The following is a 56,218-nucleotide window of genomic DNA, read 5'->3' on the forward strand; positions in this document are numbered from 1 at the left end:
TTTTCTCACTGGCGTGCGGCGCATGGCGGTTTCAACTGGATGTACCGCATTCTCTGGCCCACCTTGACGACCAGTTCCCCGAAGAGCGGGCGTGGGCGGGGGAGTTCGAGGCCACTGATGTGTTTGTCGGGGTCCTTGCCGAGGACGCATATCGGGCGCGCCCGACCAACGAGGCCGGAAGGCGCTATCGCATGGGGCACTGGTTCGGGCGGGCAGCTCGGGATGTCTACCGCACCGACAACAGCCCGGCATGAGGACAGAACGAGCCGGGTCCGCTCACAAACGAGGAGCGCGCATTCCTTCACGCGCTGCTCGCGCACTGTCTTCCGGGCGTTGACGCCCTACGTGTTCAGGCCTATGCCGTCAAGGCGAAGAGGGGGCTGCGTGTGCGCTGCGGAACCATCGAGCTTGTGGTTACCGACGGCCAAGCACCACGGTCTGACGCCGGCAAGCACACGGGCCGAAGCGTGACAGTAGTGGTGTGTCCTCGCCTCTGCGTGTACCTCCGCGCAGAGGTCGAGGGGCGCCGCATGAACGAGGCCCCTGCACCGTCCGGTTCGCCCTTCTAGACCCGAGGAGCCAGCCGGCCGCCCGACCTCGAATGAGCCGCAGATCGGCTGTTAGCCATCAGCCGACGTGCTTGGTCAGCCAGGGGAGCACGGCGTCGGCCAGTTGCTGGGCATCCTCGATGTGGGCGAAGTGACTGGCCCCTTCCAGGAGGATGTAGTCCGCGCCAGGGATCGTGTCGACCAGCGCATGTGCCCATTCGACGGGGACCGGGTCGAGTTCGGAATGAACGACAAGCGTGGGGCACTGGATTCTGGCGAACGTCTGCATGGGGTCGAGTGCTCCCAAGGAGCCGAACATGCGCTTGGGGGCCGCCAGGACGTTGGCCGCAGTGATCTCTGTGAACCCGAGGGTGAGGCTCCCGATGCTGGCGCGGTTGCGGAAGAACGGGATATAGGTGTTGAGGGTGTGGCGCTCCATGGTCTTCGGGTCTCGCGCCTCGAACTGTGGCGACGCCTCGATCGCCTTCTTGGCTGTGTCGTCCTCGGGTGTCCGGCGAGACGCCAGCCGCCGCCCGAACGTCTGCTGCAGCCCTGGGTGCAGTGGGGGAGCGGTGTTGAGCAGGACGACCGACGCGGTGGATTCCGGGTGCGTCCCGGCGTACATGGCGGCGAGAATGGCACCCACTGAGTGTCCGACCAGGTTGACGTGGTCGATGCCGAGCGCGGCGCTGAGTCCGTTCAGGTCATCGATGGCTCCAGCGAACGAGACCTTAGCCGGGTCGCCGACCGGGGTTCTGCCGCTTCCGCGCTGAGAGTAGTAGACCAGCTGGAAGGCGTCGGCCCAGCGGTCCAGGTCGCGCATGTACCTGCCACCCAACCCCGGCCCGCCGTGCACGACGACTAGCGGGGTGCCTTTGCCGACCACCGTGCAGTGGACCTCAATGTCTCCGACCGGGATGGACGTGGATGTGTCCTTCATCGCTGCCTCCTCGATGTTGCAGGTGGGGCCGATCACGGCAACAGCCGGTAGAACCGCCAGAACGGGTGGTCGATCGGGAGCACCTCGACGTCCGACCATCCCGCGTCGCGAGCGATCCCCCGAAAACGGTCGGTTCGCATCACGGTGCCGACGGCTTCGGAGTCCGGCTCGACCCGCCCCTGCGGCAGGCACCAAAGGACGCTGACGGTTGCGAAGAACGTCTCCGTCGGATCCCCGGCGGTGAGGGTGTCAGCCACCCTCTCGTCCATGACAATCACGGTTCCGCCGTCGGCGAGCGCCGCCCGGGCGGCCGCCATGGCCTCCACCGGATGCGCCATGTCGTGCACGCACTCGAGGAACAGGATCAGGTCGTAACGCTCGTTGCCGAGTCCGCGGGAGGCGTCCGCGACGTCGAAGGTCAACCGGTCGGAGACGCCGTGGTCGGCGGCGTTGCGCCGTGCCCTACTGATCGACTCCTCGTCCGAGTCGTACCCATCGATGCGCAGATGCGGGTACGCCTTGGCCAGCTCGATGGCGGCCCACCCGAGGCCGCAGCCGACGTCCGCGACCATCGTCGTGCGCGTCGTGTCGGTGAGCCGCGCTGCCAGGTCGGGGATCTGGGGGATCCACTCGGCGACCAGCTGGTTGACGAAGGCGGGTCGGTTCAGCGCGGCCTGAGCCTCGACCGCGTCGCCGCCGTACGACTGGTAGGCCACGCCCTCGCCGGTCCGGAACGCCTTCAGTAGGGACGGCATCACCGAGTACGCCGCGGCCGTTGCCAGCGGCAAGCCCGCGATGAAGGCTGGCCCGGTCGCCTCGACCAGGACCTCGCGCACGGCTGGTGCAGGGGTGAACCTGGCCACGGTCAGGTCCTCGTCGTCGGCTACGACGAGTCCGGCGGTGGCCTCGGCCTGGAGCCACTCGCGGACGTACCACGCATCGAGCCCCTTGCTGCCCGAGAGCTCCTCTGCGGTCAGCGGCCCGCGCTCGACCAGAGTCTCGAAAAGGCCGTGCTTGAGTCCGATGTAGACGGTGCCCAGGTGGAACGCACCGACACCCTCCATGAAGATCCGCCCGACGAGATCCTCGATCGCCTGCTGACTTTCGACATCCGTGATGCTTGACATTGCCTGGCCTCCTTAGCCGACGGATGGTCCGGTTCGCGGGGAGGCGTGTTCATGGGCTGCCTCCTGCGGATGTGGATGAAAGAAGGCTGCGCCGGTCGGGGCCAGGAAGGATCGGGGAAATCCCCTATTCGCTGCCCCTGATCTGGGGGAGGGCAGCGGCTGCCTCGGTTCGGGTCTTCGCGCCGAGCTTGCGCAGGACGGCGCTGACGTGGTGTTCGACGGTCTTGGCGCTCAGGAACAGCCGGGTGCCGATCTCACGGTTGGTGAGCCCCTGTGCGAGCAGGCGCAGCACCTCCTGCTCGCGCTCGGTCAACAGACCGACGTCCTTGGGGCCGGTGCGGCCCCGGACGCCCAGGTCCCGGAGCAGGGCCGCCGCCCGATCGGACTCGTTGCGCGACCCAAGACGTTCGAACGCCTTGAGCGCGGACTGGGCCTCGACGACCGCGAGAACCGCTTCCTGGCTACGCAGCGCGGTGGCGAGCGCGAGCCGGGTCCGTGCCTCCTCGTAGGGCATCCGCAATCGGCCGAAGAGCTCCGCGCCGCGCTCCAGGAGCTCGACCGCCTGGGGGGCCGCCGTGGCCAGTGCCACACGACCGGCAGCCGCTGCCGCGATCGCGGTGACGCGTGCGTTGCCCGTCTGCGCGGCCAGGCCCTGCAGCTCCGCGGCCGTGGTACGGGCGCCGACGTTGTCGCCGTCGGCCAGCTGGGCCTCGACGAGCTGGGCAAGCAGCGGCACCGCCAGCAATCCGGATCGGCTGATCAACGACAACTGCCGCATGAGCAGAGCAACGGCCGCGGCTGCCTCGCCCCGCGCGAGCCGAACCGCAGCGTCAGCACGGACCGCCGTCGGCGATCCGCCGTATCCCACCAGCGCTTCCTCGGCCTCCTCGACTCGCCCCTGCGCGAGCCGCAGTCGGGACAGCCGCACGGCCGGATCGACGCAGCGAGATCGCTGGCCGGTCTTGGCCAGCTCAGCCAGCGCGTACGCCAGCTCGGCCTCGGACTCACCGGGCCGATCCGCCGACCTCAGCAGGTCCGCCTCACACGTCGGGCAGAAGGTGAGGATAGGCAGCTCGTTGTGGCGGTGGACATAGCCCTCCATGACCTTGCCCCAATGGCGAACGCGGTCATCGTCGCCGGCGAGATCGCAGGCCAGGACCAGGCTGCAGCAGGTCCGCGCCACCGCCTCGAATGTGGCCGCCTCCTCCCCGGTCGCGGCGGCCATGGCCTGGTCGAGATGTGCCAGGCCGTCGTCGACCTGACCCAGGGTGATCTTGGCAAGTCCCACCCGGGATAGCGCCGCGAGCTCCAGATCCGGATCGTTCAGCCGACGGGCCAGGACCAGCGCGGCCTCGGCGTGACCGGCTGCGACCGCAGGATCCAGACAGCGCTCCGCCTTCGACAGGTCGAGATACCCGCGTTCGGGAACGTCGACCCGGTCAGTCAGAAGGTGCTCGGCTCTGGCGAGCCATCCTTCGGCGGCGGGCTCGTTCCCATGTACGGCGGAGTACTCGTGGGCCAGCCACAACGCGATGCGCACCGCGCGCGCCATGTACCCAGCACGGCGAAACAGTGCGTACGCGCGCACCCGGGCGTCGATCGCCTCGGCGGATCGGTCCAACCACCAGAGCGCACGAGCCAGGCCGTCGAACCCCTCGGGTGAGGTTTCACGCGCCAACGCGGCCTCGAAAGTGCGGTAGGCGCGATCCCACTCTCCTTCGGCCAGCGCCAACTCACCCGCGGCGATCAGGTCCTGCGCTGGTGGCGATGATGCCGAATCGGCCGCGCCCACGGTCCTATCGTGCCACCGCAGCGCCCGGTCGTCACGGTCTCCGCGGTGGCCGTCCGGCACCGCCTCATAGTGGGACAGGCAGCGGGTAGTTGAGTCCGCCGTGTCGAACCGTCCCGCGAGCCGAACCACAACTGACGAACACGCAGGTCGACGTCTGAATGCCGCTCATGGCGGCTGGTCCATGCGTTCGAACGGGCCTGGGTGACGGATCGACCTGGACATGCCGCGGGTGGGTTGCAGGGACTGGGGCTTCGATCCGACGCTCAAGCGGTGGTCGCGAGGAGGGAGGTCAGGTGGGTAGCCGCCTCGTCGAGCGGCTCGGTCGAGCCGGAACAGCGCGCGCGAAGGAGGGCTCCCTCGACGGCACTGACGATGAAGCCGGCGAGCGAACGTGCTTGGTCGACGGGCCGACCTTCGCGCTCGAGAGCAGCAGCGAGCTCATCGGTCCACGAGGCAAATGCGGTCGCAGCTGCTTGCCGGACGCCGGCGGCGTCCGGTGCGGCCGCGGCGGCTGCGGCGATCGGGCAGCCGAGGGTGTAGTCGGTCGCAGCCAGGTTCTGCGCGACCTGGCCGACGAGCGTCCGCACGACAGACGCGACGTCGCCCTGTCCCTCGAGGTCGCGCAGGGCGCGCCGGAGCCAGGCGCCAGCGGCGGCGGTCGAGGTCGCGATCAGTTCTGCCTTGCCGCCGGGGAAGTGCTGGTAGATCGAGCGGCGTGCGGTTCGGCTGTGCTCGAGCAGTTCGGTAAGTCCGGTGCCGTCCACGCCGCGAGCGCGGACCAGCTCGATGGCGCTGATGATGAGTCGCTCTCTGGGTCCGGGTGGCACAGGTCTCAATCCCTTCTCGTAGACCATTCAGTCTACCCTGTGATTCCATGAGTAGACCGAACGATCTATCCGCGGAGGAATGATGACCCCTACGAACGCCACCAGGGATCCCGGGCGGGCGCGCGAGCGACGGCATGCGGTCGTCGGCGGATCCGGAATGGGCGGCCTGACTGCAGCCTCCTATCAGCGCCACGTGCTCAGCAGCGCGACCGGCGCGGTCGCATGAAGCCCGCCGAGCTGAACCTGGAGACGCTCCGGCTCGAGCAGGAGGGACGGGTGCTGACGGCGTACTACTCGAGTCCGCCGCTGAACTTCGTGACCACCGCCTTCCTGGGGGATCTGGATCAGCTCACCCGGGCTGTCGACCGCGACTCCAGCGTCGGCGCGGTCGTGCTGGCCAGTGACGTCGAGGGGCGGTTCCTCACCCATGCCGATGCCGGTGAGCTCGGTGCCATGGCCGACCTGCCGCTCCCTGAGCTTCCCGCCGGGGCGGTTCTGCCGTTCTGGAAGCTGGTGAACCGCGCCATCGGCCTGCCCGGCGGCGCACCCGCCGCCCAGCGCGGGGGCCCGATGGGGATCGGCCTGCTGTGGGGGCACCGCTGGAAGAAGACCATCCTGCGGATGAATCGCTCCGGAGTCGTCTACCTTGCCGCGATCAGCGGACCCGCCCTGGGCGGCGGCCATGAGATCGCCCTGGCCTGCGACCTGCGGTACGCCGCCGACGACCCGCGGGTGGTGCTCGGCCAGATCGAGACCCTCGCCGGCATCATCCCCGGTGGCGGCGGCACCCAGCGCCTGCCCCGCCTGATCGGCACCGGTCGGGCGCTCGAGCTCATCCTCGAAGGAGCTCCGGTCGACGTCCACCGCGCCTATGAGCTGGGCCTGGTCCACCGGGTCGTCGCCACCGACGAGCTGTTGGAGGAGACCCAGGCCACGGCGGCGCGACTCGCGAACCGCTCGCCGTCCGCGGTGGCCGCAGCCAAACGCTGCGTGTACGGGGCCACCGACCGGCCCCTGAGAAGCGGGCTCGACCGCGAGCTGGCCGCCTTCCTGTCGACCGGTTCCAGCGCGTACTCCAAGCGAGCTTTCAAGGAGTTCGCGACTGACTTCCAGGCACTCGCCGACACCCCGTTCGTGGCGGACCCTGCGCCGTGGGTCGACGGGACCCGGATCACCCAAGGAGACGACTGACCATGCCCACCGCCCGCGCCGCCATCACGGCGATGACCACCGGTCAGCGGTTCACCGCGCCCGAGGCACTTGACGCGGGCGTGGTCGACCACGCTGCCGGCGAGTCCGACCTGTTCGCACCCAGCGCGACCAGATGACCCGTTCCCAGAAGGCGAGCACGAAAGGCAAGCCCATGAGCCACGAACAACCCGATCAGCTTCCGACGGACCAGGACTGGCGCAAGACCGCCTGCATCCTGTGCGAGTGCAACTGCGGACTCGAGATCAAGGTCGAAGGGCGCCGGCTCGCCAAGATCCGCGGCGACAAGCAGCATCCTGCCTCGGCCGGTTATACCTGTGAGAAGCCGTTGCGGCTCGACCACTACCAGAACGGCCGCGACCGGATCACCTCCCCGCTGCGCCGCGCCGAGGACGGCAGCTACGAGGAGGTCGACTGGGACACCGCCATCAACGAGATCGCAGTCCGGCTGCAAGCGATCAGGAACGAACACGGCGGCGAAACGATCTTCTTCTATGCCGGGGGCGGTCAGGGCAACCACGTCCCGGGCGCCTACGGACAGTCGCTTCGCGCCGCCTTGGGATCGCGCTACTACTCCAACGCGCTGGCGCAGGAGAAGACCGGTGAGATGTGGGTCGACGGGCGGCTCTACGGCGGCCACACCAAAGGCGATTTCGAGCACTCCGAGGTCGTGCTGTTCCTGGGGAAGAATCCCTGGCAGTCCCACAGCTTCCCGCGCAGCCGCCCGGTGTTGAAGGAGATCGCCGCCGACCCGAACCGCGCGATGATCGTGATCGACCCGCGCCGCACCGAGACCGCCGACCTGGCCGAGTTCCACCTTCAGGTACGTCCCGGCACCGACGCTTGGTGCCTGGCCGCGATGCTCGGCGTCCTCGTCCAAGAAGACCTCATCGACCACGAGTTCGTTACGGAACACACGGCGGGCGCCGATGAGGTCCTTCCCCTGTTGTCGCGGGTGCCCGTGCGCGAGTACGCCGATCGTTGTGGCGTCTCGGAGGACCTGATCCGCGCGGCGACCCGCCGGTTCGCGGCGGCAGCAAGTGCCACGACGTACGAGGACCTGGGCATCCAGCAAGCTCCCAACAGCACCTTGGTGTCCTACCTGAACAAGCTGCTGTGGATTCTCACCGGCAACTTCGGGCGCCCCGGCACCATGTATCTGCACTCGTCGCTGGTGTCGATCGCGGGCGGCGGCTCAGGATCAGGTACGCGACCGACGCCTTCGCGAGCAAGACGTGCAGCCGCCCTGGCTGGAGCCAAGCTGACCACCGTGGCCGCCCAGACAGTGGCCCACGGTGTGCCTCTTGCCGGCCGGTCACCAGTGCCCGACGGCGTCCTGAACGCTCTGGCGCGCACCGCCGTGGACCGGATGGCGCCGATGCTGAGCGGTTCGCTGGCGACCGGTGTCGGGAGCAAGGGCGCCCGGACCACTCCGGTGACGGGCGCACCCGTCATCGGCGGGCTCATCCCCTGCAACTCGATCGCCGATGAGATCCTCACCGACCATCCGGACCGCTTCCGGGCCATGTGGATCGACAGTTCCAACCCTGCGCACTCGCTGCCGGACTCCGGCCGCATGGCCGAGGCCTTGCGAGCCCTGGACCTCGTGGTCGTTGTCGACGTCGCCTTTACCGAAACAGCGCGCCTGGCCGACTACGTCCTGCCCGCTGCGACGCAGTACGAGAAGTGGGAGGCGACGTTCTTCAACTTCGAGTTCCCGCACAACGTCTTCCAGCTACGGGCACCACTGCTGGACCCGCTGCCGGGCACCCTCCCTGAATCCGAGATCTACTCCCGCGTGCTCCGCGCGCTCGGGGCGGTCAACCCCGACGTCCTGGCGCGACTCAGGATCGCCGCAGGGACCGGCCGCGACGCCTTCGCGCTGGCGTTCTTCGCCGCGGCGGCCGCGGACCCGTCGCTGCTGGGCCAGGCGGCCTACGTGCTCCACGAGACGCTGGGCACCACGCTGCCCGACGACGCGAGGACCGCAGCATTCCTCTGGGGCGCGGCCCACATGTGCGCCCTGGCCAACCCCGACGCCGTGGCCCGCGCGGGCTACGACGGCCCAGGTCTGCGTCCGGGTGAGAAGCTCTTCGACGCCATCCTCGCCGAGCGCAGCGGCGTCACCTTCACCGTCGACACCTGGGACGATGTCTGGCAGTACGTCCGCGGCAAGGACCGCCGCTTCACGGTGGCAATCCCCTCGTTGCTCGAGAGCCTGGGCGACCTGGACGAGGCACCCTCGTCGTGGACCACCGAGGAGTTCCCCTTCGTCCTGGCCGCCGGAGAACGACGCGCCTTCACCGCCAACACCATCATCCGCGACCCGGACTGGAGACGCCGCGACCGCAACGGCGCCCTGCGGATCAGCCCCGCCGATGCTCAGCAACTGGGCGTGGAAACCGGCGGCCGGGTGCGCATCGTCACCGAGACCGGCGCCGCAGAGACCGAAGTAGAAGTCACCGACACCCTCCAGCCCGGCCACATCACGCTTCCCAACGGCATGGGTGTCGACGACCCCACGAACGAAGCCGGGAACTCCCCGACGCGAGTCGGCGTCGCGCTCAACACTTTGACCGGCACACGGCACCGCGACCCCATCGCGGGGACACCGTGGCACAAGTACGTCCCGGCACGCCTGGAACCCCTACCGTGACCACCGCGACCGACGCTGCAGCGACGATGCGCGGCAGGACGGTCCTCGACGCGGCGGTCCGCACGTCGAAGACCTCCGGGCCACCGCCACAGTCGCGGACGTCCACGACCTGTTCCAAGACGACCACGTCCACGCCGCGCTGATCGTCGACGCCAACGGACGACTCATGTCTGTCATCGAGCGCACCGACCTCGGTACCCCTTGCCGCGCGGCAGCTCCCGCCCGGCGCCTCGGGCGTTGGGGACGGCCTGGTCGAGCTGTGCAGCCGTGAGCCCGGTGCCGCCCTGCAGGTGCACCGACAAGGTGTGCGCCTGTCGGCGCGTCAGCAGCACGGGTGAGACCGGCGCCGTCGGCTCCAGACCGTGCTTGATCCTCATGGTCGCCTGGCGATCAGTGCGAAGCCGATCGAGGCGACGATCAGTCCCGGCGGGTACGGCGGCCACAGTGACAGCACCGCCGCGAGGCCGAGGGCGACCGCGGCCGGTCGGGAGATCGATCGTTGCCGCCAGCCGGCGATCGCGAGGCCGAGGAGCGCTGGGAAGCAGAGCAGGGACTTCACGGCCATGCCCCAGAGGACCCAGGGGGAGTTGAAGAAGAGATCGTCGAAGTGCGCGTTCGTGGTGCCCTTCGCCGCGGCGACGACGAACGTGGAAAGGGCCCACGCCGTGGCTCCGGCGAACCAGACGCCGGCTGCGGCGGCGAGCACGGCCCAGCGGGGAAGCGTGGTGCGCCATCGCAGCAGCCCCATGCCTAGTAGCAGGCACCCGATCGTGGTGAGGGCGGCGCTGCCGATGCCGACGGGGTGGAGCGAGCCTCGACGAAGGTGGCGGTCATGTCGGTGCTCCTTCGGCCCACGGTTCAGGTGGTGCTGGAACGGGTCGTCCATAGCCGGGGCGGGCGGACTGGTCGATGCCGTGCCGTGTCTGGGTGTAGAGGTGCAGTTCGATGCCGTTCGGGTCGTCGAGAACGACGATCCAGCCGATGCTGGCCTCGATGACGCGTGAGTGCCGGATGCCGAGCTCGTCCAGCCGCGTCGCCCACTCCTCCAACGCGGGGCGGTCGGCGACAGCGAAGTTCACCAGGTTGAAGCCGGCGACTCCCGCGGCGTGGGTGGGGCTCTCACGCAGCCCCAGCCAGGTTCCGGGCACGCCGACCAGGTGTCCAGTGATGCCGCGCACGACTCCGTCGGCATCGGGAAACTCCAGCTCGACGGTGAAGCCGAAGACGCGCTCGTACCAGTCTCTGCTCTCGACCAGGTCGCGTACTGGCAGCTTGACGGCGTAGATGCCCTGGAGGTCGTTCGGCATGGCTTCTCCCGAAAGATTCGCCGCAGTGATACTGCGGTCATTTCTGGTAGCATGCGCTGCATGGGTGACGCCGTCAAGAGGTCCTATCGGTCGCCGGCGCGAGCGGCCGCCGCGGCCGAGACGCGCGCAGCGATCCGGGCGGCCGGGGCCGAGCTCTTCCTCGAGGAGGGCTTCAGCCGCACGACCATGAAGGCGGTGGCCGCGCGGGCTGGGGTCGGCGAGCGCACGCTGTACGACGCCTTCGCCACCAAGAACCGACTCTTCGAGCACATCGTGTCCGTGGCAATCGCCGGCGACGAGGAGCCGATTGCCGTCGCCGACCGCCCCGAGTTCCTGGCGGCGCTGGCGCAGCAGGACGGGCGGCGGGCCGTCAGCCAGTACGCCACCTACTCGGCGGCGATCCTCGAGCGAGCCGCGCCGCTCATCACGGTCGCCATCGAGTCGGCCGGCGCCGATCCGGCGTTGCGGAAGTTCTCTGACGCGGGCGCGGCCGCGACGCGGGCCAACACCCTGGCGTTCGTGGAGGCGCTCGCCCGGCACAGGCACGTCGACGGAAAGCCCGCCGAGCGGGCGATGGCCGCCTACGCGCTCCTCGTACCCCTTGTCCACCAGCACCTGCGCAGGGACGTCGGCTGGTCCGCGCGCCGCTATCGCGCCTGGCTGGAGGAATCGCTGGTCAGGGTCCTGCTGTGAGGTCGTGACGGCGCCTGGTCGAAGGCGCCGAGCGTGAGACGTGACGGCCCTCGAACTCGCCTGCGCCAATGACACCTTCGCTGAGCGGGAGGACGGAGGCTGCTCCGAGTCCCCGCCACGTAGGAGCGTCCTCCGGCGTGGCTTCGCAATAGCCGAACGGCCTGTCTAACGCGACGCGGCCGAGTCGTCGCATCGGTGACTGGTCAGGTTTTCCCGAGTTCACGTCGGCCGCGCGCCAGCTCGGTGCCGAGGGCGTCGAGCCGCTGCTCCCAGAATGTGCGGAACTGCGCCAGCCAGGCGTCGACGTCGGCTAGGGGAGCGGACTCGATTGCGTAGATCCGCCGGGTGCCCTCGGCCCGCACGTTCGCAAAGCCGTTGTCCCGCAGTACCTTGAGCTGCATCGACACCGCCGGCTGGCTGATGCCGAACTCGGTGGAGATCACCTCGACGACCGCGCCGGACGTGTGCTCTCCGGTGGCCAGCAGCTCGAGGATGCGGCGGCGCACCGGGTCGCCGAGCACGTCGAATGCGTGCACGTCAGCCCTCGGGCGGAGCCGTGTACGCCGCGGTGCACCGTGCCGCGGCGGCACGGGCCTGCTCGGGGTCCTCGCCGGCGGCGATGCTCGCCTCGCCCCACGCGATGCTGCTGCCGGTCATGAATGCGATGCCGTCCGGACTGCCCATCCATGCCGCTACCGCTACCGGGTCGGCGCCATTGCCGGCGGCCAGATGGGCGGCGAGGCCCATGAGAGCCATCTCCCAGCCGATCCCGACCGCGCCCGGCCCGAACTCCGCCCACTTCGCGGGGTCGACGGGCGCCAGGTGCACGAGCTCGAGCCGGGTCTGATCGCCTAGGGAGGTCAGGCGAACGTCCACCCAGCTGACCTCGTCGGCGTACTCCCAGGTGATCGCGAGGTGCTGCGGGGGCTCGCACTCGAGGACCTCGCCACTGGCGTTGCCCTCGAGCCGGTAGCGGCCGCCCAGTCGCAGATCCCCGGACACGGGCAGGAACCATCGTGGGATCCGGTCGAGGGTGGTCAGCGCGTCCCACACCTCGTCGAGGTCGGCGGAGTAGGTGCGCGTGGCCGTGAGCCGCTTAACCTCGGCGCCGTCGCGTTCGGTGGTGTCGATGAGGCGGTGCACGGCGCGGAGGTGGTCGGCGGGCGTGGTGGTCATGAGGGGCTCCTCCCGGGGTGTCGATGGCACATCCTGCATATCAGGATCACATGATATAAACAACTGATGATACGTGCGCCGGTCACCGGCCGCGCGGCGGGCTTCAGATCGAAGTGGATCTCCCACGTGGAGTGGACATCCCCACATCTGGTCTAAAGCGGTGACCACTCCCTCGCCGAGCGCGGGGTACCTCGTACGACGACCTCGGGCAGCGGAGTAACCATCCACACCTACCGGCGCTCCGACACCGGATCCTCAGCGTTGTCGTGAAGCCACTGAACACGCATCACTCTCGACCCGTAACCCGTCGGACCTACTTTGACGAACCCCTCAGACGAGACCGATTCCTTGACTTTGCGTTCGACAGGTTTGACGTCGCGTTACGTCAACCCGGTCTACGGGACCCCGCGGAGGGCTGCTCCGTAGACGGATCCCTGACCGGACACCCGCCGGTCGTCGGGGAACCGCTGGGAACGCACGGACACGCCGACGAGCAAACGGCTCCTTGTGATAGCTCCCACCCCACCTGGGAGGCGTGCTCCCAAGCGCTTGCCGCAGTTGCTCCACGGTGGAAGGGTGCGACAGTGGCAGCCAGTGTGGAGGTCGAGCAATGTCCTATACGTACAAGTGCGCCGAGTTTCCAGGCATGGAGGGGTGTCCTGCCTCTCTAACAGTTGCCACGCAAGAAGAGCTTTGGCGGCATCTTGAACTGCATGGGAGCCTCGCCCACAGCGAGGACCCATCAGCCTGGTCCGACGACGACCGCCGACAGATCCAACTCATAATCGAGCGGAATTCGACTAGCGGGTCGCAACGTGACGAAGAAGCCCCGATGTAGGACGGGGGTGTCAACGCCGCGACTGTTGTTGCCGAGCCTTCACCATGAAAGCCCTCAACAAGTAGCCGCGGAGCGTGCGCGGTCTCTCGATCGAGATGGACGTCGACCCACCTCGTGGATGTCGTAAGGGGAATCAGCTGAGGGACGTCGTACGGGGTTCGAGAGCGATCCCCTTGCCCCCGCAAGGGGATCCCCATACGGCTTTGCAGGGACAGACGACGGACGAGGCACCGGCCAAAGGGCTTGCGCAAAACGACTTACGCTGATGAGCGGACGTCTTGCGCGCGAAGCAACTGGGCGCGAGCGCCTAACAGTTGACGGACGCCAGCACCTTGGCGAGTTCCACCGATCGACTCACCATCGGCCAGTGCCACGTCGGCAGCTCGATGTACGTCCAGTCGCCGTCGACCATGTGCGCGAACATCGGCGCGTAGGGCGCCATCTGCCGCACTTGCTCAAGGCTGAAGCTGCACAGCACGCCAGTCCTCGGCAGGCGCCCCCAGGCGCCGGCGAGCACGACCGGCTGGGTGGCGGTGCGCCAAGGCTGCGGCTGCGAGCCTTCGACCAGCGCGGCCACGGCATCGTCGTCGACCTCGGGCACCGCGGCAGCGAGCACGGCCCAGGGCGGCGGCGGGAGCTTCCAGCCCTCGCCGTGTGTCATGACCAGGTCCTGGTTGGCCGCTCGCGCGTCGGGTCCCTCGAAGTCGGCCTGCGCCATGCCGTCAGGCAGCGGACCCGCGTCGATGTAGACCAGACGGGCCACCCGCTCAGGCGCTCGGTCTGCCGCACCGGTCGTCACGAGGGCGCCGTAGCTGTGGCCGACGAGCACGACGTCGTGCAGGTCGTACTGCTCGAGCAGATGCACGACGTCGTCGATGTGGGTCGTCAGGTCGGTCTCCGGCGAGGCGAGGTGCGCGCGCTCGCCCATGCCGGAGAGGTCGACGGCGTGTACGACGTGGCCATGCTCGCTCAGCGAGTCTGCGACGGTGCGCCAGATCGAGGCGCCGAGCCAGAAGCCGGGGACGAGGACGTAGGTGGTGGTGTTCATGACCATGACGTTAGGGTGGTTTGTGGACAGATTCCGCCCGGTATTCAGGCGCAGTTCTTCCCGGCAGCCCCGGGCAGAGCCGTGACCCGCCCCACCGCACGCGTGCTGGCGATGCTGGAGCTGCTTCAGGCGGGCGGGCAGCGCACCGTCGGCGAGCTCGCGGCGCGGCTCGGGGTCGACGAGCGGACCGTCCGGCGCTACGCCGAGCATCTTGCCGACCTCGGGATCCCAGTCCAGGCGCAGCGGGGCAGGTACGGCGGCTACCGGATCTCACCGGGCTACAAGCTGCCGCCGCTGATGCTCACCGACGACGAGGCCGTCGCCGTCGTCCTGGGCCTGCGGGCCGCGGAACGCGCGGGGCTCGCCACCACCGACCATGCGGCGACGGCGAGCGCGCTGGCCAAGGTGTCGCGTGTGCTGCCGCGGGCCCTGGGCCAACGGCTCGACAGCCTGCTGTCGACCGCGCACTTCACGACCCCGGCGCGCGCCGGCGCTCCCGCCGACGCCGACACGCTGCTCGATCTCGCCTGGGCAGCGCAGGCGCGGCGCACCGTCGTGATCGCCTACACCGCCTGGGACGGACGCGAGTCGCAGCGTGAGCTCGACGTCTACGGGCTGGTCTTCCACTCCGGCCGGTGGTACGCCACCGGACACGATCACGGCCGTCATGACGTGCGGACATTCCGTTTGGACCGCATCGCCTCAATCAGGCAGGGCGACGGCTCCTACGTCGTGCCCGCTGGCTTCGACGCGACGACACAGGTCGTGTCCGGCATCGCGGCGGTTGGGTGGTCGCACGAGGTCGCCGTCGTGCTGCGGACCACCCTCGCGAAAGCGGGCGAGCGACTGCCCCCGAGCGTGGGACGGCTGACCGAGCACCCTGACGGCGTGCTCCTCGAGACGCGCGTCGAGCACCTCGACGGCATGGCCTGCATGCTGGCCGGTCTCGGCTGGGACTTCGAGGTGATCACCCCCAACGCCCTGCGCGACGAGGTCCTCGCCCTGTCCGACCGCCTCCGAGTCAGCGCGGTGCGCGGCGCCGTCGCCGGCACCGCGGCTGGTCCGCGGAGTCCATGAGCGACACCACCCGGCCACACCTCCAGCTCATCACTGCGACGACCCGTCCGGAGATCAAGCATGTGCGGACGTCCCGTTGCCGACACCAGTAAGACGGACCCCTCCCGGGCTCCCCGGCGGTCCCCGCGCGCCTCATCGGGCCGGCATCCGGCGAGGTCCCACGAGGGAACCACCGACGGTGACGCCGCAGGCCCGCGCTCTCGTCGGTGCTCAAGCGTCCCGGATACCCCGTCCGGAGAGATACTCACTGACGGCTCCCTATCCGGAACGCAACACACTTCCACCCGCGGCCGGCCTGCTGAACCTGAAGGCCCGCAACGGGTCACAGACGTTGCGTATGCCTAGGTTCGTCGCAGAACCGTCAATATTCGCGGGAACTTCTAACGAGCTCCTGTCATCCGTCCGGTGGTGTCGAAAAGTTCGAGCTCGGCGGGATGCATCTGGTGCTGTACGACGAATGACCGGTGCTTGATTCGCCACGGGCCCTGGCCGGTCCCGAGTGTGGGGATGAGGGACTGTTCCGTGCCGGGGAGCCCGAGCGCGGCGGAAGTCGCGCTGAGCCGGCCGGACTCCTGGCGGTGAACGACCCGGGTCTCGGCGTTCGCCAGCAGGGAGGAGGTGAGCGCACGCATCGCGAAGCCTTGGTCGCCGACGTTGTCGAGGTTGGTTGGGAAGATCGGCATGTTGGTTCCCTCTGGGGAACCGAGCCTGCAGCATCTGAACTTGCGTCGGTCATCACAAAGTCCGTCCCGTACACGCAGAGCACTTTTCGATCCGAAAGAAGAGCCGCGCAAGACGGCCGCCTTCGCTAGGCTGCAAACGGCCTCCTTCGATGGTGGAGCGGCGTGGTGGAGGCGAGGGGGACGCAAGTGCCAGATGAGCAAGTGCCCCCGGATGAGTCCCATGCAATCGTGGGGGCCGCAGACGCCGCCGCGAGTGCCGCGTTAGACACGGCGGCGGTGGCGAGGCGGATCGAGGACCTCACCGTCGCGGCCCAGGAAGCCGCGTCCGGTGCCGATGGGGTCGCGTCCCAAGCCCGTTACGCGACAGCGGCGACGGTGGCTGCGGCAGCCTCGGCAGCCGCCCAGGTCGCCGCTGAGACGGCCGCCGCAGTCCAGACCAAGGCGGAGGTTCAGGCGTCGAACGTCGCAGCTGCAGCCGTGGCGGCGCTGGAGAGTATCGCTGTGGACCTGCCGCAGGACGTCGATCCGGCCTGGGCACGGCGGGCGGCGTCAACAGTGGCATTCACTGTGGCGGCAGAGGTGATCGCGCAGGCCCAGTTGGCCGATGACGCCGCGACCACGGTCTCCGACGCCGTGGCGCTGGCAGCCGAGGGTGCGGCCCTCGCAGCTCTCGCTGCCGCCTCGATCGTCGGTGGGGCCGCGCACACCGCGGGGGAGGTCGCACGCGAGGTGGCGAACTCCAGCAGGGAGGCCAGAACCGCCTCGACCGCGGCCGTTGAGTCGACCGCGCGCGTCGCGGACCTCGCCATGAGGCGGGCCACACTCCTGCACCGGGCGCCGCTGGCCATCGAACTCGGTGAAGCCCTCGAACAGGGGCAGCTGCGGCTGCATTACCAGCCTGTCTACAGCATGGAGACCGGTGCACTGGTCGCCGTAGAGGCGCTGCTGCGGTGGCAGCACCCGACGCGCGGAATGCTTCCACCGGCGGAGTTCCTCGACGTCGCCGAAGGACCCCAGCTGATCACACCCATCGGCGACTGGGTCCTGGAGACAGCCGCGGACCAGAGTGCCCGATGGCAACGGGACCTGGGCGAGCGGGCACCGCGGATGTGGGTGAACGTCTCCTGTGAACAGTTCGGACGGCACCATCTGGTTGGCCTCTTCAAGCAACTGCTCGAGGAACACCAACTTCGGCCGGGGAGTCTCGGAATCGAGGTGACCGAGCGCCAGTTGGCACGCCGCATGGACGACGTGGAGTCCGACCTCAACGACCTCCGCGACCTTCAGGTGCCCACGGCCGTCGACGACTTCGGCACCGGCTACGCATCCCTGGACTACCTGCGCCGCTTCACCTTCGACGAGATCAAGATCGACCGGTCCTTCGTCGCGGGTCTTCCAGCCCCGGTCAACACCGCCATCATCTCTTCGATCATCGCACTGGGCACCTCCCTGGGAATGAGCGTCGTGGCAGAAGGTGTGGAGACGCCTCACCAGTACGACCTCCTCAAAGCGCTGGGCTGCGGATTCAGCCAGGGCTACCTCTTCCACCGGCCCGCTCCCGCAGACGCGCTCAGCGCACTCCTCCGCGGGTAACACGTAGGACCCGCACCAGAAATCCTCGCTCTGGGCGGTGAGTGCGGTGCCAGGTTCACAAGACGATGGCCAAAGGCGTCAAGACGTTCGGCCTTGCGTCCGCAGGGTGCTGCGCTAGCACCTGACTCGAGAACGGAGGGCTCCCGCCGGCTACAGAAGCGCGAGAGCTGCCGATAATCATCGGGCGCGTGTGTTGTTGAGGCCTCGGACGACCCGGCTCCGGAGGTTGGCGATGATGCTTGGATCCACCCGACGCCTGGCGGCGTTCGTTGCAGTTCTCACCGCCGGCACTGGCGCGCAGGTGCAACCGGGATCCGGCGGGGCGAGCCCAGAGCTGCCAGCGATCACCGCGACGTCGGTGCCGACGGACGAGGCCGGGAACGGCAAAGGTGATCGTGGCCTTCGGCGACGGTGTGATTCCGTCCTTCACGCTCGGCGCGCTGCGGGATCTGGGCGTCGAGCGGGCGATCGAGCTGCCGACCATCGGAGCCGTGGCCGTGAGGGCCGACCTTTCCTGTCGTCGACTTGCTCGGGACCGTGCCGGGCGTCGTCGCGGTGGAGCCGCAGCGCCAGCTGGTGGGCCATGTCTACGCCTCGAAGAAGCCGTCAGTTCGTGGAACTCGCGCTGGCCGTGCCGGGGAAGGAGCGACGGGTGCCCGCAGTCCGCCCCTGAGGCAGGTTCCGGGCGTCGAGAGCGCACCCTGGAGGAGAGTGCCACCCGGCCTAGGCCGAGCCGCCGCCCCCGCGATCCTCAGCGTTCCTAGGCGCACCGGTGCCTCACGTCCTGCCGTGTCCGAATCCTGCCAGCACCGCATCTGGCCAGCGATCAGACTTGCGGCATGCATCGCGTCGTACCGCTCAAAGTCCACTACTACGGAACCCCGGTCGTGCTGGTCTCTTCCACCAACCCGGACGGCACCACCAACCTCGCGCCGATGTCCTCGGCCTGGTGGCTGGGGCAGAACGCGATGCTCGGCCTGGATGCATCGTCACGTACTACGCAGAACCTGCTGCGCACCGGCGAGGCCGTCCTCAACCTCGCCCCGGCGGACCTGGTCGGCCACGTCGACCGGCTGGCGCTGCTCACTGGCTCGCCGGACCTGTCGCGGCACAAGCGGGAGACCGGCTACCGCTACGAGCCCCGCAAGTTCAAGGTCGCCGGCCTGACCCCCGAGTCGTCGGACCTGATCGCCCCTGACCGGGTGGCGGAGTGCCTGATCCAGCTCGAGTGCCGGGTGTCCGGCCGTTATCCGATCGAGAACGACTCGTCGAGCGCACACGCGATTCACGTCCAAGTTTTGCGCGCCCACGTTGCCGACGCCGTACGGCTGCCGGGCACCGACCACATCGACCCGCAGGCCTGGAACCCGCTGGTCATGAAGTTCTGTGACTTCTTCGGCGACGGTCAGCCGCTGACCCCTTCACGGCTGGCGGCCGGGTGGCGGATGCCGGGCCGCCTTGAAGAGTCGACGATCGCGTGAGCCGGCTGTTCGCACCCTGGCCCGCGACCGCCTAGGCCAAGGAAAGGCAAGTGGTCTTCGGTCCGGCTCAAGCCCGCGGGCTGAACCGACGGGGGAGGGTCGACGACATGAGCGCCCAACGCGACCGGAGTCGGTGGCTGTCGCATAACCCCGGACACACCACCGTCCCGGATCGAGTGGGATCCGGGACGGTGGTGCGTGGAACACCCGGTCAGTTGCGGTCCGATGTCACGGCGGAGTCAGATCGCCCAGGTGCAATCCAAATCGGGTCAAGTCGGCGCACGGCTCAGGCGCCCAGCACCGGCTTGTTGCTGCGGATGACGCCCTTCGGGTCGCGCTCGCGTTTGATTGCCTGCAGCCTCGCCAGCCGCTCGGCGTCGTAGCCCGTCGCGTCGTCCTGGCCCTCGCCGATGAAGTTGGGCATCCGGTGCCTGCTGGCCAGGTGGCCGAGGGTCCCGTCGACTGCGGAGAAGGCGTGCGCGATCGCCTCGGCCAGCTCCGGCACGGCGGGGACGCCGAACGCGAACACCTGGAAGGGCTCTGCCACGGGACGGACGGCGCCTCCTGCGGTGCCGTCGTCGGCGAAGGCTCCGCCCAGGCCACGGATCTGGACGAACATCAGCGGGCACGTGCGCGGGTCAGTCACCGCATGGCAGAGGGCGTCGATGGCCTCGTCGTCGAGCCCGGTGAGAAGCATCGAGTGCTCGAGCCCCGGCATGGGTTCGGTCGGTTCCGCGGCCACCGCGTCCAGACCGCTGGGCGTGATGACCTGCATGAGATCCATCTCGACCGGCGCGGCGTCACGCAGCGACCACAGGAGGATCTCGGCCATCTGCCGAGATCCCAGGTAGGTCGCCGCCACGTTGACGAACGAGCGACCGCGGAGTGGCTCGGGGATGTCGGGGATCGGCGGGAAGTGCAGCACGTGCGCCCACATGGTCAGCTCGCGCGGCGCCACGAGGGCCAGGTCCCGGAAGGCCTTCAGCACCACTGGCGCGTGCTCGACGGGCCACAGCAGCTGGCCGCCGTACATCTCCGGCGCGCGGAAGAGTGCCAGCTCGAGCCGTACGACGATGCCGAAGTCGCCGCCGCCTCCGCGGAGCGCCCAGAAGAGATCGGGGTCGGAGGCGCGGGTGACGTGGACGAGCTCGCCGGACGGGTCGACCACGTCCAGAGAGACCACGCTGTTGGCGGTGAAGCCGTGCGCGCGGGTGAACCAGCTGACACCGCCGCCCAGGATCAGCCCGACGACGGTGGGATCGGAGTTGCTCCCCGCGAGCGCCATCAGGCCGGTGCCGTCGAGGGCGGCGCAGAGCTCGCCCCACTTGACACCGGCGCCCACAGTGACCGTGCCGCGCACGGGGTCCACCTCGATGCCCTGCAGCGCACGCGTGCGGAGCAGCAGGGTGCCGTCGAGCGTGGTGCGCGGGGCGTGGCCGCTCGGCTGCGCGCTGACCGAGGTGCCGTGCGCCGCGGCGAAGCGGACAGCCTCGACGACGTCGCCGGCGTGGGCCACCTCGAGGACGGCGGCGGGCTGTTGGTCGACGTTGACCATCCACGGGGTGCGGACGTCCTGGAAGTCGGCGTCGGCGGGCGTCACGAGGCGGCCCGAGACGAGGTGCCGCAGGGAGTCCCAGGCGGCCGCGGACGGGCCGGAGGGGAGAGGGGTCAGGGTGCTGGACATGGCGGGTCCTTCGTCGGGTTCGACCGATCCTGCTGATCGGGACGTGTTCCCAGACTCGGAGCCGCCGCTTACCGGGGCCTTGCCGTTCCCTTGCGATTTGTCCCTTGCGCTCGGCTCAGGCGGTCGGGGTCGAGCGCCGCAAGCCGCTGCCGGGCGATGCGCTCCCAGCGGAGGCAGCCCACGCGGGCGTTCGCGACGACCGCGCGCTCGAGCATGGCTCTGCCCTCGTCCAGCCGGCCCAGCGCCACCAGCCCGCTGCCGATGAAGCAGGCGACGCTGCCGAGCGACTGCACGCTTCCGTACGTCGCGACGGAGTCGGCGAACGGACGGAGAACCTCGACGGCTGCCGACAGACCCGGGTGCCCCGCGGCCGCCAGGACATCGACGGTGAGGCAGGCGGCGAAGAGGCCGGCGTAGTCCCCACCCACCTCTGTGGGGGTGCCGAGGATCCGGACGCCGGCGTCGACCTCGCCGGCCAGGCAGAGCGCGCTCGCCACCGCTGCGCGGAAGGCCAGGAATGGGTGATTGATCGCCGAGGCCACGACGTCGGGCGGAACCGGCGCTCCGTGCGGAGCGCTGACGATCGTGTAGAGCCCGGTCAGCTCGGTCAGTGCCACCACGGTGGTGCGCCGGTGCAGGGCGAGAGTCTCGCGACCGATGCGGACGGCATCAGGATCCTCCGCCTCCACCGCGCGCATCCATCGCCACCAGCCCAGCGGCACGTCCGAGCCGGTGTGCCCGAGCCGGGCAGCCAGGTCCAGCACGGGGGCCATCTCGCTGTCGGCCTCGTCGACCCGACCCTGGAAGTGCAGCGCCGTAGCGAGCCGGAACCGCGCGGTCATCAGGTACTCGTCGGTGTCGGCCACCACCACGGACTCCCGCGCACAGACCTCGCGCTCCTCCGCCTTGAAGGGGGACCACAGGGCCAGCTCGCGCGCGACGAGGCAGTCACGCAGCACCTGCCGGTCACCGCTGGCGCGGGCCAGCTCGATCGAGCGCCGTCCGCACCGGTCCGCCTCCTCGTGGCGCGAGGCGACGGTGTGCTCCAGGCCGAGGTTCGCCAGGATGCGTGCCCGGAGGCCGGTGTCCTCGACGTGCTCGAGGCACAGCTCCAGCACCTCGACGGCACGGGGGTCGTCACTGCCGATCTCGCGCCAGTGCCACACGCCGGAGCTGCGGAAGCTGGTGGCCGCCTCGGCCATCCGGGTGTAGTCCTCACTCTCGCGCGCCAGCCCGATCGCCTCGTCGAGCGTCGCCAGCATGCCGTGCAGGTCGCCCAACCGTTGCCGTGCGGTCGACAACGACAGCAGGAGTGTGTGCCTCCGCGCCCGGTCGGGCTCCGGGATCTCCCGTTCGACCTCGATGGTGCGTGTCCAGAGGGCGAGAGCCTCGTCGAAGGCTCCCCGTGCCTCGGCTGCCAGGGCCGCGCGGCGGCCGAAGCCGACGGCGTCCTCGGCAAGCTCCGGGAGGTACGGCGCCGCGAGGGTGTGGTGGTGTGCAACCTCGCCGATCAGGTCGGGGTCGCGGGCCAACCGCTCCGCCAGGGCACGTCCCACCTGTGCGTGCCAGCGCGCCCGCCGCCCCAGCGGGAGGTCGCCGTACACGGTCTCTCGGGTGAGCGCGTGCACGAAGCGGAGCTGCCCGATGATGTCGGTCTCCTCCACGATCCGGGCGGCGACCGCCTCGTCGAGGTCGTCGAGGACCGCCTCCCCGAGCGCTGCTGTCAGCAGCCGCGTGTCGAACGTGCGCCCCACGACCGAGGCCAGCGACAGCGCGGTGCGGGTCGACTCGGCCAGCTGGAGGACTCGCATCCTCAGCACGTCGGCGACGCCGTCAGGCACCTCCAGGTGCTCGGCCGCCGCAGCGGTCGCCCGCCCGCTCGCGCCCAGCAGCCGGGCCATCTCCAGCACGAAGAAGGGGTTGCCGTCGGTCCGGCGGGTGAGGACCTCGACGAGAGCGGGATCCGGGTCGACCAGCACGTCCTCGAGCAGCGCGGTGACCGCCTCGTTGCTCAGCGGAGGCACGGGCACCCGGCGCGCCTCCAGCCGGGCGAGCCCGGCGAGCGCCTGGGCGAGCACCGGGTGGCGGCGCGGGTCGACGGTGCGCACGGTGGCCACGAAGAGCACGGGACGTCCGCGCAGCTCCTCAGCGGCATATGCCAGGAGCCGCAGCGAGGTGTGGTCGGCCCAGTGCAGGTCCTCCAGCAGCACGACCAGCGGTCGGCCCTGGATGCCGAGCAGACGGGAGACCGCGGCGAAGGTCCTCAGGGTGGTGGCCGCCGCGGCGCCCGCATCGGTCGCACTCGCGCCATGGATCCCGCCCTCGAGCAGGGCCCGCACCTCGGCCGGCACGGGATCCTCCGTGTCGGCGAGGTCACGCAGCACCGGGAGCCACGGCCAGTACGGCGGCGCCAGGTCGGCCTCGTGACACCGGCCGATCGCGACCCGAGCCCCGCGGCTCCCGGCCCGATGAGCCGCCTCGACGGCGAGCATGGTCTTGCCGATACCGGCGTCCCCGGTGATCAGCAGCAGTCCGCCGCGCTCCTCGTCGACCAGGTCGGTGAGCGCGGCGTCGATGACGGCCAGCGCCTCGCTGCGCCCGACGACCCCGGACACCCGGGCGCGGGTCGCGTCCGGGTCGCGCGTGGTGGGCGGCCGCGCGTCGAGGGCGGGGTCGTGGGCCAGCATCTGCGCCTCGAGTGTGCGCACCGAGGCGGACGGGTCGACGCCGAGCTCCTCGACCAGCGCCGTGCGCAACGTGCGCAACGTCTCGAGGGCATCGGCCTGGCGCTGGCTGCGGTAGAGGGCAAGCGCCAGCAACGACCACAACCGCTCTCGGAACGGGTGGTCGCCGACCACGCTCGCCAACAGGCGGTGCGCCTCCGCCGATCGGCCGAGGGCCAGGAACGCTGCGGCCCGGCTCTCCACCAGGGTCAGCCGGGCCTCCTCGAGGCGGACCGTCTCGGCTGCGAGCGTGGGCGCCTCCCCGAGACCGGCGAACGGCTTACCCCGCCAGAGGCTGAGCACGCCGGCCGTCGCGTCGAGGATCTCCGCCGGATCCAGGTCGGCGAGTCGCTCGGTCAGCTCGGCAACGGTGACGGCGTCCACGTCCGCGCCGAGGAGGGTGTAGCCCGCGGGGTCGCGGCGCAGCTCGGCATGCTCGCCGAAGACACGGCGGAGCCGGGAGACCGCGACCTGCAGCGAGTTGGTGGCGGCGGCGGGTGGCTCGTCGCCCCAGAGCTCATCGACCAGGCGGTCGTCGCCGACATGGCGCCCTGCGGCGGTGGCGAGCAGTGCGAGCAGCAACCGCTCGCGTCGCCCCCCGACGGTGCGCTCCTCGTTTCCGATCCGGAGACGGAGCGGCCCGAGCACGTCGATCGCGACGGTCATTGAGCTCTCCTCCCCGGGTGCACGCAGCATAGAGGGCGGCACGGCCGGCCGGAGGTGAGATTCCGGCGCAATGGACGGCAGCAGGCCGCAGCAAAGCGAAACGGCCGCCGAAGAGGTGGGTCACGTCTTCGCGCCCGACTTGAAGTCGCTCGCCGAGACAACGGCGGAGCCTGAGCAGCGGCTGTTGACGTGTTCGCCCAACGGGCGGCGGCACCCCCGGTACGCACAGGCACTTGACGGAAGCAGCCGACGAAGCGCCGGCCAGTCACTGATCGCTGAGCCTCGACATGATCACCATGAACTGCTTCTGTTGCGCCGGGGTCAGAGGATCGAGCAGGTCCTGCTGGACGCCGTCCACCACGCTGTCGAGCTCCGCCAGGACCGTCGATCCGGTCTTCGTGATCGACACGACCTTGCGGCGCCGATGGTCGGGGTCGACCTCGCGGTTGACCAGCTTGCGCGCTTCGAGCTCCGTGAGGGCCGCGGTGACGTCGCTGCGATCGATGCCGGTGTACCGGCCGAGGTCGGCCTGGCTCGCGGGGCCCCACTCCTCGAGTGCCGCGAGCAGTCGATAGTGGTAGCCACGGAGGCCGTCGCCGTGCGCGGCGAACCCAGACGCCAACAGCGCTGATGCTCGTGCCGCGGCTCGGCCCAACAGCCAGGTAGGGCGGTCCTTGAGTCGGCTCGGGGTGCGCTCCGGGCCAGTGTGCTCGCGCATGCCTCGAATGATAGGAGACTTGTGGGTACTGCCAACAATCGCTAAGTTGGTTGTGCCAACATTGGCACAGCCAACAAGGAGCAGAGATGCACCAACGGAATCACCGGGTACTCGTCGTCGGACGCAGCGCGCCCGTGCTGGTCGACGTGGTCGCGATGCTTCGTGACCGCGGTTACGGAGCGAACGCGAGCAATCAGTTCGACAGCCTGTTGGACGACTATGACGTGCGCGAGGTCGATCTCGTCATCTTCGGTGGCATGGTGCCGCCGGAGAAGAAGGAGGATCTGAGCGCGTCGATTCTGGAGCTCAATCCGCGGGCAGGTTTCCTTCAGGGCCTGGGTGGCATCGCTCCGTTGCTCGTGGCGCAGGTCGAGGAGTTCTTCGGGGGAGCGGCGCCCGGTGTCGAGTACGACGCCGCGACGCGGCTGGTCCGGGTGACTCTCGCCGAAGCCGCCCCCGTCCTGATCGAAGGCCTGTGGGCGGCGTTCGTTCCCGAGCCGGTCGCGCAGTCGGTTGTCACGTTCGACGCCATGCTCGAACCCGGCGTGCACGAGATCCCGATCCCGTCCGCCGTGCCGCTGGAGGGCTCGTACCTCGCCGTGCGCGTCGGCGAAGGCGTGTCCGCGCTCCGGATCGGCGAGCCGTCGCAGTCGGTCCAGCGGATCGTTGCCGCGCGAGCACTGCCCGCTCCCGCGCCCGTCACCACGCGGTTCCCATGGGACGGTGACGTCGGTGCACGGCCCGTCGCCGGCTAGTGGAATCCAGCAGGGTGGTACATGACGGCCCTGAGTCAGCGCGTGGCACAAGTGGATCTCGGCCAGCACCGGTGATCCTCTTGGCCGCTCGAGCTCAGCACCCGCCAGCTGCGGCTGTCAGTGACCTTGCCTGTGGGAACGCAGATCAAGGGCCACGTCGTGCAGCGAACCAGTGCTCCCTATGGCCCGGATTGCGACCCGTGAACCGGTGTGCCGACTGCACCCACGGAGCTCTCGGCTACTGAGCCTGAGGTGCGTTCGAGGAACAATCGGATGGTCCGCGCGAGGGCTTCAGGTTGGTCTTCAGGGATGAAGGTGCGCGAGTCCGGCATGAGTTCGAACTCGCCGTGCGGGATCAGCCGGGCGAGCTTCTTCCCATTCCTCCGGGCGAACCAGAGGTCGTTCTCGGCCCACACGACGAGTGCCGGTCGGGTGAAGCGGCAGAGTTTGCTGGCGGCCTTCAGCGTGTGGCGGGGTCCCGTGCCGGTGAAGAACTTGACCAGATCTCGCTGGATCGCGGGGTCCGCCAGGGGGTCGAGGTAGGAACGCAGGATCGCGGGGTCCGGCTTCTTCTTGATGATGGACCAGTAGAAGATCGTGTACACGGGCTTGAGCCGCCATGCCTGCGCGAGCCGCAGGCCCAGTCGCGGTCCCGCGCCGGGTATCCGCGAGATCAGGTGGAGCGGCTTGAGGTAGCGCGGGGGGAACTGCCGGAACGTGTCGCAGGAGGTGAGAACCAGCCGATCCACGCGCTCCGGGTACTCCGTCGCGACGATCTGCGAGATCGCGCCGCCGGAGTCGTTGGCCACCAGTGTGACGCGGTCCAGCCGGAGCGCGTCGAGGAAGTCGACGACCAGGCGGGCCATGCCCGGTGCGCTGAGGTCGGCGTCTGGCTTCATCGGCACGGCATGCGAGCCCTTCGGCCAGTCCGGTGCGATGCACCGGTGGGAGTCGGCGAGGTGCGGCACGACGTTGCGCCACAGGTCGCCGTTGGCAAGTCCGCCGTGAACGAAGACCAGTGGGCTGCCGGAACCCCGTTCCCGGTAGCGCACAGGTCCCTGGGGGAGCTCGATATGCACGGGAGTGCCGAGTGGGTGCGAGGTCATGAGGGCTCCTTGATGCGTTCGATGGGAGTGCGTCGAACCCCTGCGGCCGATCGACGAGGCTCGTCAACGTCTGTCTTGCAGTGATTGCAAAAGGTTGAATGACAGCCTAGCCTCTTCTGCAATCGCTGCAAGAGAGGGCCGGAGAGATGGCTGACGTCGTGGTGGTCGGAGCCGGACTGTCCGGCTTGGTGTGCGCGCGACGGCTCGACGAGGCAGGGCTCGACGTACTGGTCCTCGAGGCGCGGGACCGGGTCGGTGGCCGGACGCTCAACGAGCCGATCGGAGCTGGCCGCGTCGTCGAGATGGGCGGGCAGTGGGTGGGTCCGAATCATGCCGAGATCCTGCGGGTTGCGGCCGAGGTCGGGGTGGACACGTTCCCCACGCACATCGCCGGTCAGCACCTGTTTGCCCACGCCGGCAGGACCAGCAGGTACCGAGGTCACATCCCCTCGCGGATCCCGCTCGGTGTTCTCGACTTCCGGATCGCCCAGGCCCGGCTTGAGCGCATGGCGCGAGACATCGACCTGGTCGACCCGGCGAGCACGCCGCTGGCTCGCCGGCTCGACACCCTCACCGCTGAGACCTGGATGCGTCGCCACATGCACACGCAGTCAGGTCGCCGCCTGATGCGGCTGAGCATCAAGGCGGTGCTCGCCACCGAACCGAGCGAACTGTCCTTCCTGCATTGGCTGTTCTACATCGCTACCGGAGGTGGGCTCGACTCGCTGATCCGCACCGATGGCGGCTACCAACAGGATCGCTTCGTCGGCGGCTCCCAGGCCATCGCCCTGCGGCTCGCCGACGACCTCGGCGACCGGGTCCGACTGTCCTCGCCTGTACGCCGGATCGAGCACCGTTCCGATGGCGTTCGCGTCCATAGCGATGCGGCGTGTTTTGACGCCGCCGCGGTCGTCGTCGCCGTACCCCCGCACCTGCTCACGATGATCGAGTTCGAACCGGCGCTCCCGGCGGCGTGCAACCAGCTGTCGCATCGGATGCCCCCGGGCATGGTGACCAAGTTCGTCGCCGTGTACCCGGAGCCGTTCTGGCGGGCAGGAGGGCTCTCCGGACACGCCACGATGACGGACGGGCCGATCAGCATGACCTTCGACAACTCGCCCCCGGACGGCAGCCCCGGTGCGCTGGTCGCCTTCGCGCTGGGTGACGACGCCCGCGCGCTCGAGCGCCTCAGCGCGGAAGGGCGGCAGGAGGCGGTGCTCGACCGGCTCGTCGAGCTGTTCGGGCCTCGGGCCGCGGACTCGGTGCAGTTCCTCGAGCGCTGCTGGGGGCGCGAGCAGTGGACCCGTGGGTGCTACGCGGGCTTCTTCGGTCCGGGCGGCTGGACGTCGTTTGGCGGGACGCTGCGGCGACCCGACGGCCGGCTGTTCTGGGCGAGCGCGGAGACCGCCGTCCATGCGCACGGGTCGATGGACGGTGCGGTCTCCGCCGGGGAGCGTGCGGCGCAGGAGGCGTTGGCGGCCGTCGGCGTCGTTCCCCCCGTCGTCCGATGATCAGCCTGTCACTCGAGGAGCAGGCCGTGCGCAACCGCCTCGGTCGCGAGACGGAGCAGCCGGCGCAGGTCCTCCTCGCTGCGCTGCAGGCTGTCGGGACGCCAGCCGAGACTGATGATCCCGTTCCAGGCGGCCCACAGCACGGTGGCCGCGTCCTCGGGGTCGATCTCGCGGATCGCCCCGGCCTCGATGCCGAGCCGGATCGCCTCGACCATCCGACCGTTCTGCTCGTCCACCGACTTGGCCAGCCGCTCGGCGAGCTCTCGCCCCGCGGCGTAGCTGCCGGGATCGACGGGGAACGCCAGCATCCGGAAGTACTCAGGGTTCTTCAGGTAGAACGCGAGGTACTCCTCGGCGGCGGCGTACAACTGCTCGAGCGGGCTCCGGCCGTCCGTGTAAGCGAGGTCCATGAAGTGTCGGTCGGTGTCGAGCGCGCGCTCGACCAAGGCGATGTGGACCCCGGCTTTGGAGCCGAAGTGGTTGTAGACCGATCCGACCGCGACCCCCGCGGCTGCCGCGATCTCCTCCACGGTCACGTCAGTGATGGGGCGCGTGCTGAACAGCTGCTCGGCAGCACGAAGCACCGCGTCGATCGTGCGTTCCGCTCGTGGGTCCACCGGCGCGCACCCCTCTCTGAGAACCATTGCAAGAAACCGTGACGGCTGTTAGCGTAGCGGAGAGTTTCTGTAATGATTGCAAGAAACGAGGTGCGTGAATGGCCGCGGTGGGATCACCCACGTGGATCGTGCGGACGAACGGCTCGCTCAGCCTGCGCGACCAGCTGCGCTTCGCTCGCGCGGCGGTCGCCCGCGAGGTGGTAGCGCTGCCGGCGGCGATCCGTCGCCGCCCGGAGCCCCGTCGGGTTCTCGACGCCGACCGCAGCCCGCCCGATACCCGGCTGGCGCGCGCGATGCAGCAGGTGTCCGCATCTGCGCTTCCGGCCCCGCTGCTCGGACACAGCATCCGCACCTGGCTCTGGGGCAGCATGCTCGCTGAGATCGACGGCATCGCCTACGACGACGAGCTGCTCTACGTCGCAGCACTGCTGCACGACCTCGGTCTCGCACCCGGGCACCGGCCGAGCCCGGAGGCCGGCTGCTTCGCGGTGCACGGCGCGGTGGAGGCACGAGATCTTCTCCTCGACGCTGGTGCCGACGCGGAGTACGCACGCCGGGTCTGCGACGCGATCGCCGCGCACTTCAACGTCAACGTCCCCCTCGACTGGGGCGCCGAGGCACATCTCCTTCACGGCGGCGCCCATGTCGACGTGGTCGGACGTCGCCTGGGCGAGATCGCAGCTTCGACCGTGACCCAGGTCTTGGAGCGAGAGCCACGGATCGGCTTCGCGGACTGCTTCACGCAGGCGATGCGGACCGAGGCTGAGTTGCGGCCGGGCTCGCGAGCCGGGCTGCTCTGGCGACTCGGCATGGAGCGGGCCATCCGCCGTGCCCGCTTCCCGACCCCGGCGGGGTGAGCGCGTGAAGGCGACAGTCATCGGTTTCCTCGGTGCCGTGTTCATCGGGCTCGGGGCCTGGGCTGGGATCGACAGCGCGTCGTTCGCCGCGACGCTGGCCGACTTCGGCCCCGAGAACGACCACCTGGTCCATGACTTCGGAGCCGCGTCGGCCGCGATGGGCGCCGGGCTGCTGGTCGCCGTGCCACGAGTGGCATGGCGGACGCCCGTGCTGCTGGTCGCGATGCTCTGGAACGGCCTGCACGCCGTCTCGCACGCGGTCGACCTCGGCGACGCCGCGTCCCGCACGGTCGGGGTCGCCGAGCTCGCGCTGCTGATCGGCACTACGGCACTGCTCGGCGTACTCGCTCTTCCGTCGAAGGAGACCGAATGACCGGCCCGAGCGCTTCCGCCGCAAATGGACCGCTCGGGGTCGGGCCCTTGTTCTGGCGACGCCGCCTGCTGCGCCCATCGATATCTCGACACCACCGGAGGACAACCATGACCACGCACGACCTCGTCTCGTCAGCGGCCGCCTTCGTCGCCGAGGCCGAACGGATGACCAACGAGCGCGACGTCGACGGCATCCGCGCCGTCTTCAGTGAGGACGCCCACCAGATCGCGACCCTCGACGGCCTCCTGATCGACGCCCGCGGCATCGAGGAGATCCACCGAGCCTGGGGCCGGATGTGCGTCTTCATGGAGGCGCGCCGGATGTACGTCTCCAAGACCCTCGTGACGGCGGATCCGACCACGATCGTCAACGAATGGGTCGGTGAGGTCGCCGGGCGACGGACCGCGCGCGGCATCGAGGTCTGGAAGCTCGACGAGGCCGGCCGTGTCGTCGAGCAGCGGTTGTACGGGTTCCTCGACGCGCGCCCCGAACCGAGCCTGGTCCAGAACCTGCGCATGCTCGTGGCGCACCCGCTCACCGCGCTCGGGTACGCCCGGGCGCGAAGGCACGCGTGAATCCCGGCGTCGCCGTCGTCGCGGTCTTCTTCGCCGGCATGGGCCTCACCGCACTGGTGAAGCCTGCCGTCATCTGGGCGCCCTTCGGGGTGGCTCCGACCACGGCCGAGTCCCGCAATGAGGTCCGTGCGGTCTACGGCGGCTTCGGCGTCGCTGTCGCCGCGCTGCTCATCGTTGCTGACGGGAGCGCCGCAGGCTTCCGCGCCGGGGTCTTGATGGCCATCGCGATCGCGCTGCTCGGGATGGTCGCGGGCCGCGTGGTAAGCGCGCTCGTGGAACCCAAGGCCCTGATCGGCTTTCCTGGGTTCTTCATGGTGCTCGAGGCGGCGCTGGCCGGTCTGCTGCTCACGGGACGCTGACCTCCCGGCATCATTGCGGCCTGCGACGTCGAGTCGTGTGCGTCGGCGCAGGTCAGAGCCCATAGCGCCAGGAGAGCGGGCCGCGCTGGCGCGGGCTCAGTCCCTGCTCTCGCTGGGGAGCTTCTCTGCAGCCCACTCCGGGAACCCGTCCTCGAGCCGGAGGGCGCTGCGCCCGGAGTCGGCGAGCAGCCGCACGGCGTCGTCGGCGTAGACGCAGAACGGCCCGCGGCAGTAGGCGACCACCTCGGTCCCGTCCGGGATGTCCTCCAGTCGTGACTTCAGCTCCGTGACCGGGATCGACAGCGCGCCGCGGATGTGGCCGGCGTCGTACTCTGCCCTGGGTCGTACGTCCAGCACGACGACGTCGCCCTCGCGGATTCGCTTGCGGAGCTCGTCGCGGGTGATCGTCCCCAGCTGGTCGCGGTCGCCGAGGTAGGCGCGAGCCAGGTCGTCGAGCTGGCTGACGTGGGCTGCTGCCGTCTCGCGCATCGTGCGCCAGAGGGTGAAGACCACCGGGCTGGCGAGGGAGTAGTGGATCCGGGTTCCGTCGCGTCGCGACCTGACCAACCCCGAGCGGAGCAGCCGCTGCAGGTGCTGGGAGGTGTTGGCCACGCTCTGCCCGATCTCCTCGGCCAGCTCCTCGACCGAGCGCTCGCCCTGGGCGAGCACGTCGATCAGCTCGGCGCGTCGCCCGCTGGACAGCGCCTTCGCGGCCTCCGCCAGAGAGTCGTACAGGGCAGCCTTTGCAGTGTGGTCACCCACCGGGCACCTCCAAGCATTCAAGAAATCTCTTGACAACGCGGTCGGGCCGCGCGTTAATCAAGTATCTACTTGAATAGGAGGCGTGGCAAATGACCACAGTGAACACCACCCCGCGGAACGCGACGGACGAGACGCGACTCCGCCTCGGCTCGGCGATCATGGCTGTGGGAGGGCTCGGCTTCCTCGGGTACGCCGTCATCTTCTTCATCCGCAACTTCACCGACTCGTTCCTCGAGCTCGGCATCGGTCCCGACCAGGTCGACGTCGGCAAGGCCGAGATCCAGGCGTTCAGCCCGCAGCTCGAGCACTACATCAGTCACCTGCACATCGCGGTGGCCGCCTTCATCGGCGCGACGGGCATCGCGGTCGCCGCCTTGGCCTGGTACGGCGTACGCCGGGGCGAGATGTGGGCCTGGGTGACGGCGGTCGTCGTCCCGGTCTTCGGGCTCGCCGTCGCGCTTCCCGCGCACTACCCGTGGGGCTTTGACACCATCGGCCACCTGGGCCTGATCTACGCCGACACGCTCCTGTTCGTCGTCGGGGCCGGGATCGCGCTCGTGCCTCTGCTGAGAAGGAACCGAGCATGACCACCGTCGACACCTTCGAGCTCGAGGGCAAGCTCAAGCACATCTACCGCGAGGTCGCCGAGCATCCGAAGGGTGACTTCCACTTCGAGCTCGGCTCGAAGCTCGTGGTCGCGGACAAGCAGGCGGTCACGAGCATCTCGGCCTCGCTACGAAGCTGGACTGACGGGAGGTAGCGGTGACGGATCAGGTGGTGACATCCGTGCGGGACGAGGGGCTCGCCAACTCGGCGTACCTCGTGGATCTCGGCGACGGCCGGGCGCTGGCGGTGGACGCCTGCCGGGACCTGCGGGCGCTGCGCCGTGCGGCCGGCGCAAGAGGGCTGACGATCGCCTTCGCTGCGGACACGCACCTGCACGCCGACTTCCTCTCTGGCGCGGTCCAGCTCGCGGCCGACGACGGTGCTCAGGTGGTCGCCTCGGCGAGTGGTGGACGGGAGTTCCCGCACCTGGGTCTCGAGGACGGCCAGGAGCTCGATCTCGGCGGACTGACACTGCAGGCGATGACCACACCGGGCCACACCGACGAGCACGTCGCCTTCCTGCTCCGTGACGATGCGACCACGCTCGGCGTCTTCACCGGCGGCTCGCTGATCGCGGGCTCGGCCGCGCGGACCGACCTCGTCGATCCGGACCGCACCGAGGAGCTCGCCCGGGCGCAGTATCGCTCGCTGCGGCGGCTCGCCGAGCTCGACGAGTCGGTCGTCGTCTGGCCCACGCATGGCGGCGGGTCGTTCTGCGCCACCAGTGCGACGTCCGCGGGTGGCGCAACGACGATCGGGCTGGAGCGAACCACCAACCCGATGCTGAACGCGGCGGACGAGGAGGAGTTCGTTCGCCGGATGCTCGGCTCGCTCGGCAGCTACCCGCCGTACTTCTTGAGACTCGGCGAGGAGAACCGCCGCGGTCCGGCCGTGCTGCCCGCGGCGCTGTCCCTCGAGGCCGTGGCGTCGTACGGCGAAGCGCTGGTCGTCGACGTACGCTCGCCCGCCGCGTTCGCCGCGGGCCACCCCGCCGGCGCGCTCTCGATCCCATTGCGGCCGGCGTTCGCCTCATGGCTGGGTTGGCTGGCCCCCAACGACCGTCCGTTGCTGCTGCTGCGTGACCCCGACCAGGACCTCGAGGAGGTTCTGTGGCAGGCGGCGAAGATCGGCTACACCAACTTCGTCGGCGAGATCGCGGGTGGCCTGCAGACATGGACCGACGCCGGGCTCCCGGTCTCGTCGCACGAGATGCGCGCGGCGTTCCCTTCGCACGAGGCCGTGGTGCTCGACGTCCGGCAGGAGTCGGAGTTCCTGGCCGGCCACGTTCCTGGTGCGGCCCACGTCGAGCTGGGGTCCCTGGCGGACGAGGTTCCCGAACTGCCGGACGGAGCGGTCGTCGTGATGTGCGGTCACGGCGAGCGGGCCTCGACCGCCGCCAGCATCCTGCGCCGGAGCGGCTTCGAGGACGTGACGGTGCTCGCCGGTGGACCGAAGGAGTGGGTGGAGGCGCAGGGCACCCACCTGGAGACGGGCGGGTGAACCCGCCCGTTCATCCGAGCCTGGGGCTGCGCGCCAACGCCGCCCAGTTCACGCTGCTGGTCGCGGTCAACGCGCTCGTCGGAGGCATGCTCGGCCAGGAGCGAACTGTCGTGCCGCTGCTGGCCACCCAGGAGTTCGGCCTCGACTCCTACAGCGCAGCGCTGACCTTCATCCTCGCCTTCGGACTGGCCAAGGCGGCCACCAACTACCTGGCCGGCACTTGGTCGGAGCGGTACGGGCGCAAGCCGGTCCTGGTGGCGGGCTGGCTCATCGCGGCCCCGGTGCCGCTGCTGCTGATCTGGGCGCCCTGGTGGTGGGTCGTCATCGCGGCCAACGTGCTGCTCGGGATCAGCCAGGGGCTGACCTGGTCGACCACAGTGATCATGAAGATCGACCTTGTCGGGCCTCACCGCCGTGGCATGGCGATGGGGCTCAACGAGTCGGCCGGCTACATAGCGGTGGCGTTCACCGCGCTGCTCACCGGCTGGATCGCGGCCGAGGCGGGGCTGCGGCCGGAGCCGTTCCTGCTCGGCATCGCCTACGCCGCGCTCGGCCTCGGCCTGTCCGTGCTCGTGGTCCGGGAGACCCTCGGACACGCGGCCGGTGAGGCGGCGAGCAGCAGGGAGCCTGGCGACCGCTCCGACCGCGACGTCTTCCTGCACACCAGCGTCCGGGAGCCGGCGCTCTCGTCGGCGAGCCAGGCCGGACTGGTCAACAACCTCAACGACGGCCTGGCGTGGGGGCTCTTCCCGGTGCTGTTCGTCGGAGCCGGCCTCTCGGTCGCCGAGGTCGGCTGGCTGGTCGCCCTCTACCCGGCGGTGTGGGGACTCGGCCAGCTCGTCACAGGCGCCCTCTCCGACCGTTGGGGCCGCAAGCGTCTGATCACCGCCGGCATGCTGACCCAGGCGGCAGCCCTGGCGATCACCGCCGAGGCGGCGACCTTCGCGGCCTGGGCCGGCTCCGCCGTACTCCTCGGCGCCGGGACCGCGATGGTCTACCCGACCCTGCTCGCTGCGATCGGCGACGTCGCCCACCCAGCCTGGCGGGCCCGAGCGATCGGCACCTACCGACTGTGGCGGGACAGCGGCTTCGCGGTCGGCGCCGTCCTTGCCGGCGTGCTCGCCGACGCCTTCGGCATCCGCGAGGCGATCTGGGCGATCGCAGGGCTCACCGCGGTCTCAGGGCTGGTGGTCGCGCTCAGGATGTACGAGACACTCCCGCCGACCATCCAACGGGACGCCTGAGGAACGTCCTGGCTATCAGCATGGAGCCGCAGGTTCAAGTCTCCCGCTCTGCGGCCCTGCGAATGTTCTCCAACGTCGTCCGTCCGCCGGCGACCTGCTTCGCCGGGAGCCCGAGGACCTTGTACATCGCCTTGAGCATGGCGGTGCCCTTGCGGGCCTCCAGCACCGTCATGTAGTGCTCGAGCCTGGTCCCGATCGCGGTGGGGATCAGCTCGTAGCCCCAGACGACCCGGCCGCCCTTGCCCCGGTCGTCCTCTTTCATCGGTGGGAACGAGATCCACTCCAGCCGCTTCACCTCGTCCACCACGGTGATCTCGGACGGCGCATCGAACTTCTGGAGACCGAACTTCTCGTGTGCGATCCAGCGACTTCCGACTGCCACGGGGCCCTCGAACTCGATGACCTTGGTGATGCTCTTCGGCCCGGCGAACTCGGTATGCCTGCGGATGTCGGTGATCAAGTCCCAGACCGCGTGCGGCGGTGCCGAGATCTCGACTGACTCGCGGAAACTGGTGACGACGTCGCCTTCCATGGGTCCTCCTGATCTGCAGGCAACCACTCCCACCGTAAGGCGGTCCGGACCAGCCGGGAAGAGGTTCGTCCGAGTTCTTCGGTTCGTCAACGGCCGTCGTGCGGGCGCGGAGCAGACGCGAGCGCCTCGTCGCCCTCGAACGAGCTGGGTCGTCCTGTTCCTGTGGCGATCAGGTCGCGAAGGCTCCCGTTGATGTACTCGCCCCAGGCGTTGGCGCAGACGTCGTAGCACTCATGGTCGGGCCGGAGCCCTTCGTGGGTGAAGGTCACCACGGTTCCCCCCTGCCGCCCCGTGATGTCGAAGGTGATGGTCGTGCCGGTCCACTCCTCCTGATCGGCCGTGAAGCTGAGCCAGCTCTCCAGAACCTGCCATGCGATGCGTCGCGCCGGGTCGAGCTGGGCGATGCGGAACTTCGTGTAGTGGATGCCGGGAACGGTGTAGGTGAACTCCGACCCGAGCGTGTCGGTCGGCCCGTCCAGCTCGCCCGACCACCAAGCGCGGACGTCGTTGATGGCGGCGAAGGTCTGCTCAGGGGTCTGGTCGACCTCGAAGGTGTAGCTGAGGAAGTCGGCCGCCGCCGGGCGGAGCCCGGAGTTGGCCCGCTCCAGGGTCTTGAGGACCCCGCTGGCCCAATGTGGTTCCAGCGACGCGGACATCGGGTCCGGAAAGATGTCCTCCTGGTCGGACTCGAGACCGTCGAAGATGGCGCGAGCCACGGTTCGTGGCGAGGTCTTGGGAATGTCCAGGCTGCGGGTCATGTCCGTGTCGGTCGGGCCGGTGAGCACTGCTCGGACCCGGACGCCGTGCTCTGCGAACAGGGCTCGCTGTGCCTGGGTGAGGGAGAGCGCCGCCGCCTTCGAGATGGAGTACGCGGGCATCATGGGCAATGAGGCGAGGGAGGCCAGCGACAGGATGTTGACGACCTCGCCGCCAGACCTGGCCAGCAAGGGCAGTACGGCCGAGGTCACGTCGTACGGGCCGTAGAGGTTCACCGCCAGGTGGTTCTCGAGGACGGCCCGGTCAGCGAGGTCTTCGTAGGTGCCGAGCCCAGCGTTGTTGATGACGACGTCGAGGGCGTCGATCTCCTTCACGGCGGTCTCGATCTGGGCCGGGTCGGTGACGTCGAGGAGTAGCGGGACGACGCGGCCGTCAGGATGGTCGACGGGACTCCGCATCCCGGCGTAGACCCGACCGGCGCCTCGCCGCAGGGCCTCCTCGACCAGCGCCAGGCCGATGCCTCTGCTGGCGCCGGTCACCAGGATCGTGCGACGTGCGGTGGTGTGCTCTGACGTGGACATGTGTTCCTCGGATCATTGATCGACAATGGGCGGTCACCTGGATCCGACAGGGCAGCCACTGAAAATCGGGCGCATCCGGACCGCCCAGTTCCACTCATGGCGGTTGTCGGTAGAGGGGAGGCGACGAGAGCGAGGACGACGTGACCACAGAGCTCCTGGGGAAGGCGCGTGCGGGAGACCGTGACGCGTTCGCCGAGCTGGTCGATCCATACCGACGGGAGATCCAGGCGCACTGCTACCGGATGCTCGGCTCCCTGCAGGACGCTGAGGATCTGCTGCAGGAGACCCTCCTCGCGGCGTGGCTGGGCCTCGAGGGCTTCGAGGGTCGCGCATCCCTGCGCACCTGGCTGTACCGAATCGCGACGAACCGTTGCCTCAACCACCTGAAGGCGACGAAGCGTCGACCTGTGCCGGCCGCGCCGCTCCCGATCACGCCGCCGGAGCCCACCCGACGGGGAGATGTCCTCTGGCTCCAGCCCTATCCCGACGCGCTCCTGGAAGGCGTCCCCGACGAGAACCCAGGGCCGGAGGCCCGCTTTGAGTCACGCGAGGCGATCTCCCTGGCCTTCGTCACAGCGGTTCAGCTGCTCCCTCCGAACCAGCGCGCCGTGCTGCTGCTCCGCGACGTCCTCGGCTACCGCGCAGCCGAGGCCGCCACCCTCCTGGGTCTGACCGAGGAGGCCGTGACCAGCGCTCTGAAGAGGGCGCGCGCGACGATGGACGGATCTCGATCATCCGACCCGCCGCCGGCACCGAGCGGGCCGGGGGAGGGTGACCTGCTGGCGCGGTTCGTGACCGCGTTCACCGAGGGGGACGTCGATGAGCTCATCGCCTTGATGACTGACGACGTGTGGGTGCGGATGCCGCCGGCTCCGTTCGAGTACCACGGAGCTGCCGCGGCGCACCGGTTCTTCACTGCCGTCGATGCCCACCGGCGAGGCACGGACCGGATGGTGCCGGTCCGGGCGAACGGCCAGCCGGCATGGGGGGAGTACCGTCGCGATCCGGTCACCGGCATCAGCCATCTGGCGGGGATCCAGGTCATCGCCCTCGCCGGTGACCGGATCTGCGAGGTCACGCGATTCGAGACCACGGTGGCGCCGTACTTCAGTCTCCCGCGAACCCTGGGCTGACCGGTCCCAGCGACTTGCGCGCATGTGGACCAGGCGACCGAAGGGATCGGTTCCTTTCCGCTGATCACGTATCCATACTCAGGTTGCTGGCGGAGGGTGTCGAAGCGCCCCGACAGCGAGGTTGTCACTGTGAGCGACGTCAGGTCGACCCCCCTCGGCTCGATCGGACTCCTCTGCCACGCGTGCTGACGCTGAGGGCTCTGCAATAGCTCCGTCTTGCTCGTACCATGGGAGACCAGGCCGATCACGATGATCACCAATCCTGCACCTCTCACGAGGCGTGTCCTGGGACTCGTCCTCCTGGTGGCGCTTGCCGTGTTGTCGAACGGACCGGCGCTGGCCGGCGACTCTCCCGACGGACCTCGGGTCCTCGTCACCGAGATCTCCACACCGATCACGCCGGTCGTGGCAGAGCATCTCGGTGACGGCATGGAGCGGGCAGACGACGGAGGCTACGCCGCGTACGTCATCGAGCTCGACACCCCGGGCGGGCTCGTCGACGCCATGCGGGACATCATCAACGACATCCTGGCCAGTCCCGTACCGGTCATCGTGTACGTGAGCCCCAAGGGTGCGCGAGCAGGCTCGGCCGGGGCGCTCATCACCTTCGCCTCCCATGTGGCGGTGATGGCTCCGGGCGCGACGATCGGTGCGGCGACCCCGGTCGGTCTCGAGGGCGAGAAGGTGTCGGACAAGATCGTCAACGACGCCGCCGCCCAGGCGCAGGCGCTTGCCGAGCTGAGGAACCGCAGCGTCGAGTTTGCCGTGGACACGGTCCGGGAGGGTCGCTCTGCGGCGGTGGACGAGGCCGTCGAGCTCGGTGCTGTCGACGCGAAGGCGTCGTCCCTGCCGCAGGCGCTGGACGAGGCGGATGGGATGAAGGCAACCGTGGCCGGAGACAGGACGGTCACGGTGCGCACGGCCGACGCGTCCGTGGATCGCTACGACCTCGGTCTGCTGCGCCAGATCCTGCAGGTCCTGGCGGATCCCAACGTCGCATTCCTCCTTCTGACGCTCGGCACGCTGGGATTGATCTACGAGCTGGCCACCCCGGGGGTCGGCGTCGCCGGCGCCACGGGCATCACCGCGCTGCTGCTGGCCCTCTTCAGCCTGTCGGTGCTGCCGGTGAACGCGGTGGGACTCCTGCTCCTGGCCGTCGCGGCGGGGCTGTTCGTCGCCGAGGTCCTGGCCCCGGGTGTCGCCGGCTTCGGCTTCGGCGGTGCAGTCGTGCTCGTGCTGGCGGCCGTCTTCCTCTTCGACGACGCGGAGGGCGTGTCCGTGGACCTCGCTACGGCGCTGCCACTGGCCGGCGTCATGTTCGTGCTGGTCGTGATCGCAGGTCGGGTAGCAGTGACATCGCGGCGGGAACCGTCGATGACCACCGGCACCGACGTCTTCACCGGGCGCACCGTCCCCGTGCGCGAGGCGTCCGGAACCACGGGCCGCACCTTCACGCAGGGTGCCTGGTGGGCACTGCGGAGCGTCGGAGGCCCCTTGGCCGTGGGCCGTGACGTGCGCGTTGTCGGAGTGGACGGGTTGACCCTCCTCGTCGACCCGGATGCCCCGGGCCAGCCAGAGCCAGCGCCCGAGTCCGAGCGCGGAAAGGCAGCATCATGAGCGACGCAACCCTGATCGGCCTCGCCCTCGCCCTCGTGGTGGTCGCGACCATCCTGTGGGCGGCGATCCACATCCTTCCCGAGTACGAGCGCGGTGTGGTGCTGCGGCTGGGTCGGATCCAGCCGCTGAAGGGGCCGGGGCTGATCTTCATCATCCCGATCATCGATCAGCTGATCCGGGTCAACCTCCGAACCCAGACCTACGACATCCCGCCCCAGGACATCATCACCAAGGACAACGTCACCGTTCATGTCAACGCGGTGGTGTACTTCAACGTCGTCGAGGCGACGAAGTCCGTGCTGTCGATCGACGACTACCGGTTCGGCACCCAGCAGGTGGCGCAGACCACCCTGCGAGGTGTCCTGGGCCAGACCACGCTCGACGATCTCCTGAGCAAGCGCGACGAGGTCAACTCGAGCCTCCAGCAGATCATCGACGGCGTGACGGACCCCTGGGGTGTCAAGGTCACCCTGGTCGAGGTCAAGGACGTGATCCTGCCTGAGAGCATGCGTCGCGCGATGGCCAGCCAGGCCGAGGCCGAGCGCGACCGCAGGGCGAAGGTCATCCACGCCCTCGGCGAGAAGGAGGCCGCGGCCAACCTCGCAGACGCCGCCGAGATCATGGAGCAGCACCCCGCCGCCCTCCAGCTGCGCACCCTCGGGACGCTGCTCGAACTGGGGGCGGAGCGCAACAGCACCATCGCCTTCCCGGTGCCGATGGAGCTGATCAGGCTGCTGGAGAGGGCGGTCGGCGACCGAGACTCCACACCGTGAGCGCGCACCCGCGGACTCCTCGGCCTTCGCACGCTCTGGCCGATCCGAGATCCGCTCCTACTGCGTCGTCATCAGGAGAGCTGTGACTCCGGACGTCACGAGCAGCAGCATCACGATCCTCTCGTAGCGGGCCGCCGCGTACCGGTGGAACACCTGCGTCCCCACCGCCTGCCCGCCGAGCGCCGCCACCAGAAGGACGGGCCAGTAGGCGTACATGTCCCAAACCCCGGCGACGACCAACGCGGCGAACCCGAGGGGGAGTCTCGCCAGCGACAGCGTCACGAGGGTGTCTCTCATGACGAGGGGCACGAGCCGTCGATGGGTCAGGTACAGCACCGTGGGCGGGCCACCGAGCGACGTCGACGTGCTCAGCGCGCCGGAGGCGAGACCGGCCAGGCTGCCCCAGGAAGGCCGGATCGGCTTCGCGTCCGCAGTCGTGGGCGAGGACAGGCGCAGGACCACGGCCAGGATCACGGTGAGCGCCACGAAACCCTGGAGCCATCGTGCAGGCAGAGCCGACAGCAGCCATGCCCCGCACACCATGCCTGGCGCTGACCACAGGGCGAGGCGCAGGACCTCGCCGCCGGCTGGGCGCGGCAGTCGACGACGTACTCCCAGGATCGCCAAATCGCATGCCGTGCCGGTGATGAGAATCGTCGAGACCGCCATCGGGCCACCCAGCAGGGCGGTCAGTATCGGGGCGCTGAACAGGGCGTAACCGAACCCGGAGACCGACTGGACGAGTGCGCTGACGAAGATGAGGGCGAACAGCAGGACAAGGAGCTGGCTCTGGTCCACCCTGTGCCCCGATCGGTAGCTGCTGTCCAGCGCCACCGTAGCCCGCGGGACCGGCGGGCCCCAAGGTTCGGGAACCTGACCTGGGGTGCGTCACGAGGAGGACGTCAGCCCCGTATCCTCAGCGCACGTGACAGTGCCGCCGCCGCTCACCGTAGCCGTCGCCCAGACGACTCCCGTTCCAGCGGACGTTGAAGCCAACGTCAGGGACCATGCCCGGACCGTCCAGCGCGCGGGAGCCAGCGGGGCACGTCTCTGCGTCTTTCCGGAGCTGTCGCTGACCGGCTACGAGTTGGCGGCGATAGCGAAGGCGCCGGGATTGATGGCCGTGACGAGTGACGACGGACGCCTCGATCCGATCCGCGACGCCTGCTCCGCGACGGGCGTGACCGCCCTGGTGGGAGCGCCGCTGCGGACTCCGAAAGGGCTCCAGCTGGCGACCCTGGTGATCGGCCCGACCGGAGACCACGGCGATTCCTACGGGAAGATGCACCTGCACGGTGCGGAGCGGGACATCTTCGTCCCCGGGCGCGAGCACCGGATCCTGGAGCTGGACGGCTGGCGGCTCGGCCTCGCCGTCTGTTACGACGCCGCGGTCCCCGAGCACGCCGACGAGGTCCATGCTGCTGGCGCTGATGCGTACGTCGTGAGCGCTCTGTACTGCGCCGGCGAGGAGCACCGCCTGGCTGAGCAGACCTCCCGCGCAGCCGCCCTCGGCATGTGGGTCGTCCTCGCTCAGTTCGTCGGCACTACCGGCCCGTTCCAGGCCATCGGGCGCAGCGGCGTCTGGCAGCCCGGCGGTGCGACGGCGAGTCAGCTCACCGACTCTCTGCCCGGACTGGCAATCGTCCGGCTGGCGCGCTGAGGTCGCACGCTTCGGGGACCGCGCCATCCGGCGCCCGCCATCGGCGGTGAGCGTCTCGGTCGGACGAGGTCGGCTTCACGCCGCACTGGGTGACAAGACACTCACGTCGAAGTTCTGGCCGAAGACCCGGTCGGGATCCCAGTGCGACTTGACCGCACGCAGTCGTTCGAGGATCGGCGGAGGGAACGCCGAGGCCAGGTCGCTGTCGGAGTGCTCGGACTGGAAGCTCAGGTACATCCCGTCGGCCAGGTGGGCCAGCGGTTCCCAACCGGCGTCGAGGTCGACGGCGGAGGGCCCGGCGACGGCCGTGACGTGGAAGTTCTGGTGGCGGTGGCCGAACGCCGTCGCTTCCGGCGCGACGTCGTTGATCGCGCCGCCGAGGCTTCTGACCTGGATCATGCCGAACGGGCCCGACTGGAGACCGTGAGCGATCAGGCTGCTGGTGGGGCTGTCGAGATGCTCGAAGAGGCCGTTCCTGGTCGCGACCTGCTGCTGTCCGGTGTGCCGGGCGCCGGAGACGGGGACGACCGACATGTACGGCGCCAGTACGGCGCGGTGGCTGACCAGGCTCGGTAGCGCGGTGAAGGTCTCGAGAGACCTGTTCGCGCCGCGCTCGTCGGCACTCGCATGAACCACCGTGGCCTGAGCAAAGGGTCGTGCTCCGCCGAACACGTACAAGAATCCGCTGACCTCTCGTGGCGCACTTTCGAGCAGCGCCCCCCACGCCTCCAGGAACTCGGCCAGGTCAGAAGGTGCGTACGCGAAGCTTGCGTGGGCGACGAGGTCGAGCGGAGCTGCCCGGAACTCCAGCGACGTCGCGATGCCGACGTTCGCGCCGGCGCCCCGAACCGCCCAGAACAGGTCGGCGTTCTCGGTCTCCGACGCGCGCCTCAACTCGCCGTCGGCGGTGACGACCTGCGCGGCGGTCATGTGGTCGATGGTCAGCCCGAACCGCCGCCCGAGGAGACCGATCCCGCCGGCGGTGGCGAGTCCGCCGACGCCGACATCACCGGAGTCGCCGGAGGAGATCGCCAGCGACCATGGGTGGAGCCGCCGTGCCACCTGTCCCCAGCGCGCGCCGGCGCCGACGCGGACCCGCCGGTCGTCGAGTCGCTCCACCTCGTCGAGTCGGCCGAGGTCGATCACGATCCCGCCGTCGTTGGTGGCCCTGCTGCTGATTCCGTGTCCGCCGCTGCGGATCGCGAGCGGAAGGCCGGTGTCACGCGCGTACCGAAGCGCATCGCCCACGTCCGCGTCGGCCGCCGGGCGAAGGATCTCGGCGGGGGAACCGGTGGCGGTGTAGACGTGACGGAGTGACTCGTAGCCGGGCTGGTTCGGCAGGACGATCTCGTACATGATCCCTCCCTCAGCTTGTCGGGCTCGTCGGTTGCGGGCCCGCGTCGACGTTCACGAAGTACTGCAGGACCGCTGACGTGAGCGGACTGGTTCCGGCCAGCAGTTCGGCGATGTGCACCCCGACGGCCTCTGCGGGTATCCAGCCCGGGTCGTCGATTCCGGCCAGCTGGCGCGCCCGGGTCCTGATCACGCCCAGGACGACCTCGTAGACGCGCGGCCCGCTGAGGGCGAGCTCTGCGGCGAGGGTGCGTGTCATGGACTTGGTGGCCGCGGCGGTCAGTGCCACCCCCGCCGAGCCCGGGAACGGGATGTCGGCGCTCATCCCGTTGAGTTGGAGCAGCAGGCCGTCCCGCTTCAGCACTGGCACCAGGGCCCGATATGCCCGGAAGACGGCGGTCTGGTTCGCCGCGGTCAGGGCGGCCCACTCCGTGTCGGTCAGGCTGAGCAACGGCTTACGTCCTTGACCGCCCCACGAGGCGACGCTCACGATCGCCCCGTCGAGCGGACCGTGCTGCGCCCGGAGGCGCTGGACAACGGCGTCCAGCTCACTGTCCAGCGCGTCCAGGACGACCGGGACGAAGCCCGGCAGGCGATCGGCGAGATCGGCGAGACGCTCAGCCGAGCGGGACGTTGCCAGCACGGTCGCGCCGGCCTCGAGCAGCGTCCGCGTCACCCCCTCCCCGACCCCTCCGGTGGCGCCGAGGACCAGCACGGTCCTTCCCGACAAGTCCACCGGTCCGTGGCTCCATGCTGTGTGCTCGAACGCGTTCAACTTCTTGCTCCTTCTCATGGTGGTGAGCGCGAGGCGATCACTCGGTCGGTCGCCCTGCGCTTCCAGGCTCAGGGGGACGAGTGCCGGCTCGCGGCGACGCGCTGCGGCGACGCCGTGGTCGGCGCTGCCGGGCTCGAGGCGCGGTTCATCGCGTCCGGCTGGTCGGCCGGCGGTGATGCGGTGGCGCCGGTGCGTGAGCGCCAGGCAGCCCATAGGAGTAGGGCGATACCGGCGATCGCCCAGGCTGACAGGATCAGCAGCGGTCGCGCCAACCCTGCCCCCGAGGCGTAAGCACTGGCCCGCGTTGCGTCGATCAGCTGCGCGAAGGGCAGTACGTCGTTGAGCCATCCGATGGACGCGGGGAGCATGTCGCCGCTGACCGTCCCGCCCGAGGACGGGATCCCGAGGATGAGGACGAAGGTCATCGCCGCTGGCATGAAGAACTGCTTCAGGCTCAGCGCGGCGGCGGTCGTGAGCCACCCGATCGTCTGGGTCAGCAGGAACCCGTACAGGGGCAGGCGCGGGTCCGACGGGACAGCGTCCAGGCCGGTGGCGACGAGGTAGGTGACGATGGAGGCGAACGCGCCGGTGGCGGCGATCGCTGCGAGCTTGTTGCGCACCGGCCACATGCCGAGCTGCACCAGCACGATCGACGTGATGAGGCCGACGAGCAGCAAGGGCAGTCCGTAGAAGAAGATGCTGACGCCGCTCACGTCTCCTGAGGACGTCGGTCGTACGTCCACGACGGATGCCTCCGGGCCCAGGGCGTGTGGCACCACCGCGGTCAGGAACCTCGCTCGGAGAGGGCTGGCCGCTGAGGACAGATAGACCTGTTGTCCGTCGATCGCCGCGGCGACCTGAGCCTTCTCGACCAGCTCCCGCGCGGCAGCGGTGCTGGCCACGGTCTCGACGACGAATCCGTCGTCCTCGACCCTCGCAAGGCCGCTGGTCACGGACCGGACGTCGGTCGCCGGGGTCACGACGACGCGCATGTCGTGTGGGGCCGGCTGATGGAAGGTGTAGAGGCCGATGAGGCCGAAGGCGGCGGCGAAGAAGAACGGGAACCAGAGGAGCGACGCGACGCGTCGCGCTGTCGGCTGAGGGGCGGGTGTGTGCATGGTGTGACCTGTCGCTGCGGATCGGTGGCGGTGTCGTGCGAGGCAGGCTTGGGGCGCGGTCCCGGCGGTGCCGGTCGACCGCGCCCCAGCTCAGTCGCCAGGCTGTGCGGCGGTGGCGATCACGCGGCGCCGGACGAGGCGACGGCGGTGGTCGCCAGCCAGGACTGCACGCCCTTCGCCATCGACGGCACGTGCTCGCGCATCAGCTGTTGGAAGTGCGCCGCGGTCGGCGCTCGGTGGTCGTACTCGAACTCCCCGGCCAGGGAGAACCAGGTGACCGGCGTCGCGCCCGCGGCGATCATCCGCTGCACCGCGACGTTGTGCGTCTCCGCGGTCACGCTGGCGGACGCGTCCACGACCAGGTAGACCTCATAGCCGTCGCGCAGCGCACCCAGGACGCTCTGCAGCACGCAACCCTCGGTCGAGACGCCGGCGATGGCGAGCTTCTTGCGGCCGGTCGCCCGAACGGCCTCGGCGAACGCCTCGTCCGCGAAGGCGTTCGTGGCACCCGGACGCTCGACGACCTTCTGGTCGCCGAGCACGTCCAACAGCTCGGGGTACAGCGGTCCGGACGGTTTGCCGGGCAGGCCATTGGTGACCACCAGCCCGCTCCCGAACAGCGTGGCCGTCTTGGCGAGGCCGACGACGTTGTTGACATGGGTGGCGACGTCCGTGGAGCCGAGGACGTTGGCGAAGCCGACAGCGTGGTCGATGAGGACGATGGTCGTGTTCTCGGGAGTGAGTCGCTCCGGGACGGACATCTGCGTTCCTTTCGGGTCGTGATCTCGGTTGAGATCATCTGAACACAGACGATCTTATTCACGACTATGCTGTCCGTGCAAGTCCGAACAGAAGGAGCTCAGAGATGTCCGAGACGACGGCCACGACGCTCGCCGACGATGTGCACTGGTTGCTGGCCCGGCTCGCCCGAAGCTTCGGCGCGGTGGAGCAGGAGGCAATCGCGGAGCTGGGCATCACATTGCGGGAGTACGTCGTGATGACAGAGGTTCACGCCGGCCCCGGACGCAGCCAGCTCGCGGTCGCTCGAGCCGCCGCAGTCGACAAGAGCATGATGGTGACCGCGGTGGACCGGCTCGAGGCCCGGGGGCTGCTCCTCCGTGAGCCCCAGCCGACAGATCGGCGCATCCGCGCGCTGTCCCTGACGGACGAGGGACAGCGTGTCCTCGCCGCAGCGGCGCAGGCGGTCCGCTCGGCAGAGATGCAGCTCCTGGCCGTCCTGCCACAGTCGCACCGCACTGCCCTGCTCGAGAGCCTTCAGGCGCTCGCCGCCGAGGCGGTGGACACCGGCTACGACGCCGCCTGCATCTGACGGGACCGCTTCTCGGCTCCGTGGTCACCTGCGGGCCACAGTCCGCAACGGGGCTCGTCGCCATACCGATCCGCCCGATCCCGGAGCGATGTGGCGGAAGGTGCTTGAATCCATCAATGAGCTCGAGCGCGGACCGGGCGGGCACACCAGCACGCCCCGATGACCTGATCGACGTCGCCAAGCTGGTGACCGCCTACTACGAGGAGCACCCCGATCCCGGAGTGGTCGGTCAGCGGGTGAGCTTCGGTACGTCGGGGCACCGCGGCTCGGCGTTCGACGTGGCCTTCAACGAGGACCACATCCTCGCCACCAGCCAGGCCATCTGCGAGTACCGCGCCAGGAACGGGATCGGCGGCCCGCTCTTCCTCGGCGCCGACACGCACGCGCTCTCTGAGCCAGCGACCATCTCGGCGCTGGAGGTCTTCGTGGCCAACGACGTCGACGTCCTCGTGGACTCGCGCGGCGGCTATACACCGACACCGGCCGTGTCTCGCGCGATCCTGGTGCACAACGCGCGTCACGGGTTCACAGGCGCCGCCAGGGGCGACGGCGTGGTGGTCACCCCGTCGCACAACCCGCCTGCCGACGGCGGCTTCAAGTACAACCCGCCCGACGGTGGGCCTGCCGGAACCGAGATCACCGGCTGGATCCAGGACCGCGCGAACGAGCTGCTCGCCGAGGGGCTGACGGGCGTCAAGCGGGTGCCGCTCGCCGGCGCGTCCGGCCCGGTGGGCACGTTCGACTTCCTGGACGCCTACGTCTCCGCGCTGCCTCAGGTGCTCGACCTCGACGCGATCAGGACCGCTGGGGTGCGGATCGGTGCCGACCCGCTCGGCGGTGCGAGCGTCGGCTACTGGGGCGAGATCGCGGATCGGTTCGGCCTCGACCTGACCGTGGTGAATCCCGACGTGGACAAGACGTTCGGCTTCATGACCCTCGACTGGGACGGCAAGATCCGGATGGACTGCTCCTCGCCGTCCGCGATGGCCTCCCTGCTCCGGCGCCAGCACGACTTCGACGTCGCCACGGGCAACGACACCGACGCCGACCGGCACGGCATCATCACGCCCGACGGGGGACTGATGAACCCCAACCACTACCTCGCCGTCGCTATCCAGTACCTCTACTCGCATCGGCCGTCGTGGTCGCAGGACGCCGCGATCGGCAAGACGCTGGTGAGCTCGTCGATGATCGACCGGGTTGCCGCCGACCTCGGTCGCCGGCTGGTCGAGGTGCCGGTCGGCTTCAAGTGGTTCGTACCCGGGTTGCTCGACGGGTCGGTCGCCTTCGGGGGCGAGGAGAGCGCCGGGGCGTCCTTCCTCCAGCGCGACGGCTCGGTGTGGACCACCGACAAGGACGGCGTGCTGCTGTGCCTGCTGGCCGCGGAGATCATCGCGGTCACCGGCCAATCACCGTCGCGGCTCTATGCCGGGCTGACCGAGACGCACGGCGACCCGGCGTACGCCCGCATCGACTCGCCGGCCAGCCGTGACCAGAAGGCGCTACTGGCCAGGCTGTCGCCCGAGCAGGTGACTGCGTCGTCGCTGGCCGGTGACCCGATCACCGCGAAGCTGACGACTGCTCCTGGCAACGGCGCCGGGATCGGTGGGCTCAAGGTCACCACGGACAGCGGGTGGTTCGCCGCGCGGCCATCGGGCACCGAGGACGTCTACAAGCTGTACGCCGAGTCGTTCAAGGGCCCGGACCACCTGGCCTCGATCCAGGAGGAGGCGCAGGCGATCGTCGCCGCCGCACTGAATCCCTAGAGCAGGCTCGAGTACAGCTCGACCGTGCGCGTCGCCACGGCGTCCCAGCCGAACTCCTCCACCGCGCGCGCCCGCCCGGCCGACCCCATGGCGCGGGTGCGGTCGCGGTCGGCCGCCAGTGAGTCCACGGCCTCGGCGAACCGTCGCTCGAACCCGCCGGGATCCTCCGGGGTGTAGTCGACGAGCAGCCCCGTCCGTCCGTCGTCGACGACCTCCGGGATCCCGCCGACCCGGCTGGCGACCACGGCGGTCTCGCAGGCCATCGCCTCGAGGTTGACGATGCCCAGCGGTTCGTACACCGAGGGGCAACAGAACGCGAGCGCGTGCGTGAGCACCTGGCGTACGTCGGCCCGCGGCAGCATCTCGCTGACCACGAAGACCCCGTCGCGAGCGGCCTTGAGCTCGTCGATCAGCTGGTCGGTCTCGGCCTTGAGCTCCGGGGTGTCCGCGGCTCCGGCAAGCAGGAGGAGCTGGATCTCCGGGTCCATCAGCAGGCCGGCACGGAGCAGGTGCGGCACGCCCTTCTGCCGGGTGATCCGCCCGACGAACGCGACGTAGGGCCGGCCGAGGTCGACGCCCAGCCGCTCGAGCACGTCGGTCGCCGGGTCGGGCCGGTAGAACTCCGCGTCGATGCCGTTGTGGATCACGTGGACGCGGCTGGGGTCGAGTGCCGGGTAGGACGTCAGCACGTCGTCGCGCATGCCTCGGCTGACCGCGACGACCGCGTCGGCGGCCTCGTAGGCCGTCCGCTCCGCCCAGGAGCTGAGCCGGTAGCCCCCACCGAGCTGCTCGGCCTTCCACGGGCGCTGCGGCTCCAGCGAGTGCGCGGTCACGACGTGCGGCACGTCGTAGAGGAGCTTGCTCCAGTGGCCGGCCATGTTGGCGTACCAGGTGTGGCTGTGCACCAGCTCGGCCGCCGAGACGGCACCGGTGATGGCCAGGTCGGCCGACAGGATCCGCAGCGCGGCGTTGGCGCCGGCGAGGCGCGGGTCGTCCTCGGAGTGAGCTGTCGCCCCGTCGCGGGGAGCGCCCATGCAGTGCACGTCCACGTCGACGAGCCGGCGCAGCTCCCTGACGAGGAAGTCGACGTGGACGCCGGCGCCGCCGTACACGTCCGGTGGGTACTCCCGGGTCAGGATCGCGAGCCTCATGCCCGCGAATCTAGTGCGCCGGGGCGATCGGTGTGCCGACTGCTCGCGTGGCGGTTCGGCGGTGTCGACGCCACCCGGATGTCGCTAGTGTCTGACCATGACGCGCGTGCTCGGCATCGTCCTGGCCGGAGGGGAAGGCAAGCGGCTGATGCCGCTCACGGAGGACCGTGCGAAACCGGCGGTGCCGTTCGGCGGCTCCTATCGCTTGATCGACTTCGCGCTGTCCAACCTGGCCAACGCGGGCTACCTCAACATCGCCGTGCTCACCCAGTACAAGTCGCACTCGCTCGACCGGCACATCTCCCAGACCTGGCGGTTGTCGTCCCTGCTCGGCAACTACGTCGCGCCGGTGCCGGCACAGCAGCGGCGTGGCCCCAACTGGTACCTCGGCAGCGCCGACGCGATCTACCAGTCGATGAACCTGATCAACGACGAGCGGCCGGACTACATCGTGGTCTTCGGTGCCGACCACGTCTACCGGATGGACGCCTCGCAGATGGTCGACGCGCACATCGAGACGGGGGCAGGTGTGACCGTGGCCGGGATCCGGGTCCCGCGCAAGGACGCGTGGCAGTTCGGGGTCATCAAGACCGCCGCCGACGGGGTCACGATCGAGGACTTCCTGGAGAAGCCGGCCGAGCCGCCGGGACTGGTCGACTCCTTGGAGGAGTCGTTCGCGTCGATGGGCAACTACGTCTTCACCACCGACGTCCTGGTCGACGCGCTCGAGCGCGACGCGGCCAACCCGAGGTCGCGCAAGGACATGGGCGGCGACATCATCCCGATGCTGGTCGAGGAGCAGAGGGCCTGCGTCTACGACTTCAAGCGGAACCACGTGCCGGGCTCGACCGACCGTGACCGGGACTACTGGCGCGACGTCGGGACGCTGGACAGCTATCACGAGGCGCACCTCGACCTGGTCTCGACGTTGCCGATCTTCAACCTCTACAACACCGAGTGGCCGATCTTCACCTCGCATCCGCAGCTGCCCGGTGCGAAGTTCGTCTCCGGTGCGAGCGTGCGCGACTCGATCGTCTGCGCCGGGTCGATCGTCTCGGGCGCCAGCGTCGACAGCTCGGTGATCGGCACCCACGCCATGGTCTGCGACGGCGCCGCCGTGCAACGCAGCGTGCTGCTCGACAACGTGACCATCGGACGCGGCGCGGTGATCCGCAACGCGATCATCGACAAGAACGTGGTGGTGCCCGACGGCGCCCTGATCGGCGTCGACCACGCCGAGGACCGTCGCCGCGGGTTCACCGTCAGCGACGGTGGCGTCACCGTGCTCGGCAAGGGTCAGCCCGTTCTGCCCTGAGGGGGCCCTCACCACGGACCGCTGGCCCTGGGGTGCGCGGGAGGCCCCGGCTCAGAGCACCGCGAGGAGATCGCCGTCGTCGACCGCTGAGCAGCCACCGCCCGGTGCTGCCGGAATCCGTGGCGGATGACCTCGCGTCGTGCGGCGGAGCAGCCGGGGGAGCTGTCCTCGTCGGTCAGCCAGCCGAGCGCCGTGCGGGTGGCCCGACCACGGCCCGCGTGGCGGCGCCGGCGACGAGCCAGGAACAGGGGTCGCACGCCGCTGTCGTCGCGGCGAAGTTCGGCGCTTCCGAACTTTCCTTGCCGGCCCTCTTGACGTCATCTGCGTCACACATGCATTGTTGCTCGTAACGCAATGTGGTGCAAGATACGCAACAGGAGGCCGGGGCACATGGTCGGACGTCGGACCGTCATCATCGGAGCCGGAGTCGTCGGCGCAGCGCTCGCCGACGAGCTCTCGGCGCTCGGCTGGACGGACATCGTCGTCCTGGACCAGGGCGACCTGCCGGCGACCGGTGGGTCCACCTCCCACGCGCCCGGCCTGGTCTTCCAGGCCAGCGGCAGCAAGGTGCTCACCGAGCTCGCGACGTACACCGTCGAGAAGTTCGTCGACCTCCAGCACGAGGGGCAGTCCTGCTTCCTCCAGGTCGGCGGCCTCGAGGTCGCGACCACCCCCGAGCGCCTCGCCGAGCTGCACCGCCGGCACGGCTGGCTCACCTCCTGGGGCGTCGAGGCCGAGGTCGTCGACGCGGACCGCTGCGTCGAACTGCACTCCCTCGTCGACCGCGACAAGATCCTCGGCGGCCTGTGGTGCCCGACCGACGGCCTCGCCAAGGCGCTGTGGGCGGTCGAGGCGCAGATCGAGCGCGCCAAGGCCCGGGGTGTGAGGTTCCTCGCCCGCCACGAGGTCACCGACATCGTGGTCGAGGACGGTCAGGTCACCGCGATCGTCACCAACCACGGCGAGTTCCCCGCCGACATCGTCGTCTCCTGCGCGGGCATCTGGGGCCCGAAGGTCGCCTCGCTCGTCGGCCTCGACCTGCCGCTGACCCCGCTCGCCCACCAGCTCGCCTGGACCGGCGACATCCCCGAGCTGAAGGGTCAGACGCAGGAGGCGGTCCGCCCGATCCTCCGCCACCAGGAGTCGGGCCTCTACTACCGCGACCACTACGAGGGCCTCGGCATCGGCTACTACCACCACGAGCCGATGCCGATCGAGGCGACCGACATCCGCTCGATGGAGGAGGCGGACGAGACCGGCGACATGCCGTCCGTTCTCGCCTTCACTCCCGTGGACTTCGAGCCGGCCTGGGAGGAGACCCAGCGCCTGCTCCCCGCCACCAACGACACCAAGGTCGAGGAAGGCATCAACGGCCTCTTCTCCTTCACCACCGACGGCATGCCGCTGCTCGGCGAGTCCCGCGAGGTCAGGGGCTTCTGGGTCGCCGAGGCGGTGTGGGTCACCCACTCCGCCGGGGTCGGCCGCGCGGTCGCGGAGTGGATCGCCAACGGCCACTGCGAGTCCTTCGACATCCACGAGTGCGACGTGAACCGCTTCGAGGACTACCAGGTCGCCCCGGCGTACGTCCTGGAGCGGGACTGCCAGAACTTCCGCGAGGTCTACGACATCCTGCACCCGTTGCAGCCGATGGACTCGCCGCGCAACGTCCGCCTCTCGCCGTTCTTCGGTCGCGAGGAGGAGCTCGACGCCTTCTTCCTGCCGGCCAACGGCTGGGAGCGCCCACACTGGTACGGGGCGAACGCCGGCCTGCTCGAGCGCTACGACATCCCGACACCCAACGCCTGGGCCGCCAAGTACTGGGACCCGATCGTGGGCGCCGAGGCGAAGGCGACCCGCGAGGGCGTCGCGATGTACGACATGACGGCGCTCAAGCGGATCACGGTGACCGGCCCCGGTGCCACGGCGTTCCTCCAGCGCCTGTGCACCGGTGACGTCGACAAGTCGGTGGGGGCCGTGGTCTACACCCTGCTCCTCGACGTCGACGGCGGCATCCGCAGCGACATCACCGTCGCCCGCCTGGGCCAGCACCACTACCAGGTCGGAGCCAACGGCGCCCTGGACGTCGACTGGTTCGAGCGCCACCTCCCCGAGGACGGCACCGTCCAGATCACCGACATCACGCCGGGCACCTGCTGCATCGGGCTGTGGGGACCGAAGGCCCGCGAGGTGCTGGCCGGCATCACCGACGCCGACATGACCAATGACGGCCTGAAGTACTTCCGCGCCAAGAAGCTCACCATCGGCAACGTCCCGGTCACCGCCTGGCGCCTGTCGTACGTCGGCGAGCTCGGCTGGGAGATCTACACGACCGCCGACCTCGGCCAGCGCCTCTGGGACACCCTCTGGGAGGCCGGCCAGGAGCACGGCATCATCGCCGCCGGTCGCGGCGCGTTCAACAGCCTCCGCCTGGAGAAGGGCTACCGCTCCTTCGGTGGCGACATGACCAACGAGCACGACCCCTACGAGGCCGGCCTCGGCTTCGCGGTCAAGCTCGACAAGGGCGACTTCCTCGGCCGCGACGCGCTGATCCAGCGCAAGGAGAACCAGACCAAGACCCTCGCCTGTCTCACCATCGACAGCACCATCGACGTGGTCCTGGGCAAGGAGCCGGTCTTCGCCGACGGCAAAACGGTCGGCTACGTCACCTCCGCGGCCTACGGCTACACGATCGAGAAGGGCATCGCCTACGCCTGGCTGCCACTCGAGGTCGCCGAGGTCGGCACCGAGGTCGAGATCGGGTACTTCGACAAGCGGATTCCCGCCGTCGTCACCGCCGAGCCGTTGTTCGACCCGAAGATGACCCGCCTCCGCGGCTGACTTTCGTCCCCTTCCTTCCCAACCCCTCTCATCCGTCATTCCTCGGAGGTTCCTGTGAGTTTCAAGACCGGTTCTGTGGCCGACATCGCCGCGATCGCTGCCATGGTCGAGCGCCGCGAGGTCGGCTACAGCCTGGAGGCCCCCTTCTACACGAGCCAGGAGGTCTACGACCTGGACATGAAGGCGATCTTCGGCCAGTACTGGCTCTTCGTCGCCACCGAGGCCGAGATCCCGGAGGCGGGTGACTTCGTCACGGTCGAGATCGGCACCCAGTCGCTGATCATCGTCCGCGACGACGAGGAGGAGGTCCGCGCGCTGCGCAACGTGTGCCGGCACCGCGGCTCGCGTCTCCTCGAGGAGCCGTGTGGTGCGATCGGCAACCTGGTCTGCCCCTACCACCAGTGGACCTACCGCGCGGACGGCGAGCTGATGTACGCCGAGAGTCAGTCGCCGTCCTTCGACAAGAGCAAGTTCGGCCTGAAGCAGGTCCACGTGCGCACCGTCGGCGGCCTGATCTTCATCTGCCTCGCCGACGAGCCGCCGGCCGACTTCGACGAGGTCGCCTCGGTCATCGAGCCCTACCTGCGCTCCTACCGCATCGCGGAGGCGAAGGTCGCCCACCAGACCGACCTCGTCGAGGCGGGCAACTGGAAGCTCGTCATGGAGAACAACCGCGAGTGTCACCACTGCGACGCTTCTCACCCGGAGCTGATCACGTCGTACTTCCCCTTCCTCCGGTACGACGAATCCGACATCACGCCGCGCCTCCAGCCGCTCTACGAGCGCTACCTGAAGGCGACCGAGGACCTCGACAACGTCTGCAAGACCAACGGCGTCCCGCGGGAGCTGGTCCACGAGCTCGACACCCGCGAGACCGGCTTCATGATCATGCGCCTTCCGCTGGACGGTGACGGGGCGTCCTTCGGCATCGACGGCGCCCAGGTCTGCAAGAAGCTGATCGGTGACTCGCCCACCCCGCAGTTCGGTGACCTCTCCCTGCACATGCAGCCGAACTCGTGGTTCCACTTCCTCAGCGACCACGTCATCGTCTTCAGCGTCCTGCCGCTCGGCCCGGACAAGTCGATGGTCCGCACGACCTGGCTGGTCCACCCCGACGCCGTCGAGGGTGAGGACTACACGGTCGAGGGCCTGACCAGCGTCTGGAAGGCCACCAACGACCAGGACCGCGTCCTCGTCGAGAAGACCCAGCGCGGAGTCACGGACCCGAGCTACGTGCCCGGTCCCTACGCGCTGGTCGAGGACGACGTCGAGGCCTTCCTCAACTGGTATGTCGGCCGGCTCCGCGACTACCTCGAGCCGCACCGCGAGAGCGCCGAGCGGCTCGGTCACCTCAACGCGGTCGCGAACCAGTAGTCACCACCTGATCACCGGGAGTAGAGAAATGTCGTCCACCCAGGCACTCGAGAGCCTCGTGCCGTCCCTGCAGTCTCCGGTCTGCTGGACGGAGGAGGACCAGACCGTGCTGGTGTGCACCGCGGTCAGCGACGTCACCCACGACGTCAAGAACTTCGTGTTCGAGCCCGAGGGCGACCAGCTCTTCGAGTTCGACGCAGGCCAGTTCCTGACCCTGATGCTCGACATCGACGGCAACCCGGTGAACCGGTGCTACACGATCTCGTCGCCGCCGACCCGTCCGAACCGCATCGCCATCACGGTGAAGCGGGTCGTGGGCGGCAAGGTCTCCAACTGGATCCACGACAACATCGTGCCCGGTAGCAAGGTCACCGCGATGGCACCCCTGGGTGCCTTCACGCTCGCCCGCCGGCCGGCGGAGAAGCTCCTCTTCCTGTCCGCCGGGAGCGGGATCACCCCGCTGATGTCGATGCTGCGGACGCTCTACGACCTCGGGTCGGACGCTGACGTGGTCTTCCTCCACAGCGCGCGCACACCGAGTGACATCGTCTTCCGCAGCGAGCTCGCCGCCATCGAGACGCTCATGCCCAACCTCCGGGTGGTGCACGTCTGTGAGGCCGACTATCCCTCCGAGCGGTGGGGCGGCATGCGGGGACGCCTCTCGCCGACCATGCTCCACACGATCGTCCCCGACCTCCTCGAGCGGACCGTCTTCAACTGCGGCCCGGTGCCCTACATGGATGCCGTGCGCCGCATCCTCGGCGAGCTCGACTACGACCTCGGCAACTACTACGAGGAGAGCTTCACCTTCGACGACCCGGCCATGCCGGGTGCGACGCCGCCTCCCGAGGGAGTCGCGTACGAGGACATCGCGATCGCGGAGCCGCCCGCCGGTGACGACGGGGTGGCGACGTACTCGGTCGAGTTCGCCAAAAGCGGCCGCACCGTCACCTGTCGGGCCGACGAGAACGTGCTGGACGCGGCGCTCGCCGCGGGCGTGCGCGTCCCGTCGTCGTGCAGCCAGGGCATGTGCGGCACCTGCAAGCTCCCCAAGCTGTCCGGCGAGGTCGAGATGAACCACAACGGCGGCATCCGCCCTCGCGAGATCACCGCCGGCAAGATCCTGGCCTGCTG

Annotated in this window: 52 protein-coding genes (1 of these 52 running past the window's edge); 27 read left to right on the top strand and 25 right to left on the bottom strand. The window is 69.4% G+C overall.

What is annotated here, in order from left to right; all coding sequences use genetic code 11:
- Positions 1-627: 627 nt before the first annotated feature.
- The 4 genes from E7Z54_RS04070 to E7Z54_RS04085 form a co-directional block, all read right to left on the bottom strand.
- Positions 628-1,488, bottom strand: a complete 861-nt coding sequence (locus E7Z54_RS04070) for an alpha/beta fold hydrolase (RefSeq protein WP_168798153.1) — start codon at positions 1,486-1,488, stop codon at positions 628-630.
- 32 nt (positions 1,489-1,520) lie between these two features.
- Positions 1,521-2,615 (bottom strand): SAM-dependent methyltransferase, encoded by a 1,095-nt coding sequence (locus E7Z54_RS04075; RefSeq protein ID WP_136431733.1) that lies wholly within the window; start codon positions 2,613-2,615, stop codon positions 1,521-1,523.
- 124 nt (positions 2,616-2,739) lie between these two features.
- Positions 2,740-4,407 (bottom strand): helix-turn-helix transcriptional regulator, encoded by a 1,668-nt coding sequence (locus E7Z54_RS04080; RefSeq protein WP_136431734.1) that lies wholly within the window; start codon positions 4,405-4,407, stop codon positions 2,740-2,742.
- Positions 4,408-4,670: 263 nt separating this feature from the next.
- Entirely contained in the window at positions 4,671-5,261 is a 591-nt protein-coding gene (locus E7Z54_RS04085) for a TetR/AcrR family transcriptional regulator (RefSeq protein ID WP_206055992.1), read from the bottom strand.
- A 195-nt stretch (positions 5,262-5,456) separates the two neighbouring features.
- Between E7Z54_RS04085 and E7Z54_RS04090 the strand changes: the two genes are divergently transcribed.
- From E7Z54_RS04090 to E7Z54_RS04095, 3 genes are read left to right on the top strand one after another with little or no spacing between them, the layout of a single operon-like run.
- Positions 5,457-6,425 carry an enoyl-CoA hydratase/isomerase family protein gene (locus E7Z54_RS04090; RefSeq protein WP_136431735.1) on the top strand — a complete coding sequence of 323 codons (969 nt, stop codon included), beginning with the start codon at positions 5,457-5,459 and terminating at the stop codon, positions 6,423-6,425.
- A 2-nt stretch (positions 6,426-6,427) separates the two neighbouring features.
- Positions 6,428-6,562 (top strand): hypothetical protein, encoded by a 135-nt coding sequence (locus E7Z54_RS24150; protein WP_276606200.1) that lies wholly within the window; start codon positions 6,428-6,430, stop codon positions 6,560-6,562.
- 35 nt (positions 6,563-6,597) lie between these two features.
- Positions 6,598-9,099 carry a molybdopterin-dependent oxidoreductase gene (locus E7Z54_RS04095; protein ID WP_136431736.1) on the top strand — a complete coding sequence of 834 codons (2,502 nt, stop codon included), beginning with the start codon at positions 6,598-6,600 and terminating at the stop codon, positions 9,097-9,099.
- 173 nt (positions 9,100-9,272) lie between these two features.
- On the opposite strand, the gene E7Z54_RS04100 is transcribed toward E7Z54_RS04095, so the two are convergent.
- From E7Z54_RS04100 to E7Z54_RS04110, 3 genes are all read right to left on the bottom strand, one after another.
- The gene (locus tag E7Z54_RS04100) at positions 9,273-9,476 is read right to left on the bottom strand and encodes a hypothetical protein (protein WP_136431737.1); all 204 of its coding nucleotides are present in this window, start codon (positions 9,474-9,476) and stop codon (positions 9,273-9,275) included.
- Positions 9,473-9,847, bottom strand: a complete 375-nt coding sequence (locus tag E7Z54_RS04105; RefSeq protein WP_136431738.1) for a hypothetical protein — start codon at positions 9,845-9,847, stop codon at positions 9,473-9,475. Before E7Z54_RS04105 ends, E7Z54_RS04100 begins: the two co-directional genes overlap by 4 nt.
- An 82-nt stretch (positions 9,848-9,929) precedes the next feature.
- Positions 9,930-10,406, bottom strand: a complete 477-nt coding sequence (locus E7Z54_RS04110; RefSeq protein ID WP_136431739.1) for a VOC family protein — start codon at positions 10,404-10,406, stop codon at positions 9,930-9,932.
- 60 nt (positions 10,407-10,466) lie between these two features.
- Here E7Z54_RS04110 and E7Z54_RS04115 point away from each other — a divergent pair, with 60 nt between their 5' ends.
- On the top strand, positions 10,467-11,099 hold the full coding sequence (locus tag E7Z54_RS04115; protein WP_168798154.1) for a TetR/AcrR family transcriptional regulator: 633 nt from the start codon (positions 10,467-10,469) through the stop codon (positions 11,097-11,099).
- Between the two features lie 203 nt (positions 11,100-11,302).
- Here E7Z54_RS04115 and E7Z54_RS04120 read toward each other — a convergent pair whose 3' ends face one another.
- From E7Z54_RS04120 to E7Z54_RS04135, 3 genes are all read right to left on the bottom strand, one after another.
- Complete coding sequence (locus tag E7Z54_RS04120; protein WP_240769507.1) at positions 11,303-11,620, bottom strand: ArsR/SmtB family transcription factor; 318 nt, start codon at positions 11,618-11,620, stop codon at positions 11,303-11,305.
- A 16-nt stretch (positions 11,621-11,636) separates the two neighbouring features.
- On the bottom strand, positions 11,637-12,275 hold the full coding sequence (locus E7Z54_RS04125) for an SRPBCC family protein (protein WP_136431742.1): 639 nt from the start codon (positions 12,273-12,275) through the stop codon (positions 11,637-11,639).
- Between the two features lie 1,145 nt (positions 12,276-13,420).
- Positions 13,421-14,161 (bottom strand): alpha/beta fold hydrolase, encoded by a 741-nt coding sequence (locus tag E7Z54_RS04135; RefSeq protein WP_136431744.1) that lies wholly within the window; start codon positions 14,159-14,161, stop codon positions 13,421-13,423.
- Between the two features lie 81 nt (positions 14,162-14,242).
- Here E7Z54_RS04135 and E7Z54_RS04140 point away from each other — a divergent pair, with 81 nt between their 5' ends.
- Positions 14,243-15,238, top strand: coding sequence for a helix-turn-helix transcriptional regulator (locus E7Z54_RS04140; protein ID WP_136431745.1), 996 nt, complete (start codon positions 14,243-14,245; stop codon positions 15,236-15,238).
- A gap of 380 nt (positions 15,239-15,618) precedes the next feature.
- On the opposite strand, the gene E7Z54_RS04145 is transcribed toward E7Z54_RS04140, so the two are convergent.
- Positions 15,619-15,921, bottom strand: coding sequence for a hypothetical protein (locus tag E7Z54_RS04145; RefSeq protein ID WP_206055993.1), 303 nt, complete (start codon positions 15,919-15,921; stop codon positions 15,619-15,621).
- Between the two features lie 228 nt (positions 15,922-16,149).
- Between E7Z54_RS04145 and E7Z54_RS04150 the strand changes: the two genes are divergently transcribed.
- Together E7Z54_RS04150 and E7Z54_RS04155 are read left to right on the top strand one after the other, a co-directional pair.
- Entirely contained in the window at positions 16,150-17,514 is a 1,365-nt protein-coding gene (locus E7Z54_RS04150) for a putative bifunctional diguanylate cyclase/phosphodiesterase (protein ID WP_136431746.1), read from the top strand.
- Positions 17,515-18,353: 839 nt separating this feature from the next.
- Positions 18,354-18,995 (top strand): flavin reductase family protein, encoded by a 642-nt coding sequence (locus tag E7Z54_RS04155; RefSeq protein ID WP_136431747.1) that lies wholly within the window; start codon positions 18,354-18,356, stop codon positions 18,993-18,995.
- A 286-nt stretch (positions 18,996-19,281) separates the two neighbouring features.
- Here the strand turns inward: E7Z54_RS04155 and E7Z54_RS04160 are convergent, their stop codons facing one another.
- From E7Z54_RS04160 to E7Z54_RS04170, 3 genes are all read right to left on the bottom strand, one after another.
- Complete coding sequence (locus tag E7Z54_RS04160; protein ID WP_136431748.1) at positions 19,282-20,679, bottom strand: FAD-binding oxidoreductase; 1,398 nt, start codon at positions 20,677-20,679, stop codon at positions 19,282-19,284.
- Between the two features lie 68 nt (positions 20,680-20,747).
- A complete protein-coding gene (locus E7Z54_RS04165) occupies positions 20,748-24,068 on the bottom strand; it encodes an ATP-binding protein (RefSeq protein ID WP_168798155.1) in 3,321 nt (1,106 codons plus the stop codon).
- A gap of 265 nt (positions 24,069-24,333) precedes the next feature.
- The gene (locus tag E7Z54_RS04170) at positions 24,334-24,786 is read right to left on the bottom strand and encodes a MarR family winged helix-turn-helix transcriptional regulator (protein WP_136431750.1); all 453 of its coding nucleotides are present in this window, start codon (positions 24,784-24,786) and stop codon (positions 24,334-24,336) included.
- Positions 24,787-24,872: 86 nt separating this feature from the next.
- Between E7Z54_RS04170 and E7Z54_RS04175 the strand changes: the two genes are divergently transcribed.
- Complete coding sequence (locus tag E7Z54_RS04175; RefSeq protein WP_136431751.1) at positions 24,873-25,541, top strand: hypothetical protein; 669 nt, start codon at positions 24,873-24,875, stop codon at positions 25,539-25,541.
- A 179-nt stretch (positions 25,542-25,720) separates the two neighbouring features.
- Here the strand turns inward: E7Z54_RS04175 and E7Z54_RS04180 are convergent, their stop codons facing one another.
- The gene (locus E7Z54_RS04180; protein ID WP_136431752.1) at positions 25,721-26,647 is read right to left on the bottom strand and encodes an alpha/beta fold hydrolase; all 927 of its coding nucleotides are present in this window, start codon (positions 26,645-26,647) and stop codon (positions 25,721-25,723) included.
- 146 nt (positions 26,648-26,793) lie between these two features.
- On the opposite strand from E7Z54_RS04180, the gene E7Z54_RS04185 reads away from it, so the two are divergent.
- Positions 26,794-28,158, top strand: a complete 1,365-nt coding sequence (locus E7Z54_RS04185) for a flavin monoamine oxidase family protein (protein WP_136431753.1) — start codon at positions 26,794-26,796, stop codon at positions 28,156-28,158.
- An 8-nt stretch (positions 28,159-28,166) separates the two neighbouring features.
- Here E7Z54_RS04185 and E7Z54_RS04190 read toward each other — a convergent pair whose 3' ends face one another.
- Positions 28,167-28,775: a TetR/AcrR family transcriptional regulator gene (locus tag E7Z54_RS04190; protein ID WP_136431754.1), complete on the bottom strand. Its 609-nt coding sequence runs from the start codon at positions 28,773-28,775 to the stop codon at positions 28,167-28,169.
- A gap of 98 nt (positions 28,776-28,873) precedes the next feature.
- Between E7Z54_RS04190 and E7Z54_RS04195 the strand changes: the two genes are divergently transcribed.
- From E7Z54_RS04195 to E7Z54_RS04205, 4 genes are all read left to right on the top strand, one after another.
- Positions 28,874-29,632, top strand: coding sequence for an HD domain-containing protein (locus E7Z54_RS04195; RefSeq protein WP_136431755.1), 759 nt, complete (start codon positions 28,874-28,876; stop codon positions 29,630-29,632).
- A gap of 4 nt (positions 29,633-29,636) precedes the next feature.
- Entirely contained in the window at positions 29,637-30,005 is a 369-nt protein-coding gene (locus E7Z54_RS22915) for a hypothetical protein (RefSeq protein WP_168798156.1), read from the top strand.
- 107 nt (positions 30,006-30,112) lie between these two features.
- A complete protein-coding gene (locus E7Z54_RS22920) occupies positions 30,113-30,580 on the top strand; it encodes a nuclear transport factor 2 family protein (RefSeq protein ID WP_168798157.1) in 468 nt (155 codons plus the stop codon).
- A complete protein-coding gene (locus E7Z54_RS04205; RefSeq protein ID WP_206055995.1) occupies positions 30,577-30,939 on the top strand; it encodes a DUF4345 family protein in 363 nt (120 codons plus the stop codon). The genes E7Z54_RS22920 and E7Z54_RS04205 overlap by 4 nt, the downstream gene beginning before the upstream one ends.
- 96 nt (positions 30,940-31,035) lie before the next feature.
- Here the strand turns inward: E7Z54_RS04205 and E7Z54_RS04210 are convergent, their stop codons facing one another.
- Positions 31,036-31,701, bottom strand: a complete 666-nt coding sequence (locus E7Z54_RS04210) for an ArsR/SmtB family transcription factor (protein ID WP_136431757.1) — start codon at positions 31,699-31,701, stop codon at positions 31,036-31,038.
- An 89-nt stretch (positions 31,702-31,790) separates the two neighbouring features.
- On the opposite strand from E7Z54_RS04210, the gene E7Z54_RS04215 reads away from it, so the two are divergent.
- From E7Z54_RS04215 to E7Z54_RS04225, 4 genes are read left to right on the top strand one after another with little or no spacing between them, the layout of a single operon-like run.
- Entirely contained in the window at positions 31,791-32,288 is a 498-nt protein-coding gene (locus E7Z54_RS04215) for a hypothetical protein (protein WP_136431758.1), read from the top strand.
- Positions 32,285-32,461, top strand: coding sequence for a hypothetical protein (locus E7Z54_RS22925; RefSeq protein ID WP_168798158.1), 177 nt, complete (start codon positions 32,285-32,287; stop codon positions 32,459-32,461). The genes E7Z54_RS04215 and E7Z54_RS22925 overlap by 4 nt, the downstream gene beginning before the upstream one ends.
- Before the next feature lie 17 nt (positions 32,462-32,478).
- Positions 32,479-33,807, top strand: coding sequence for an MBL fold metallo-hydrolase (locus E7Z54_RS23695; protein ID WP_136431759.1), 1,329 nt, complete (start codon positions 32,479-32,481; stop codon positions 33,805-33,807).
- Positions 33,804-35,051 carry an MFS transporter gene (locus E7Z54_RS04225; RefSeq protein ID WP_240769508.1) on the top strand — a complete coding sequence of 416 codons (1,248 nt, stop codon included), beginning with the start codon at positions 33,804-33,806 and terminating at the stop codon, positions 35,049-35,051. Before E7Z54_RS23695 ends, E7Z54_RS04225 begins: the two co-directional genes overlap by 4 nt.
- A gap of 34 nt (positions 35,052-35,085) precedes the next feature.
- On the opposite strand, the gene E7Z54_RS04230 is transcribed toward E7Z54_RS04225, so the two are convergent.
- Together E7Z54_RS04230 and E7Z54_RS23700 are read right to left on the bottom strand one after the other, a co-directional pair.
- Positions 35,086-35,583 carry an SRPBCC domain-containing protein gene (locus E7Z54_RS04230; protein ID WP_136431761.1) on the bottom strand — a complete coding sequence of 166 codons (498 nt, stop codon included), beginning with the start codon at positions 35,581-35,583 and terminating at the stop codon, positions 35,086-35,088.
- Positions 35,584-35,669: 86 nt separating this feature from the next.
- Positions 35,670-36,881, bottom strand: coding sequence for an SDR family NAD(P)-dependent oxidoreductase (locus tag E7Z54_RS23700; RefSeq protein WP_206055997.1), 1,212 nt, complete (start codon positions 36,879-36,881; stop codon positions 35,670-35,672).
- Positions 36,882-37,021: 140 nt separating this feature from the next.
- Between E7Z54_RS23700 and E7Z54_RS04240 the strand changes: the two genes are divergently transcribed.
- The 3 genes from E7Z54_RS04240 to E7Z54_RS04250 all read left to right on the top strand — a co-directional run bounded on the left by E7Z54_RS04240 (position 37,022) and on the right by E7Z54_RS04250 (position 40,404).
- Entirely contained in the window at positions 37,022-38,014 is a 993-nt protein-coding gene (locus E7Z54_RS04240; RefSeq protein ID WP_136431762.1) for a sigma-70 family RNA polymerase sigma factor, read from the top strand.
- A gap of 249 nt (positions 38,015-38,263) precedes the next feature.
- A complete protein-coding gene (locus tag E7Z54_RS04245) occupies positions 38,264-39,631 on the top strand; it encodes an NfeD family protein (RefSeq protein ID WP_136431763.1) in 1,368 nt (455 codons plus the stop codon).
- Positions 39,628-40,404: a slipin family protein gene (locus E7Z54_RS04250; protein WP_136431764.1), complete on the top strand. Its 777-nt coding sequence runs from the start codon at positions 39,628-39,630 to the stop codon at positions 40,402-40,404. The genes E7Z54_RS04245 and E7Z54_RS04250 overlap by 4 nt, the downstream gene beginning before the upstream one ends.
- A 57-nt stretch (positions 40,405-40,461) precedes the next feature.
- Here the strand turns inward: E7Z54_RS04250 and E7Z54_RS04255 are convergent, their stop codons facing one another.
- A complete protein-coding gene (locus E7Z54_RS04255; RefSeq protein ID WP_168798159.1) occupies positions 40,462-41,202 on the bottom strand; it encodes a sulfite exporter TauE/SafE family protein in 741 nt (246 codons plus the stop codon).
- A 133-nt stretch (positions 41,203-41,335) separates the two neighbouring features.
- Between E7Z54_RS04255 and E7Z54_RS04260 the strand changes: the two genes are divergently transcribed.
- The gene (locus E7Z54_RS04260; RefSeq protein WP_136431792.1) at positions 41,336-42,064 is read left to right on the top strand and encodes a carbon-nitrogen hydrolase family protein; all 729 of its coding nucleotides are present in this window, start codon (positions 41,336-41,338) and stop codon (positions 42,062-42,064) included.
- Between the two features lie 75 nt (positions 42,065-42,139).
- Here E7Z54_RS04260 and E7Z54_RS04265 read toward each other — a convergent pair whose 3' ends face one another.
- From E7Z54_RS04265 to E7Z54_RS04275, 4 genes are all read right to left on the bottom strand, one after another.
- Entirely contained in the window at positions 42,140-43,420 is a 1,281-nt protein-coding gene (locus E7Z54_RS04265) for an FAD-binding oxidoreductase (RefSeq protein ID WP_136431766.1), read from the bottom strand.
- A 10-nt stretch (positions 43,421-43,430) separates the two neighbouring features.
- Positions 43,431-44,192 carry an SDR family oxidoreductase gene (locus E7Z54_RS04270; RefSeq protein ID WP_168798160.1) on the bottom strand — a complete coding sequence of 254 codons (762 nt, stop codon included), beginning with the start codon at positions 44,190-44,192 and terminating at the stop codon, positions 43,431-43,433.
- Positions 44,193-44,260: 68 nt separating this feature from the next.
- Positions 44,261-45,310, bottom strand: coding sequence for an ABC transporter permease (locus E7Z54_RS22930; RefSeq protein WP_168798161.1), 1,050 nt, complete (start codon positions 45,308-45,310; stop codon positions 44,261-44,263).
- A 119-nt stretch (positions 45,311-45,429) separates the two neighbouring features.
- Positions 45,430-46,071: an isochorismatase family protein gene (locus E7Z54_RS04275; RefSeq protein ID WP_136431768.1), complete on the bottom strand. Its 642-nt coding sequence runs from the start codon at positions 46,069-46,071 to the stop codon at positions 45,430-45,432.
- Positions 46,072-46,175: 104 nt separating this feature from the next.
- Between E7Z54_RS04275 and E7Z54_RS04280 the strand changes: the two genes are divergently transcribed.
- Together E7Z54_RS04280 and pgm are read left to right on the top strand one after the other, a co-directional pair.
- A complete protein-coding gene (locus E7Z54_RS04280; protein WP_136431769.1) occupies positions 46,176-46,640 on the top strand; it encodes a MarR family winged helix-turn-helix transcriptional regulator in 465 nt (154 codons plus the stop codon).
- 116 nt (positions 46,641-46,756) lie between these two features.
- Positions 46,757-48,406 carry a phosphoglucomutase (alpha-D-glucose-1,6-bisphosphate-dependent) gene (pgm, locus tag E7Z54_RS04285; protein ID WP_136431770.1) on the top strand — a complete coding sequence of 550 codons (1,650 nt, stop codon included), beginning with the start codon at positions 46,757-46,759 and terminating at the stop codon, positions 48,404-48,406.
- Here pgm and glgA read toward each other — a convergent pair.
- Positions 48,403-49,557 (bottom strand): glycogen synthase, encoded by a 1,155-nt coding sequence (gene glgA / locus E7Z54_RS04290; RefSeq protein ID WP_136431771.1) that lies wholly within the window; start codon positions 49,555-49,557, stop codon positions 48,403-48,405. The genes pgm and glgA overlap by 4 nt on opposite strands.
- Before the next feature lie 97 nt (positions 49,558-49,654).
- On the opposite strand from glgA, the gene glgC reads away from it, so the two are divergent.
- From glgC to E7Z54_RS04310, 4 genes are all read left to right on the top strand, one after another.
- Positions 49,655-50,872, top strand: a complete 1,218-nt coding sequence (gene glgC / locus E7Z54_RS04295; protein WP_206055999.1) for a glucose-1-phosphate adenylyltransferase — start codon at positions 49,655-49,657, stop codon at positions 50,870-50,872.
- Between the two features lie 390 nt (positions 50,873-51,262).
- Positions 51,263-53,710: a GcvT family protein gene (locus E7Z54_RS04300; RefSeq protein ID WP_136431773.1), complete on the top strand. Its 2,448-nt coding sequence runs from the start codon at positions 51,263-51,265 to the stop codon at positions 53,708-53,710.
- 54 nt (positions 53,711-53,764) lie between these two features.
- Positions 53,765-55,084, top strand: a complete 1,320-nt coding sequence (locus E7Z54_RS04305) for an aromatic ring-hydroxylating oxygenase subunit alpha (RefSeq protein WP_240769509.1) — start codon at positions 53,765-53,767, stop codon at positions 55,082-55,084.
- Between the two features lie 28 nt (positions 55,085-55,112).
- Positions 55,113-56,218, top strand: partial view of a hybrid-cluster NAD(P)-dependent oxidoreductase gene (locus tag E7Z54_RS04310; protein ID WP_136431774.1) — the 5' portion only. It continues 37 nt past the right edge of the window; 1,106 of the gene's 1,143 nt are visible here — the first part of the coding sequence; it begins with the start codon at positions 55,113-55,115; its stop codon lies off the right edge, out of view.

Origin of the sequence: Nocardioides sp. (genome assembly GCF_004803405.1) — a bacterium.
Taxonomy (GTDB): Bacteria; Actinomycetota; Actinomycetes; order Propionibacteriales; family Nocardioidaceae; genus Nocardioides; species Nocardioides vastitatis.

Coding starts and splice junctions, on each gene's coding strand:
- E7Z54_RS04070 (WP_168798153.1), bottom strand. CDS start 1,488: ATGAAGGACACATCCACGTCCATCCCGGTCGGAGACATTGAGGTCCAC.
- E7Z54_RS04075 (WP_136431733.1), bottom strand. CDS start 2,615: ATGTCAAGCATCACGGATGTCGAAAGTCAGCAGGCGATCGAGGATCTC.
- E7Z54_RS04085 (WP_206055992.1), bottom strand. CDS start 5,261: ATGGTCTACGAGAAGGGATTGAGACCTGTGCCACCCGGACCCAGAGAG.
- E7Z54_RS04090 (WP_136431735.1), top strand. CDS start 5,457: ATGAAGCCCGCCGAGCTGAACCTGGAGACGCTCCGGCTCGAGCAGGAG.
- E7Z54_RS24150 (WP_276606200.1), top strand. CDS start 6,428: ATGCCCACCGCCCGCGCCGCCATCACGGCGATGACCACCGGTCAGCGG.
- E7Z54_RS04095 (WP_136431736.1), top strand. CDS start 6,598: ATGAGCCACGAACAACCCGATCAGCTTCCGACGGACCAGGACTGGCGC.
- E7Z54_RS04100 (WP_136431737.1), bottom strand. CDS start 9,476: ATGAGGATCAAGCACGGTCTGGAGCCGACGGCGCCGGTCTCACCCGTG.
- E7Z54_RS04105 (WP_136431738.1), bottom strand. CDS start 9,847: ATGGGGCTGCTGCGATGGCGCACCACGCTTCCCCGCTGGGCCGTGCTC.
- E7Z54_RS04110 (WP_136431739.1), bottom strand. CDS start 10,406: ATGCCGAACGACCTCCAGGGCATCTACGCCGTCAAGCTGCCAGTACGC.
- E7Z54_RS04115 (WP_168798154.1), top strand. CDS start 10,467: ATGGGTGACGCCGTCAAGAGGTCCTATCGGTCGCCGGCGCGAGCGGCC.
- E7Z54_RS04125 (WP_136431742.1), bottom strand. CDS start 12,275: ATGACCACCACGCCCGCCGACCACCTCCGCGCCGTGCACCGCCTCATC.
- E7Z54_RS04135 (WP_136431744.1), bottom strand. CDS start 14,161: ATGAACACCACCACCTACGTCCTCGTCCCCGGCTTCTGGCTCGGCGCC.
- E7Z54_RS04145 (WP_206055993.1), bottom strand. CDS start 15,921: ATGCCGATCTTCCCAACCAACCTCGACAACGTCGGCGACCAAGGCTTC.
- E7Z54_RS04155 (WP_136431747.1), top strand. CDS start 18,354: ATGCATCGCGTCGTACCGCTCAAAGTCCACTACTACGGAACCCCGGTC.
- E7Z54_RS04160 (WP_136431748.1), bottom strand. CDS start 20,679: ATGTCCAGCACCCTGACCCCTCTCCCCTCCGGCCCGTCCGCGGCCGCC.
- E7Z54_RS04165 (WP_168798155.1), bottom strand. CDS start 24,068: ATGACCGTCGCGATCGACGTGCTCGGGCCGCTCCGTCTCCGGATCGGA.
- E7Z54_RS04170 (WP_136431750.1), bottom strand. CDS start 24,786: ATGCGCGAGCACACTGGCCCGGAGCGCACCCCGAGCCGACTCAAGGAC.
- E7Z54_RS04175 (WP_136431751.1), top strand. CDS start 24,873: ATGCACCAACGGAATCACCGGGTACTCGTCGTCGGACGCAGCGCGCCC.
- E7Z54_RS04180 (WP_136431752.1), bottom strand. CDS start 26,647: ATGACCTCGCACCCACTCGGCACTCCCGTGCATATCGAGCTCCCCCAG.
- E7Z54_RS04185 (WP_136431753.1), top strand. CDS start 26,794: ATGGCTGACGTCGTGGTGGTCGGAGCCGGACTGTCCGGCTTGGTGTGC.
- E7Z54_RS04195 (WP_136431755.1), top strand. CDS start 28,874: ATGGCCGCGGTGGGATCACCCACGTGGATCGTGCGGACGAACGGCTCG.
- E7Z54_RS22920 (WP_168798157.1), top strand. CDS start 30,113: ATGACCACGCACGACCTCGTCTCGTCAGCGGCCGCCTTCGTCGCCGAG.
- E7Z54_RS04215 (WP_136431758.1), top strand. CDS start 31,791: ATGACCACAGTGAACACCACCCCGCGGAACGCGACGGACGAGACGCGA.
- E7Z54_RS22925 (WP_168798158.1), top strand. CDS start 32,285: ATGACCACCGTCGACACCTTCGAGCTCGAGGGCAAGCTCAAGCACATC.
- E7Z54_RS04230 (WP_136431761.1), bottom strand. CDS start 35,583: ATGGAAGGCGACGTCGTCACCAGTTTCCGCGAGTCAGTCGAGATCTCG.
- E7Z54_RS23700 (WP_206055997.1), bottom strand. CDS start 36,881: ATGTCCACGTCAGAGCACACCACCGCACGTCGCACGATCCTGGTGACC.
- E7Z54_RS04245 (WP_136431763.1), top strand. CDS start 38,264: ATGATCACCAATCCTGCACCTCTCACGAGGCGTGTCCTGGGACTCGTC.
- E7Z54_RS04250 (WP_136431764.1), top strand. CDS start 39,628: ATGAGCGACGCAACCCTGATCGGCCTCGCCCTCGCCCTCGTGGTGGTC.
- E7Z54_RS04265 (WP_136431766.1), bottom strand. CDS start 43,420: ATGTACGAGATCGTCCTGCCGAACCAGCCCGGCTACGAGTCACTCCGT.
- E7Z54_RS22930 (WP_168798161.1), bottom strand. CDS start 45,310: ATGCACACACCCGCCCCTCAGCCGACAGCGCGACGCGTCGCGTCGCTC.
- E7Z54_RS04275 (WP_136431768.1), bottom strand. CDS start 46,071: ATGTCCGTCCCGGAGCGACTCACTCCCGAGAACACGACCATCGTCCTC.
- E7Z54_RS04280 (WP_136431769.1), top strand. CDS start 46,176: ATGTCCGAGACGACGGCCACGACGCTCGCCGACGATGTGCACTGGTTG.
- pgm (WP_136431770.1), top strand. CDS start 46,757: ATGAGCTCGAGCGCGGACCGGGCGGGCACACCAGCACGCCCCGATGAC.
- glgA (WP_136431771.1), bottom strand. CDS start 49,557: ATGAGGCTCGCGATCCTGACCCGGGAGTACCCACCGGACGTGTACGGC.
- glgC (WP_206055999.1), top strand. CDS start 49,655: ATGACGCGCGTGCTCGGCATCGTCCTGGCCGGAGGGGAAGGCAAGCGG.
- E7Z54_RS04300 (WP_136431773.1), top strand. CDS start 51,263: ATGGTCGGACGTCGGACCGTCATCATCGGAGCCGGAGTCGTCGGCGCA.